This window comes from Streptomyces sp. NPDC088400 (genome assembly GCF_044753355.1).
In the GTDB taxonomy this organism is placed as follows: Bacteria; Actinomycetota; Actinomycetes; order Streptomycetales; family Streptomycetaceae; genus Streptomyces.
In genome coordinates this window covers 285949-343619 of the sequence record NZ_JBIVMZ010000006.1, presented here as the reverse complement: position 1 = coordinate 343619, position 57671 = coordinate 285949, and the positions used below count along the sequence as shown (strand labels likewise).

General features: G+C 71.1%; 47 protein-coding genes and 1 tRNA gene (2 of these 48 only partly in view). 32 read left to right on the top strand and 16 right to left on the bottom strand.

The genetic code is table 11. The features are described from left to right. From ACIQD6_RS17995 to ACIQD6_RS17985, 3 genes are all read left to right on the top strand, one after another. A protein-coding gene (locus ACIQD6_RS17995) for an APC family permease (RefSeq protein ID WP_401883579.1) crosses the window boundary here: on the top strand, nt 1-1272 show its 3' portion. The gene continues 405 nt to the left of window position 1, outside the view; 1272 of the gene's 1677 nt are visible here — the last part of the coding sequence; its start codon lies off the left edge, out of view; the stop codon is at nt 1270-1272. 199 nt (nt 1273-1471) lie between these two features. Continuing rightward, nucleotides 1472-2137: a molybdopterin-dependent oxidoreductase gene (locus tag ACIQD6_RS17990; RefSeq protein WP_401883802.1), complete on the top strand. Its 666-nt coding sequence runs from the start codon at nt 1472-1474 to the stop codon at nt 2135-2137. Continuing rightward, on the top strand, nt 2079-2765 hold the full coding sequence (locus ACIQD6_RS17985; protein ID WP_401883577.1) for a cytochrome b/b6 domain-containing protein: 687 nt from the start codon (nt 2079-2081) through the stop codon (nt 2763-2765). Before ACIQD6_RS17990 ends, ACIQD6_RS17985 begins: the two co-directional genes overlap by 59 nt. 47 nt (nt 2766-2812) lie before the next feature. Here the strand turns inward: ACIQD6_RS17985 and ACIQD6_RS17980 are convergent, their stop codons facing one another. Both ACIQD6_RS17980 and ACIQD6_RS17975 read right to left on the bottom strand, forming a co-directional pair. Further along, nucleotides 2813-4210 (bottom strand): gluconate:H+ symporter, encoded by a 1398-nt coding sequence (locus tag ACIQD6_RS17980; protein WP_401883576.1) that lies wholly within the window; start codon nt 4208-4210, stop codon nt 2813-2815. Nucleotides 4211-4229: 19 nt separating this feature from the next. Then, nucleotides 4230-4739, bottom strand: a complete 510-nt coding sequence (locus tag ACIQD6_RS17975) for a gluconokinase (protein WP_401883574.1) — start codon at nt 4737-4739, stop codon at nt 4230-4232. Between the two features lie 178 nt (nt 4740-4917). Here ACIQD6_RS17975 and ACIQD6_RS17970 point away from each other — a divergent pair, with 178 nt between their 5' ends. The 3 genes from ACIQD6_RS17970 (at nt 4918) to ACIQD6_RS17960 (ending at nt 7484) form a co-directional block, all read left to right on the top strand. Next, nucleotides 4918-5619 carry a FadR/GntR family transcriptional regulator gene (locus ACIQD6_RS17970; protein ID WP_401883573.1) on the top strand — a complete coding sequence of 234 codons (702 nt, stop codon included), beginning with the start codon at nt 4918-4920 and terminating at the stop codon, nt 5617-5619. A 150-nt stretch (nt 5620-5769) separates the two neighbouring features. Next, on the top strand, nt 5770-6855 hold the full coding sequence (locus ACIQD6_RS17965) for an S-(hydroxymethyl)mycothiol dehydrogenase (RefSeq protein ID WP_401883571.1): 1086 nt from the start codon (nt 5770-5772) through the stop codon (nt 6853-6855). Continuing rightward, nucleotides 6855-7484 carry an MBL fold metallo-hydrolase gene (locus ACIQD6_RS17960; RefSeq protein ID WP_401883569.1) on the top strand — a complete coding sequence of 210 codons (630 nt, stop codon included), beginning with the start codon at nt 6855-6857 and terminating at the stop codon, nt 7482-7484. Before ACIQD6_RS17965 ends, ACIQD6_RS17960 begins: the two co-directional genes overlap by 1 nt. 91 nt (nt 7485-7575) lie before the next feature. On the opposite strand, the gene ACIQD6_RS17955 is transcribed toward ACIQD6_RS17960, so the two are convergent. After that, nucleotides 7576-8520 (bottom strand): pseudouridine synthase, encoded by a 945-nt coding sequence (locus ACIQD6_RS17955; RefSeq protein WP_401883567.1) that lies wholly within the window; start codon nt 8518-8520, stop codon nt 7576-7578. A 188-nt stretch (nt 8521-8708) separates the two neighbouring features. Here ACIQD6_RS17955 and ACIQD6_RS17950 point away from each other — a divergent pair, with 188 nt between their 5' ends. From ACIQD6_RS17950 to ACIQD6_RS17930, 5 genes are all read left to right on the top strand, one after another. Next, complete coding sequence (locus tag ACIQD6_RS17950) at nt 8709-10304, top strand: TIGR02677 family protein (RefSeq protein WP_401883566.1); 1596 nt, start codon at nt 8709-8711, stop codon at nt 10302-10304. Next, nucleotides 10301-11587, top strand: coding sequence for a TIGR02678 family protein (locus tag ACIQD6_RS17945; protein WP_401883564.1), 1287 nt, complete (start codon nt 10301-10303; stop codon nt 11585-11587). Before ACIQD6_RS17950 ends, ACIQD6_RS17945 begins: the two co-directional genes overlap by 4 nt. Continuing rightward, entirely contained in the window at nt 11584-15810 is a 4227-nt protein-coding gene (locus ACIQD6_RS17940; RefSeq protein ID WP_401883562.1) for a TIGR02680 family protein, read from the top strand. The genes ACIQD6_RS17945 and ACIQD6_RS17940 overlap by 4 nt, the downstream gene beginning before the upstream one ends. After that, a complete protein-coding gene (locus ACIQD6_RS17935) occupies nt 15801-17213 on the top strand; it encodes a TIGR02679 family protein (RefSeq protein WP_401883560.1) in 1413 nt (470 codons plus the stop codon). The genes ACIQD6_RS17940 and ACIQD6_RS17935 overlap by 10 nt, the downstream gene beginning before the upstream one ends. Before the next feature lie 129 nt (nt 17214-17342). Beyond that, nucleotides 17343-18215 carry a DMT family transporter gene (locus ACIQD6_RS17930; protein WP_401883558.1) on the top strand — a complete coding sequence of 291 codons (873 nt, stop codon included), beginning with the start codon at nt 17343-17345 and terminating at the stop codon, nt 18213-18215. 91 nt (nt 18216-18306) lie between these two features. Here ACIQD6_RS17930 and ACIQD6_RS17925 read toward each other — a convergent pair. Further along, nucleotides 18307-18391 (bottom strand) — tRNA-Leu (locus tag ACIQD6_RS17925). A 210-nt stretch (nt 18392-18601) separates the two neighbouring features. Here ACIQD6_RS17925 and ACIQD6_RS17920 point away from each other — a divergent pair. The 3 genes from ACIQD6_RS17920 to ACIQD6_RS17910 all read left to right on the top strand — a co-directional run bounded on the left by ACIQD6_RS17920 (nt 18602) and on the right by ACIQD6_RS17910 (nt 21356). Beyond that, entirely contained in the window at nt 18602-19927 is a 1326-nt protein-coding gene (locus tag ACIQD6_RS17920) for a M20/M25/M40 family metallo-hydrolase (protein ID WP_401883557.1), read from the top strand. A 183-nt stretch (nt 19928-20110) separates the two neighbouring features. Further along, entirely contained in the window at nt 20111-20344 is a 234-nt protein-coding gene (chpH, locus tag ACIQD6_RS17915; protein ID WP_401883555.1) for a chaplin ChpH, read from the top strand. 139 nt (nt 20345-20483) lie between these two features. Then, the gene (locus ACIQD6_RS17910; protein ID WP_401883553.1) at nt 20484-21356 is read left to right on the top strand and encodes a chaplin; all 873 of its coding nucleotides are present in this window, start codon (nt 20484-20486) and stop codon (nt 21354-21356) included. A 115-nt stretch (nt 21357-21471) separates the two neighbouring features. On the opposite strand, the gene ACIQD6_RS17905 is transcribed toward ACIQD6_RS17910, so the two are convergent. After that, nucleotides 21472-21660, bottom strand: coding sequence for a DUF5703 family protein (locus ACIQD6_RS17905; protein ID WP_030354641.1), 189 nt, complete (start codon nt 21658-21660; stop codon nt 21472-21474). Nucleotides 21661-21707: 47 nt separating this feature from the next. Between ACIQD6_RS17905 and ACIQD6_RS17900 the strand changes: the two genes are divergently transcribed. Next, nucleotides 21708-22358 (top strand): hypothetical protein, encoded by a 651-nt coding sequence (locus ACIQD6_RS17900; RefSeq protein WP_401883551.1) that lies wholly within the window; start codon nt 21708-21710, stop codon nt 22356-22358. A gap of 103 nt (nt 22359-22461) precedes the next feature. Here ACIQD6_RS17900 and ACIQD6_RS17895 read toward each other — a convergent pair whose 3' ends face one another. Further along, nucleotides 22462-24819, bottom strand: coding sequence for a helix-hairpin-helix domain-containing protein (locus ACIQD6_RS17895; RefSeq protein WP_401883801.1), 2358 nt, complete (start codon nt 24817-24819; stop codon nt 22462-22464). Nucleotides 24820-24845: 26 nt separating this feature from the next. Continuing rightward, nucleotides 24846-25829: an aldo/keto reductase gene (locus ACIQD6_RS17890; protein ID WP_401883550.1), complete on the bottom strand. Its 984-nt coding sequence runs from the start codon at nt 25827-25829 to the stop codon at nt 24846-24848. A 129-nt stretch (nt 25830-25958) separates the two neighbouring features. On the opposite strand from ACIQD6_RS17890, the gene ACIQD6_RS17885 reads away from it, so the two are divergent. Further along, nucleotides 25959-27011: an LLM class F420-dependent oxidoreductase gene (locus tag ACIQD6_RS17885; RefSeq protein WP_401883548.1), complete on the top strand. Its 1053-nt coding sequence runs from the start codon at nt 25959-25961 to the stop codon at nt 27009-27011. Nucleotides 27012-27306: 295 nt separating this feature from the next. Next, the gene (locus tag ACIQD6_RS17880; protein WP_401883546.1) at nt 27307-28092 is read left to right on the top strand and encodes a ferritin-like domain-containing protein; all 786 of its coding nucleotides are present in this window, start codon (nt 27307-27309) and stop codon (nt 28090-28092) included. Between the two features lie 96 nt (nt 28093-28188). Here ACIQD6_RS17880 and ACIQD6_RS17875 read toward each other — a convergent pair whose 3' ends face one another. Beyond that, on the bottom strand, nt 28189-29214 hold the full coding sequence (locus ACIQD6_RS17875; RefSeq protein ID WP_401883544.1) for a magnesium and cobalt transport protein CorA: 1026 nt from the start codon (nt 29212-29214) through the stop codon (nt 28189-28191). Nucleotides 29215-29400: 186 nt separating this feature from the next. On the opposite strand from ACIQD6_RS17875, the gene ACIQD6_RS17870 reads away from it, so the two are divergent. From ACIQD6_RS17870 to ACIQD6_RS17850, 5 genes are all read left to right on the top strand, one after another. Further along, complete coding sequence (locus ACIQD6_RS17870; protein ID WP_401883542.1) at nt 29401-30087, top strand: histidine phosphatase family protein; 687 nt, start codon at nt 29401-29403, stop codon at nt 30085-30087. A 113-nt stretch (nt 30088-30200) separates the two neighbouring features. Beyond that, complete coding sequence (locus tag ACIQD6_RS17865; RefSeq protein WP_401883540.1) at nt 30201-30791, top strand: DUF3090 domain-containing protein; 591 nt, start codon at nt 30201-30203, stop codon at nt 30789-30791. Beyond that, nucleotides 30755-31678 (top strand): SCO1664 family protein, encoded by a 924-nt coding sequence (locus ACIQD6_RS17860; RefSeq protein ID WP_401883539.1) that lies wholly within the window; start codon nt 30755-30757, stop codon nt 31676-31678. Before ACIQD6_RS17865 ends, ACIQD6_RS17860 begins: the two co-directional genes overlap by 37 nt. A gap of 181 nt (nt 31679-31859) precedes the next feature. Next, a complete protein-coding gene (mshC, locus tag ACIQD6_RS17855; RefSeq protein WP_401883537.1) occupies nt 31860-33089 on the top strand; it encodes a cysteine--1-D-myo-inosityl 2-amino-2-deoxy-alpha-D-glucopyranoside ligase in 1230 nt (409 codons plus the stop codon). A 221-nt stretch (nt 33090-33310) separates the two neighbouring features. Next, the gene (locus ACIQD6_RS17850; RefSeq protein WP_401883535.1) at nt 33311-34297 is read left to right on the top strand and encodes a superoxide dismutase; all 987 of its coding nucleotides are present in this window, start codon (nt 33311-33313) and stop codon (nt 34295-34297) included. Between the two features lie 155 nt (nt 34298-34452). On the opposite strand, the gene ACIQD6_RS17845 is transcribed toward ACIQD6_RS17850, so the two are convergent. Beyond that, on the bottom strand, nt 34453-35637 hold the full coding sequence (locus ACIQD6_RS17845; protein ID WP_401883533.1) for a PAC2 family protein: 1185 nt from the start codon (nt 35635-35637) through the stop codon (nt 34453-34455). Nucleotides 35638-35935: 298 nt separating this feature from the next. Here ACIQD6_RS17845 and ACIQD6_RS17840 point away from each other — a divergent pair, with 298 nt between their 5' ends. The 5 genes from ACIQD6_RS17840 (at nt 35936) to ACIQD6_RS17820 (ending at nt 41843) form a co-directional block, all read left to right on the top strand. Beyond that, nucleotides 35936-37276: an enolase C-terminal domain-like protein gene (locus ACIQD6_RS17840; RefSeq protein WP_401883531.1), complete on the top strand. Its 1341-nt coding sequence runs from the start codon at nt 35936-35938 to the stop codon at nt 37274-37276. Next, nucleotides 37273-38049 (top strand): SDR family NAD(P)-dependent oxidoreductase, encoded by a 777-nt coding sequence (locus ACIQD6_RS17835; protein ID WP_401883530.1) that lies wholly within the window; start codon nt 37273-37275, stop codon nt 38047-38049. The genes ACIQD6_RS17840 and ACIQD6_RS17835 overlap by 4 nt, the downstream gene beginning before the upstream one ends. Before the next feature lie 85 nt (nt 38050-38134). Beyond that, complete coding sequence (locus ACIQD6_RS17830; protein ID WP_401883528.1) at nt 38135-39229, top strand: sugar ABC transporter substrate-binding protein; 1095 nt, start codon at nt 38135-38137, stop codon at nt 39227-39229. Nucleotides 39230-39231: 2 nt separating this feature from the next. Beyond that, complete coding sequence (locus ACIQD6_RS17825; protein ID WP_401883526.1) at nt 39232-40818, top strand: sugar ABC transporter ATP-binding protein; 1587 nt, start codon at nt 39232-39234, stop codon at nt 40816-40818. Beyond that, a complete protein-coding gene (locus tag ACIQD6_RS17820; protein WP_401883524.1) occupies nt 40815-41843 on the top strand; it encodes an ABC transporter permease in 1029 nt (342 codons plus the stop codon). The genes ACIQD6_RS17825 and ACIQD6_RS17820 overlap by 4 nt, the downstream gene beginning before the upstream one ends. A 45-nt stretch (nt 41844-41888) precedes the next feature. Here the strand turns inward: ACIQD6_RS17820 and ACIQD6_RS17815 are convergent, their stop codons facing one another. The 5 genes from ACIQD6_RS17815 to ACIQD6_RS17795 form a co-directional block, all read right to left on the bottom strand. Beyond that, nucleotides 41889-42560, bottom strand: coding sequence for a FadR/GntR family transcriptional regulator (locus tag ACIQD6_RS17815; RefSeq protein WP_401883522.1), 672 nt, complete (start codon nt 42558-42560; stop codon nt 41889-41891). A 108-nt stretch (nt 42561-42668) separates the two neighbouring features. Beyond that, complete coding sequence (locus tag ACIQD6_RS17810) at nt 42669-44279, bottom strand: FAD-dependent oxidoreductase (RefSeq protein ID WP_401883520.1); 1611 nt, start codon at nt 44277-44279, stop codon at nt 42669-42671. A 55-nt stretch (nt 44280-44334) separates the two neighbouring features. Further along, on the bottom strand, nt 44335-45888 hold the full coding sequence (gene glpK / locus ACIQD6_RS17805; RefSeq protein ID WP_401883518.1) for a glycerol kinase GlpK: 1554 nt from the start codon (nt 45886-45888) through the stop codon (nt 44335-44337). Nucleotides 45889-45925: 37 nt separating this feature from the next. Beyond that, nucleotides 45926-46717: an MIP/aquaporin family protein gene (locus ACIQD6_RS17800; RefSeq protein ID WP_401883516.1), complete on the bottom strand. Its 792-nt coding sequence runs from the start codon at nt 46715-46717 to the stop codon at nt 45926-45928. Nucleotides 46718-46944: 227 nt separating this feature from the next. After that, nucleotides 46945-47709 (bottom strand): IclR family transcriptional regulator, encoded by a 765-nt coding sequence (locus tag ACIQD6_RS17795; RefSeq protein ID WP_401883515.1) that lies wholly within the window; start codon nt 47707-47709, stop codon nt 46945-46947. A 237-nt stretch (nt 47710-47946) separates the two neighbouring features. Between ACIQD6_RS17795 and metH the strand changes: the two genes are divergently transcribed. The 3 genes from metH (at nt 47947) to ACIQD6_RS17780 (ending at nt 54465) form a co-directional block, all read left to right on the top strand. Continuing rightward, on the top strand, nt 47947-51459 hold the full coding sequence (gene metH / locus ACIQD6_RS17790) for a methionine synthase (RefSeq protein WP_401883513.1): 3513 nt from the start codon (nt 47947-47949) through the stop codon (nt 51457-51459). A gap of 184 nt (nt 51460-51643) precedes the next feature. Beyond that, nucleotides 51644-52345, top strand: a complete 702-nt coding sequence (locus ACIQD6_RS17785; RefSeq protein ID WP_401883511.1) for an HAD family hydrolase — start codon at nt 51644-51646, stop codon at nt 52343-52345. 506 nt (nt 52346-52851) lie between these two features. After that, nucleotides 52852-54465 carry an ABC transporter substrate-binding protein gene (locus ACIQD6_RS17780; protein ID WP_401883509.1) on the top strand — a complete coding sequence of 538 codons (1614 nt, stop codon included), beginning with the start codon at nt 52852-52854 and terminating at the stop codon, nt 54463-54465. 106 nt (nt 54466-54571) lie between these two features. Here the strand turns inward: ACIQD6_RS17780 and ACIQD6_RS17775 are convergent, their stop codons facing one another. Together ACIQD6_RS17775 and ACIQD6_RS17770 are read right to left on the bottom strand one after the other, a co-directional pair. Continuing rightward, nucleotides 54572-55243: a response regulator gene (locus tag ACIQD6_RS17775; protein ID WP_401883508.1), complete on the bottom strand. Its 672-nt coding sequence runs from the start codon at nt 55241-55243 to the stop codon at nt 54572-54574. Between the two features lie 84 nt (nt 55244-55327). Further along, complete coding sequence (locus ACIQD6_RS17770; RefSeq protein ID WP_401883506.1) at nt 55328-56269, bottom strand: RecB family exonuclease; 942 nt, start codon at nt 56267-56269, stop codon at nt 55328-55330. Between the two features lie 61 nt (nt 56270-56330). Here ACIQD6_RS17770 and ACIQD6_RS17765 point away from each other — a divergent pair, with 61 nt between their 5' ends. Beyond that, the gene (locus ACIQD6_RS17765; protein WP_401883504.1) at nt 56331-57572 is read left to right on the top strand and encodes a site-2 protease family protein; all 1242 of its coding nucleotides are present in this window, start codon (nt 56331-56333) and stop codon (nt 57570-57572) included. An 88-nt stretch (nt 57573-57660) separates the two neighbouring features. Then, a protein-coding gene (locus ACIQD6_RS17760) for a tRNA (adenine-N1)-methyltransferase (protein WP_401883502.1) crosses the window boundary here: on the top strand, nt 57661-57671 show its 5' end (the start). The gene runs 895 nt beyond the window's last position; the window shows 11 of its 906 coding nt (coding positions 1-11); its start codon is at nt 57661-57663; its stop codon lies off the right edge, out of view.

Sequence of the window (57671 nt, the reverse complement as noted above, 5' to 3'; positions counted from 1 at the left end):
CGCGGCCTCGGCCCGACCGCCGGAGTCGGCGCCTCACTCGTGGCCCTGGTCTCGTACAGCGCCCTGCAGATCGGTGTCTACGGCATCTTCGGGTTCCACGTCTCCGGACTCCTCGCCGCCTGCTTCGACACCGAACTCGCCTGGTGGATACCGGCGTTCGCCGCCGTCGTCGTCATCGGCGCGCTCGGCTCGCTGAAGACCGGACTGAACACCAAGGTGCTCGGCGTCCTGCTGGTCGTCGAGGTCGTCCTGGTGCTCACCTTCGACGTCGCCACCGTGGGCGACCCGGCCGGGGGCGGGCTCCCCTTACCCGCCTTCCACCCCGACACCCTGGCCGGCGCCGGTATCGGCGCCGCGCTGTGCTTCTGCGTCGCGGCCTTCACCGGCTTCGAGCAGGCACCGGTCTACGCCGAGGAGACCAGCCGCCCGCAGATCGTCGTCTCCCGCACCATGTTCCTCGCCGTGGGATCCGTCGCCGTCTTCCTCGCCCTCAGCTCCTGGGCGATGACCGTCGCCGCAGGCTCCTCCGGCCTCGTCGGCGCCGCCCGCGAGGACGGGCCGACGCTGCTCTTCACCCTCACCGAAGCCCGGCTCGGGACGGCCTTCACCGATGTCCTGCACGTCCTCTTCCTCACCAGCGTGTTCGCCGGGCTGCTCAGCCTCCACAACGTCGTCGCCCGCTACGCCTTCGCCCTGGGCCGCGAGCGGCTCCTGCCCGCGGCCTTCGGCCGTGCGAACGATTCCGCCGCCGCCCCGGCCACCGGCTCACTGCTCCAGAGCGTGGTCTCCGCCGCGGCCGTCCTCGCCTTCGCCCTGACCGACGACAAGCCGGCCGGCGACCCGACCGTGCCGGTACTGCGCCTCTTCACCTGGACGGTCAACGTCGGCGCGCTCGGCGTCACCGTGCTGATGGCCATGGCGTGCCTCGCCGTCATCGTCTTCTTCGTACGGCGCGGGGCGGCGCGCTCGCAGGCCCCGCGCCTGGTCGCCGCCGGGCTGGCGGGCCTCGCGCTGACGGGGATCGCCGTCTGGACCGTCAAGGACTTCGACGTCCTGGTCGGTACGGGCCCCGGCTCGCTCCTGAGCCGCCTCCTGCCCGGGATCATCGGCCTCGCACTGGCCGGCGGGACGCTGTACGGACTGGTGCTGCGCTTCGCCAGGCCCGAGGTGCACGCCCGCGTCGGACTCGGCAACGAGGCCTTCCAGCTGGAGAAGGCGGCCGAGTCCGAGAAGGCGGCCGAGCCCGAGAGAGGGTCCGAGAGAGCGGCCTAGAAGGCGGCTGAGGCGGAGAAAGCGGCCGAGGCACAGAAAGCCGGAGCCCGCTGACCGGGCCCTGACCCGAATCCGACGAAAGTCTGACGGATTCCCGAGGTCGCTGGATTCCGCGGGCCGCGGGTGTTCTCCTCGGTGAGTGAATCCTCAACAGAGTGAGCCCGAGGGCCCGCCCGTAGGGCGGCGCCTGGTGCTCTCCATGCTCGGCCTGGGCGCCGCGGGACTTGTCACGGCGCCCTATCTCCAGCGCGGTCTCGAAGCGTTCCTGGGCTCGGTCGCCGACAAGGACCCGACCGGCCTGACCGGACTGCTGCCCAACGGCGGCGGCTTCCGCTACTACTCGGTCGCGGCCTCCGTACCCCGTAAAGGACCGGACACCTACCGGCTGACGGTCGACGGCCTGGTCGACCGGCCCGGCACGTACACCCTCGACGCACTGCGGAAGCTGCCGCGCACCCGGATCGTCCGCGACGTGCAGTGCGTGACCGGCTGGCGCGTCCCGCACACGCCCTTCGAAGGCGTACGGCTCTCCCGGCTCCTCGACGCGGCCGGGGTACGGCCCGGCGCCAAGGCGGTCCGCTTCACCTGCTTCGACGGCATGTACAGCGAGAGCCTCACGCTCCAGCAGGCCCGCCGCGCCGATGTGATGGTCGCCCTCACCATGCAGGGCAAGCCGATCGGGCACGCGCACGGCGGCCCGGTCCGGCTCTATGTGGCGCCGATGTACTTCTACAAGTCGGCGAAATGGCTCTCCGGGATCTCCGTCACCTCCGACGTCAGGCCCGGCTACTGGGAGGAGCGCGGCTATGACGTCGACGCCTGGGTCGGCCGGTCCAACGGCCGCGACGACACCCCCACCGTCTGAGCCCGGCACCGCCGGACCCGGTGCGTCCGCGGGACGGGCCCGGAGACGCTTCAGCCGCGCCGAGCGGTGGGTGCACCGCACCACCGGCGCCCTGATGCTGCTGTGCGTGGCGACCGCGGCCTGTCTGTACCTGCCCCCGCTCGCCGAACTCGTCGGCCGCCGCTATCTCGTCGTCACCGTCCACGAGTGGTCCGGGCTGCTGCTGCCGGTGCCCGTCCTGCTCGGCCTCGGCTCCCGCGCGTTCCGTGCCGATCTGCGCCGGCTGAACCGGTTCGCGCCGTACGACAAGGAGTGGCTGCGGGCGGTACGGCGGCGCGATGCCCGCCCCGGCTCCCGGCCGGCCGGGAAGTTCAACGCGGGGCAGAAGCTCTACGCGGCCTGGATCGCGGGCGCCGTGCTGGTGATGCTGGGGACCGGACTGCTCATGTGGTTCACGGGACTCGCCCCGGTCCGGTGGCGTACGAGCGCCACCTTTGTCCATGACTGGCTGGCCCTGGCCATCGGCGTGGTGCTCGCTGGGCACATCGGGATGGCCTACGGGGACCCGCAGGCGCGGCGCGGTATGCGCACCGGCTCGGTGGAACGCGGATGGGCGGAGCGGGAACACCCGCACTGGAAAGAGGAGTGACCCGCCCCGCCCTTATCAAGAGCCAAGAGCCAACAGAGCCTACGCGTCTACAACACCAGCGAGAGCAGCAGCACGAAGCCGAGGCCGACCACCGAGATGATGGTCTCCATCACCGACCAGGTCTTCAGCGTCTGGCCGACGCTCATCCCGAAGTACTCCTTCACCAGCCAGAATCCCGCGTCGTTCACATGGCTGAAGAAGACCGAGCCCGCTCCGATCGCCAGCACCAGCAGCGCGGCGTGCGCCGTCGACATGTCCGCCGCGAGCGGCGCCGCGAGGCCGGCCGCCGAGATCGTCGCCACGGTCGCCGAACCGGTGGCCAGCCGGATCGCGACCGCGATCAGCCAGGCCAGCAGCAGAGCCGGGATCGACCAGTCCTTGGAGATGTCCAGGATCATCTGGCCCACCCCGGAGTCGACCAGCGTCTGCTTGAAGCCGCCGCCCGCTCCGACGATCATCAGCACGCCCGCGATCGGGGCGAGCGACTTCTCGACCGTCGAGGAGAGCCGGTCCTTGGCGAATCCGGCCGCGCGCCCCAGCGTGAACAGGCCCACCAGTACGGCGGCGAGCAGCGCGATCAGCGGGGAGCCGACGACGTCCGCGACCCGCTGGACGGTGTTCGTGGGATCGTCCACGACGATGTCCACGAGCGCCTTGCCCAGCATCATGACGACCGGCAGCAGCACGGTGGCGACGGTCGCGCCGAAGCTCGGACGCTTCTTCAGATCGTCCGAGGTGCGCTGCGGCACCATCGTCTCGGGCGCCGGGATGTCCACCCAGCGGGCGGCGTACTTGGAGAAGAGCGGCCCCGCGATGATCACGGTCGGGATGGCGACCACGACACCCAGCGCCAGTGTGACGCCGAGGTTGGCGCCGACGGAGTCGATCGCGACCAGCGGCCCGGGGTGCGGCGGGATCAGGCCGTGCATCACGGAGAGCCCGGCCAGCGCCGGAACGCCGATCCGCATCAGCGAGTAGTTGCCGCGCTTGGCGACCAGCAGCACGACCGGGATCAGCAGCACGATGCCGACCTCGAAGAAGAGCGGCAGCCCGATGACCGAGGCGATGAGGACCATCGCCCAGGGCATGGCACGCCCGCTCGCCTTGGCGAGGATCGTGTCGACGATCTGGTCGGCGCCGCCGGAGTCGGCCAGCAGCTTGCCGAGGATCGCGCCGAGCGCGATCAGTACCCCCACGCCCGCGACCGTGGAGCCGAGACCGGCGGTGAAACTGGTGATCACCTTGTCCAGCGGGGCGCCCGCGAAGGCGCCCAGCGCCAGCGAGCCGATGGTCAACGCCAGGAAGGCGTGCAGTTTGAAGGTGGTGATGAGGAGAACGATGACGGCTATACCGGCGAGGACGGCTATGCCCAACTGCGCGTTGCCCGCCGAGGTGATCGGCTCGACGGCATCCGCTGCCAGCGTCTCGACGCTGAGACTGCTCACGGGACTTCCTTTACTTGCTTCAGCTGTCGAACCGGCGCAGCGCGGCGACGGCCCGTTCGGCGATGTCCTCGGGGGAACCGGACACATCCACGGCGACGCCCGCCTCGTCGGCCCCCAGCTCCTCCAGGGCGGCGAACTGGGAGTCGAGCAGCGCGGTGGGCATGAAGTGCCCCTGGCGCTCCGACATCCGCCGCTCGATGAGCGGCCGGTCGCCGCTGAGGTGGAGGAAGAGCGCGTCGGGGGCGGCCGCCCGCAGCCGGTCGCGGTAGGAGCGCTTGAGCGCGGAACTGCTGACCACGCCACCGAGCCCCGCCCGGCCGTGTGCCCAGACGCCGATCGCGTCCAGCCAGGGCCACCGGTCCGCGTCCTGCAGCGGAGTGCCGGCGGACATCTTGGCGATGTTCTCCGGCGGGTGGAAATCGTCGCCCTCGGCGTACGGAACGCCCAGTGCGGCGGCGAGCAGGGGGCCGACCGTGGTCTTGCCGGTGCCTGCCACGCCCATCACCACGACGACGTGGGGGGTGCTCATTGGTGCCTCGCTGTCTTCCTCGACATCGGTCCGTGTCTTCTCGACATCTGTCTGCGGACATCGGTCCGCGGACATGGGTCCGTCGCGTAACTGAAACGCATTAGGTACGACGTATTCAAGAGGGTGTGATGTAAACGTAGTACTTTATTGCGGTGCCATGGCGCCGTAGGCTTGCGCCATGACCACAGAAGGCCGGGGCTTGCATACCCGTGTGCTGGACGCTCTCGGCCTCGCCATCACCGCGGGTGAGTACCCCGCGGGCAGTGTGGTGCGCACCGACGAGGTGGCCCAGCGCTTCGATGTCTCGCGCACCGTCGTCCGCGAGGTCGTCCGGGTCCTCGAATCGATGCATCTCGTGGCGTCCCGGCGCCGGGTGGGCGTGACCGTACGCCCCACCGAGGAGTGGAACGTCTACGATCCGCAGGTCATCCGCTGGCGCCTGGCCGGCGCCGACCGGCCCCGCCAGCTGCGCTCACTGACCGTGCTGCGCTCGGCGGTCGAACCGGTCGCGGCGGGACTCGCCGCCCGGCACGCCACGCCCGAGCAGTGCGCCGCCCTGACCGAGCGGGCGCTCGGGATGGTCGCCACCTCGCGAGGCCGGCGGCTGGAGGAGTACCTGGTCCATGACGTCGCCTTCCACCGGGTGGTGCTGAACGCGTCGGGCAACGAGATGTTCGCCCGGCTCGGCGATGTGGTCGCGGAGGTCCTCACCGGCCGCACGCACCACCAGGTGATGTTCGACGACCCGGACCCGGCCGCCGTGACCCTGCATGTGGGGGTCGCCGAGGCCGTCCGCGAGGGCGACGCGGCCCGCGCGGAGGAACTCACCCGGGAGATCGCGGTCGGCGCCCTCCAGGAACTGGACGTACTGGCCCCCTGACCGGCCGCTCCTTCGTCTTCTTCGCCCGTCTCCCGGCGAGCGCCGATGCGTCAGCACACCGCTCCGCGCGGGATAGTGGGGGAAGAACGAATCGTTCGGGTGTTTCGAAGGTCTTGAGCGTTCCGCGTGCGAGGAAAGGCAGGTCCAGGCATGGCGCAGCAGGTGCAAGGGGTCATCGCCCCCGGCAAGAACGAGCCGGTACGGGTGGAGACCGTCGTCGTACCCGACCCGGGCCCCGGCGAGGCCGTGGTGAAGGTGCGGACGTGCGGCGTCTGCCACACCGATCTGCACTACAAGCAGGGCGGGATCAACGACGACTTCCCCTTCCTCCTCGGCCACGAGGCCGCGGGCGTGGTGGAGTCGGTGGGCGACGGTGTCACGGAGGTCGCCCCCGGCGACTTCGTCGTCCTCAACTGGCGTGCGGTGTGCGGGACCTGCCGTGCCTGTCTGCGCGGCCGCCCCCAGTACTGCTTCGACACGCACAACGCCCGCCAGAAGATGACACTGACCGACGGCACGGAGCTCTCCCCGGCGCTCGGCATCGGTGCCTTCGCCGAGAAGACCCTGGTCGCGGCCGGTCAGTGCACCAAGGTCGACCCGAGTGTCTCGCCGGCCGTGGCGGGACTGCTCGGCTGCGGCGTGATGGCGGGCATCGGCGCCGCGATCAACACCGGCCAGGTCGGCCGCGGTGACTCCGTCGCCGTCATCGGCTGCGGTGGCGTCGGTGACGCGGCGATCGTCGGCGCGCGTCTCGCGGGCGCGGCCCGGATCATCGCCGTGGACATCGACGACCGCAAGCTGGAGACGGCGAAGTCGATGGGCGCCACCCACACCGTCAACTCCCGCTCCGCCGACGCCGTCGAGGCGATCCGCGAGCTGACCGGAGGCTTCGGCGCGGACGTCGTCATCGAGGCGGTGGGCCGCCCGGAGACGTACAAGCAGGCCTTCTACGCCCGTGACCTGGCCGGGACCGTCGTCCTGGTCGGCGTCCCCACCCCCGAGATGAAGCTCGAACTGCCGCTGCTCGACGTCTTCGGCCGGGGTGGTTCGCTCAAGTCCTCGTGGTACGGCGACTGTCTGCCGTCCCGTGACTTCCCGATGCTCGTCGACCTCCACCAGCAGGGCCGTATCGACCTCGGTGCCTTCGTCACCGAGACCGTCGGCCTCGGCGATGTGGAGAAGGCCTTCGCCCGGATGCACGACGGCGACGTCCTGCGCTCGGTGGTGGTGCTGTGATGACCGCCCGTATCGACCATCTGGTCACCTCCGGCACCTTCTCGCTCGACGGCGGCACCTGGGAGGTCGACAACAACGTCTGGATCGTCGGTGACGACTCCGAGGCGATCGTCATCGACGCCGCCCACGACCCGGCGGCCATCGAGGCCGTACTGAACGGCCGTACGGTGCGCGCCATCGTCTGCACGCACGCCCACGACGACCACATCGACGCGGCCCCGGCCCTCGCCGCCGCCACCGGCGCGCCCGTCCTGCTGCACCCGGACGACCTGCCGCTGTGGAAGCAGACCTTCCCCGGGCACGTCCCGGACGAGGACCTGACCGACGGCGACACCCTCACCGTCGCCGGCATCACGCTCACCGTGCTCCACACGCCGGGGCACGCGCCGGGCGCGGTGTGTCTGTACGCCCCCGAGCTGTCGACGGTCTTCACCGGCGACACGCTCTTCCAGGGCGGCCCCGGCGCCACCGGCCGGTCGTTCTCGGACTTCCCCACGATCATCGACTCGATCCGCGACCGGCTGCTCGGCCTGCCGCCGGAGACGGTGGTCCGTACGGGACACGGCGACTCGACCACGATCGGCGCGGAGGCACCGCGACTGGAGGAGTGGATTCAGCGCGGCCACTGAGAGGCGGCCACTGAGAACGCGGCGGGCACTGAGAACGCGGCGGGCACTGAGAACGCGGCGGGCACTGAGAACGCGGCGGGCAAACTGAAATTCAGCGAGGCCACTGAGAGGCGCCGGGGCACAGCCGGAGCCGGCTCTCGAAGCGGTGCGGCTCGCCCGTCAGAGGATCGGTGAACTCCAGGATCTTCGCGAGGAGTTCCAGCGGCCGGGTGTAGTCGTCGGGCGCCTCGTCCAGGACGACGGGATAGACGGGGTCACCGACGAGCGGCAGCCCCAGGCTGTTCATATGCACCCGCAACTGATGGGTTCGGCCGGTGGCCGGCAGCAGCCGGTAGCGGCCGAACCCACCCCGGTGCTCCAGCAGTTCGATCCGGCTCTCACTGTTCGGCTCGCCCGGCACCTCCCGGGCGGCCAGCACACCGCGCTCCTTCTCGATCCGGCTGCGCACCGTGACGGGCAGCGTCACCGAGGGGTCGTACGGCGCCACCGCCTCGTACTCCTTGCGCACCCGCCGGTCCCGGAACAACGTCTGGTACGCCCCCCGGTCCCCGGCCCGTACGACGAAGAGCGCGAGCCCCGCCGTCAGCCGGTCGAGCCGGTGCGCGGGCTGCAGTTCGGTCAGCCCCAGATCCCGGCGCAGCCGCGCCAGCGCCGTCTCGGTGACATGTCGCCCGCGCGGTGTGGTGGCCAGGAAATGCGGCTTGTCCGCGACGACGATCCGCTCGTCCCGGTGGACGATCCCGACCTCGAAGGGCACCCGCGCCTCGGCGGCGAAGTCCCGGTGGAACCACACGTACCGCCCGGCCGTATACGGCTCGGCGCCCCCGACGACCCCGTCCACCCCGACGAACCGCCCCTCCCGGAGCATCGCGTCGACCCGCCCGGCCCCGATGGCCTCCCCGAAGCGCGCGATCAGATGATCCCGCACGGTCGGCCACACATGACCGGGATCCTCCGGCAGCCGCAGGCGCACCGGATCGATCCCGCCGCGCTGGGGGAGGGGCGGGGGCGGCGGGGTCCGGTGTCTGCGTGCCACGTGTCGCGTGTCTTTCGTCGCCCGCGGGGCGCCGGGGCCGCGGAGTAGCCGAACCCCTGTCGCCGCACGGTCGGTGGGGGTGCCAGGGCGGCGAGTGTACCGGGGTACGGCGCCGGGGCCGCACGATACGGAGCACACCCGATCGCCGTTTTGGTGCTGCGGGGAGCACACGAGGAGAATGACCGGCGATGACATCGACCTCGCCCACCGACCCCGTCAGGACCGTGTACGCCCCCTTCGCGTACCTCACCGCGCGCGACTGGGCCCTCTACCGCCAGGTGATGGGTGTGTTCCTGGCCGCGAAGGAACGGTTCGTGGTGCATCTGCGGCCCGAGGACGTGCACGCCGCACTGCCGCAGACCGGCCGGCCCGCCGATCCCGACACCGTCGTCAGCAAGCTCGACTCCCTGGTCAAGTGGGGCAACCTGCGGGCCGATCCGGACACGGCGCGCGTCACGGCGGTCGAGGACTTCTACCGCAAACGGTTCATCTACCAGCTCACGCAGGCCGGTGAAGCCACCGAGGAAGCCCTCACCTCGTACGACGACGCGCTCGGCAGGCGGGGCGCGCTCCAGGCGGTCGCGCTGCGCGACATCATCACGCAGCTGCGGGCGCTCCTGGTGCTGACGGCCGAGGAGAACCCCGACCCGGCGCGGAGCCATCTCGCGCTCGACCAGCTGACCAGCCGATTCGCGGCCCTCGCGGAGAACGCGCGCGCCTTCATGGGTTCGTTGCAGCGCACCATCGACCTGCACGGCGTCGAGGTCGAGGTGTTCCTCGCCTACAAGGACCGCCTCATCCAGTACCTGGAGCGGTTCATCCAGGACCTGATCACCCTCGGCGGCCGGATCGCCCAGCTGATCCTGGATCTTCAGGAACGCGTCGTACCGCTGTTGCGGCTGGCCGCCGCCCGGGAAGCCGCCGACGCGTCGCCGGACGAGTCGGCGCGGGCCGAGGAGGAGGCCTACCAGCGGTGGGCCGCGCGCTGGTCGGGCCTCGAATCCTGGTTTCTGTCGGCCGACGGCCGGGAGTCGCAGGCCAGACTGCTCCGAGGAAGGGCGCTCGGCGCGATCCCACAGCTCCTCGCCGTCGTACGGGCCCTCAACGAACGGCGCTCCGGGCGCTCGGACCGCTCCGCCGACTTCCGCACCCTCGCCCGCTGGTTCGCCGAGGCCCCGGACGACGAGGCACGGCACCGGCTGTGGCGTACCGCGTTCGGTCTCTACCCCTCCCGCCACCTCACGGTCGACGCCGATACGCTCGCCGCCCGCGCGGCCGGGCCCGTTCCCGCGAACACCGCGTGGGCCGAGGCCGAACCGCTGCGGATCAGCCCCCAGCTACGCCGCACCGGCAGTTACGAGCGGCGTGGCAAGACACGCCGGGTGGAGGACAGGTCCGCGGGCAGGCGACAGCTCGCCGAGTACGCCGCGAAGCAGGCGTCGGAGACGGCGGCGGCCCGCGCCCGGCTGGCGACCCGGGGCGATGTGCGGCTGTCGTCGCTCGGCGAACTCGACCCGCTCGCCTTCGGCCTGTTCCTCCAGCTGCTCGGGGACGCCCTGGCCACCTGGCGGCCCGGCATGAGGCACACCGTCGCCACCAGCAACGACGGCACGATGGAGATCCGGCTCACCGCGCTGCCGGGGACCGCGGTCGCCGAAGTCCGTACACCGGGCGGAGTCTTCCGCGGCCCTGACCACACGGTGCGCATCGTGGACCTGACGGAGGACCTGCCGCAGGACCTGACGGAGGAACCGCCGGCCGACCTGACGGAGGAACCGGGATGACCACGCCGCTGACCGAAGTACTGGAAGGGCAGCGCGCCGCCGAACTGCGGCAAGCCGCAAGAGCCCTGCTCAAGGAGCCGCTGCTGCTCGCCCACGGGGCGCACGCCGACGAGTTCCGGCTGGTGCGACAGCACGCCGCGGAGTTGCGCGACTGGTTCGACCGGAACACCGGCTGGTCCCTCCAGGCCGACACGGAGGCCGTCCGACTGCGCAAGACGCCCGGTAACCCGTCGGATGCCACCCACCCCGCACGCGAGGCGTCCCGCGCCGCCGCCCCCTTCACCCGGCGCCGCTACGTCCTGCTCTGTCTCGCTCTCGCGGCCCTGGAGCGAGGCGAGGCGCAGATCGCGCTCGGGCGGCTGGCCGAGCAGGTGGTGATGGACGCTTCCGACCCCCGACTGGTCGAGGCAGGAGTCGAGTTCACCCTGGAGCGCCGGGAGGAGCGTCTCGATCTCGCGGTGGTGGTCCGGCTGCTGCTGCGGCTCGGGGTGCTGCGCCGGGTCGCCGGCGACGAGGACGCGTACGTCAGCGGCGCGGGCGACGCGCTGTACGACGTGGAGCGCCGGGTGCTGGCCGGGCTGCTCGCCACCCGCCGGGGCCCCTCACTCGTGACGGCGGCGGCCTTCGAGGAGCGGATCACCGAACTGGCGGCCGAGACGGCGCTGGAGAGCGACGAACTGCGATTCCGGGCCATCAGACACCGGCTGACGCGTCGGCTGCTCGACGACCCGGTCCTCTACTACGACGAGCTGTCCGACGCCGAACTGGCCTATCTGACGCGGCAGCGCGCCTTCATCGTCGCCCGTATCGGTGAACTGACCGGACTGGTCGCGGAGGTACGCGCCGAAGGCATCGCCATGGTCGACCCGTTCGACGAACTCACCGACGTCCGCATGCCCGAGCAGGGCACGCACGGACACATCACCCTGCTGCTCGCCGAGCACTTGGCCGCGGCCGAGGGGCCGGTCGGCCCGGACGAGCTCCACGCGCGGGTACGCGAACTCGCCCGGGAACACGGCGGGTACTGGTCGAAGTCGGCCCGAGAGCCGGGCCTGGAACCGGAGTTGGCCGAGCGGGCGGTGGCGAAACTCGCCGCCCTCGGTCTGGTGACGCGTACCCCCGAGGGGGTCGTCCCGCGCCCGGCCCTTGCCCGCTACGCCGTGGGGGACACCGTCGCACTCGAAGCGGGGACGGTCACCACGAGTACGGCCGGCACGCGAGGCGCCAACGCGCCGGCGGCGACCACCCGAGCAGCCACCACCCGAAAGGCGAAGAAGAAGTGACCGCCCTCCCCGCCCCGGCGCGCGGCCGCTGGCAGCCGCTGCGCATCGGACTGATCGACCTCTTCCACTACGACGCCGAGGAGTTCTGGTTCCGCGACGGGCGGCTGCTGCTGCGTGGCAACAACGGCACCGGCAAGTCCAAGGTTCTCGCCCTCACCCTGCCCTTCCTCCTGGACGGCGATCTCTCGGCGCGCCGCGTCGAGCCCGACGGGGACCCGCACAAGCGGATGGAGTGGAATCTCCTGCTCGGCGGCGCGCATCCGCACTCCGAGCGGCTCGGCTACACCTGGGTCGAGTTCGGCCGCGTCGACGAGACCACGGGACAGCCTCATTTCCGTACCCTCGCCTGCGGACTGAAGGCGGTCGCGGGACGCGGTATCGCCCGGCACTGGTACGCCGTCACCGATCAGCGCGTCGGTACGGAACTGAACCTGCTCGACGCCACCGGCACCGCTCTGTCCCGGGACCGTCTCGCGGAGGCGGTCGCCGGGCGCGGCATCGTGTACGACCAGGCCAGGGCGTATCGCAGGGCCGTCGACGAGGCACTGTTCGGTCTGGGAGAGCAGCGCTACGCGGCGCTGGTGGACCTGCTGATCCAGCTGCGTCAGCCCCAGCTGTCGAAGCGGCCCAACGAGGCGGCCCTGTCGAAGGCGTTGACGGAGGCGCTGCCGCCGATGGACCAGGCGGTGATCGCGGATGTGGCGGAGGCGTTCCGGTCGCTGGACGAGGAGAAGGACGAGCTGCGGGCGGCCACCGAGGCCGAGCGGGCCGCCACCGCGTTCCTGGACCACTACCGGCGGTACGCACGGGTCGCCTCACGCCGCAGGGCGCGGCTGCCGCGCAGCGAACACGCGCGCTACGAAAACCTCCAGCGCGATCTGTCGGCGGCGCAGAACGAGCGGGCGGACGCCGAACGGGACCGGGACGTGGCCGCCGAGCGGATCGTGGAGCTGGAGGAGGCCGGCGCGCGGCTGGGTGCCGAGGACTCGGCACTGCGCGCGGGACCGGAGATGCGCAGCGCGCGCGAACTGGAGCAGGCGGCGGACGACGCCTCGCGCACCGAACAGGAGTTGACGCGCGCCGCGGCCGACCGGGAACAGTCCGCGCAGGCGCACACCAGGGCGGCGGGCCGCCTCGCCACCGCCGGGAACCGGCTGCGCGCCGCGGAGGAAGCGGTGGCCGAGACCGTCGAACGCGGTACGGCGGCGGCCCGCGCGGCCCGGCTGGACGGCGAACTGCGGACCGATGGCGCACCGGTGCCCGAACTCCGGCGCGCCGCCGAGGAATCGGCCGCCCGCAGGCGCCGGACCGTCGAGCACGTGGAGGAGCTCGCGGCCCACGCGGAACAGGCGGCGGCGGACCGGATCGCCGCCGCACGACGCCTCGACGAGGCGGAGGCGGACGTCGGCCACACCGACGAGCTCCGGGCCGAGGCCGACCGCGCGGCGTCCGACGCCGGCGCCCACCTCCTGGATCTCGTACGCGAACACCTCGGTTCCTGCGTGGAGTTGGCTCTCCCCGACCCGATCGGGCTGCTGGACCGGTTGCAGGACTGGGCCCCGAGGCTGTCCGGGCCCTACCCGGCGCGGGCCGAGGCCGGGGAGGCGCACCGCGCCCTGGCGGGGGCCCTGGCCGACCGGGCGGCCGCCGTGACACGGCGGCGGTCGGACCTGACCGAGCGCCGGGCGCGGACGCGAGGAGAGCTGGCGGCGCTCGAATCGGGCGGACAGCGCGGTCCCGAGGCCCCGCACACGCGCACGCCGGGCGTGCGGGACGGGGCTCCCGGCGCCCCCTTGTGGCGGGCCGTCGACTTCCACGAGCACCTGTCCGCCGCCGAACGGTGCGGTCTGGAGGCGGCGTTGGAGGCGTCAGGGCTGCTGGACGCCTGGGTACGGCCGGACGGTGCGGTGCTGGCCGCGGACAGCCACGACGTCCTGCTGGTGCCCGGCGGCCCGGTCGCCGGGGCATCGCTGGCCCGGGCGCTGCGCCCCTCGGTCGACCACGGGGACGCCGGGGCGGCGGCGCTCGACGAGGAAGCGGTGGGGCGGCTGCTGGACGCCATCGGCCTCGGCGCGCCGGAGCCCGCTGTCGCGGGTCATGCCGCCTGGCATGACGATGCCACGTGGGTGGCCCTGGACGGCCGGTTCCGTATCGGCGCGCTGGCCGGCAGCTGGGCCAAGCCCACGGCGGAATATGTCGGCGAGGGCGCCCGCGAGGAGGCCCGCAGGACACGGATCGCGGGCCTGCGCGCGGAACTTGCCTCCGTTGAAGCCGAGCTGGCGGAAACGGCGGCGCAGTACGACACTGTCTCGGCTCGCCGCGAGATGCTGGACGCCGAACTGGCCGCCGTACCGGACGACGCCACGCTGCGGCAGGCGCACGCGCTGGCCACCGCGGCCCACGACACGGCCCGGCGGGCCCGCGCCCGGCGCGACGAACGAGCATCGGAGCTGACCCGGGCGACCGGGGTGTCCGACGCGGCCACCACCGAACTGACCAGCACCGCCGCGGCCGTGGGGCTGCCCGCGGACCGTGCCGGACTCACCGCGGTACGCACGGGCCTGGCCGACTACCTGCTCGTCCTCGCCTCCCTCTGGCCCGCCGTGCGGGAACGCGCCGACGCGGTCCGGGCCGTGGCCGAGGAACGGGCGGAGGCCACGGCCGCCGCGGCCCGCGTCGAGGAGTTCGCCGTACGCGCCGAGGCGGCGGCGCACGCCGCTGCCGCCGCCGACGCCCGCCACACCACGCTGCGTTCCACGGTCGGAGCGGCCGTCGCGGAGCTGGAGCGGCGACTGGCCGCGACGGCGCGGGCGCTGCGCGCCTGCCGGGAGGAGCGCCGGCGGACCGACGGGGCGCACACCGAGGCGGACCGCGCGGCGAGCCGTGCCGAGGGCCGTATCGAACAGCTGGAGAAGGATGTCAGGGACGCGGCGGCGGCCCGCACGGAAGCGATCGCCGTCCTGCGGCGCTTCGCGGCGACGGGACTGCTCACGGTCGCGCTGCCGGAGGTGACCGTACCGCCTTTGGACGGTGACCCGTGGGCGGCGACCCCGGCCGTCGCCCTGGCCCGGCAGATCGAGTCCGAACTGGCCGCCGTGGACGACTCGGACGGCGCCTGGGAGCGCATTCAGCGCCACCTGAGCGAGGAGTACAAGAAGCTCCAGGACGCGCTGTCGCGGCACGGGCACACCGCGTCCGCCCGGATGGTCGAGGAAGGCATGGTCGTCGACATCGTCTACCAGGGACACGAGCGGGCCGTCCCGGAGCTTGCCGAGGCCCTCGCCGCCGAGGTGGGCGAGTTGCAGCGGATCCTGTCCGCGCACGAGCGGGAGATCCTGGAGACGCACCTGCTCACCGAGGTCGCGGGGACCCTCCAGGAGCTGATCGGTACCGCCGAGCGGCAGGTACGGGCGATGAACGCGGAACTGGAGGAGCGTCCCACTTCCACCGGCATGCGGCTGCGGCTGGTGTGGCGGGCGTCCCGCAAGGCGCCCGCCGGACTCGCGCAGGCGCGGGAGCGGCTGCGGCAGTCGTCGGACGCCTGGTCGCCCGACGACCGGTCGTCGGTCGGCGAGTTCCTCCAGGCGCAGATCGCGCGGCAGCAGAGCGACGACGGCACGGGAAGCCGGCTGGAGCATCTGACGGCCGCGCTCGACTACCGGTCCTGGCACGAGTTCGGTATCGAGCGCCACCAGCACGGCCACTGGGTCCCGGCGACCGGTCCGGCGTCCGGCGGCGAGCGGGTGCTCGCGGTGTCGGTCCCGCTCTTCGCGGCGGCGTCCTCGCACTACGCCACCGCCGCCAGCCCGCACGCCCCGCGCCTGGTCACCCTGGACGAGGCGTTCGCGGGGGTGGACGACGACTCGCGCGCGAAGTGCCTCGGTCTGCTGCACGCCTTCGACCTGGACGTGGTGATGACGAGCGAGCGCGAGTGGGCGTGCTATCCGCAGGTGCCCGGCATCGCGATCGCCCAGCTGTCCCGGATCGACGAGGTGGCGGCGGTCCTGGTCACCCGCTGGGAGTGGGACGGCGCGCACCGCACCCGGGGTGCGGAACCGGAGAGGGGCAGCGCCGTCCCGCCGGAAGCCGGAACCGGAACCGGAACTGGAACCGAAGCCGGAACCGCCGCCGTCGCGCCGGTGCTCCCGGCACAGGGCCGTGCCGCACAGGAGTCCCTGTCGGACAACACGGCCGAAGCGGGGCAGGAGTCCCTGTGGACGTGACCCCTGAGGCGTACGAGGACTCACAGGTGCACGAGGACCCAGGGGCGTACGAGGCCCCAGGGGCGTACGAGACTCCTGACGAGCGCGTGAGCCCCGAGGCACGCGAATCCCCGTCAGCGTACGAGAGCGGACATGCCACCGAGGAGATCGACCGCCCACGCCTGAAGCGACTGCTCGGCGGCCCGGAGATGGCCTGGCTGGTGGAGCGGGTAAGACGGCGGTTGGAACGCGAAGCCCCGCTCACCACCACCCTCACCCTCACCGACCCGAGCGAGGCCCAGCGGGCGGCGGCCGAACGACTGCTGGGCCGGGCCCCGGGCTCCGGCCGCTCGCTGACGGTGCGGCTCGGAGCGGTGGACGACATGCTGCGCCGCTCCGGAATCAGCCCCGACGGACTTCAGGCCGCCGTGCTCGCCCTGACGGGACCGGTGGTGCCCCTGCGCGAGATGCGTGACGGCCTGGCACACGCCTGGCGGGAGGCGTACACCCCGCTCGACGCCCTCCTCCCGCGCCATCCCCAACTCGCCGACTGGATCTCGCGGTTGCGTTCGGACGGTGTCGTACGCCGCCTCGCCCGCACCCCCGAAGCGGCCCACGCCCTCCTCACCCGGGCCGCGGCCGTACTCCACGCACTGCCCGCCGATCCGGCCGCTTCCCTCCCCGCCTTCGCCGCCCGTACGGCAGACGGCGCACACGCCCTGGACGACGGCACACCACTCGCCACCGTCGTCCTGTCGGGCGTCCGCGCGCTGACCGGCTTCCCGGACGGTACGGGAGCCCGGTGGCGACGCGGGGCGTGGGCATCGGCGGGCCTGCTCAAGGACGACCTCTCCTCGACCGTCCTCACCCTCAACCTCCGCGGAACCCCCGCCCTGGACTGGTCGGCGCAGACCGGCGAACCGGCAGTCCTCACACTCCGCCAGCTCACCCATCACCCTCCGGCCGCGACGGCCGCTCCCCTCGCCGTCCGGACCTGCGAGAACCCGGCCGTACTCTCCGCCGCGGCCGACGCCTACGGCCCCCGGGCCCCCGCACTGGTCTGCCTCCAGGGCCAGCCGTCGGCAGCCGCGCTCGTGCTGCTCGACCACTTGCACGCCCACGGCGCGACGCTGTTCCACCACGGCGACTTCGACTGGGGCGGCCTGCGTATCGCCGCCACACTGCTGCGCCACGTCCCCTGGCAGCCCTGGCGCTACACCGCCACCGACTACCGCGCGGCGGCCGCCCGCACCCCGCATGCCCCACGGCTGACGGGAATACCGGCCGATGCCCCCTGGGACTCCGCCCTTCCCGGGGCTCTCGCCGAACTGGGCGTGCGCGTCGAAGAGGAGTCGGTCCTGGACGACCTGCTGCGCGACCTGGCCGAGCCGGCGAGCCGGTTCCGTACCGGACTGCCCACGTGACGGGCATTCCTGTACGAGTCAGTGGTACGACGAGGGCCGGATTGGTTTGGGGTAGGGCATTTGGCTGCCGGGTGGCGGGCGCGGCGGTATGAGTCGGGTTCCGGTGCTGGTCACGCGCATGATGGTTCGGTGATCAGTGTCCTGTTCGCCATCCTGACCGCGATCAGCAACGCCTCCGGCGCGGTGTTCCAGCGCCGTGCCGCGGCCACCGTTCCCGACTCCAAGGCCATGCATCTCGCACTGATCCGGCAACTGCTGCGGCAGAGGGTGTGGCTGGCCGGGATCGGGCTGGTGATGGTGGCGGCGGTGTGTCAGGCGGTGGCGCTCGCCACCGGGCCGATCGCCGTGGTGCAGCCGATCTTCGTCATCGAGCTGCCCGCGACCCTGCTGATCGCCGGATATGTCTTCCGGGCCGCGCTGCCCCGCTCTATCTGGGTCGGCGTGGCGGCGGTGACCTGCGGACTCGCTCTGGGGATGGCCGCCGCCGCGCCCGGGGGCGGCAGCCAGAGCGTGCAGGGGCTCGCGTGGATCCCGGCGCTGATCCTCACCGGGGTCTTCGAGGCCATCGTGATCCTCTGGTCGCTGCGGCTGCGGGGCAACGCGCGAGCGGCGCTGTTCGGACTCGCGGCCGCCTGCGCCTACGCGCTGACCGCCGCGCTGATGAAGGACGCCGTGGCCCCCCTCGACCACGGCGGCGGCGCGGCGGCGCTCTTCTCCTCCTGGCAGCTCTACGCCACCGGTGTCGCCGGGGTGGGAGCGCTGTTCCTGCTGCAGAACGCCCTCCAGGCGGGCTCGTTGGCCGCCTCGCAGCCGATGCTCACCCTCGGCGACGCGCTGATCAGCATCACGTACGGCGTGACCCTGTTCGGCGAGAACGTACGGACCGGCTGGTGGCTGCTGCCCGAGCTCGCCGCCGTCGCCCTGATCACGGCGGGCTGCGTGGACCTGGCCCGCTCCCCGCTGGCCGGGGGGAAACCGCCGCCGCCCCGACGCGTCCGCTGACCGCGGTCAGCGGACGCCCGGCACAACGAAGAAGCCGGTCGAAGCGACTTCGCGTCGCATCGGCCGGCCTCATGGGGTCGATCTGCTGATGTGTCCGAGGGGGGACTTGAACCCCCACGCCCGATAAAGGGCACTAGCACCTCAAGCTAGCGCGTCTGCCATTCCGCCACCCGGACCAGGTGTCTGTCGTGTGGCCCTTGGCCGTTCCGACGTGGAAAACCATAGCAAACATTCGCCGGTGCCCGATCACACCCCGTTCCGTATGACAGGCGTATGACATGCCGTACGGGAGACGGGCCCGGCCTTGGGGTGCGAGGACGGGTCGCGGGAGTATGTGGAGGACCACCCAGCAAGGAACACCAGCAACGACCGTGGGAGTGAGCACTGTGAGCGAACCGAACGCGGGCAGGGCCGTCTCGGGTCAGGACGAGGTCGTCGACCTCTGCCGTGACCTGATCCGGATCGACACCAGCAACTACGGCGACCACTCGGGCCCCGGGGAGCGGGCCGCCGCCGAGTACGTCGCGGAGAAGCTCGCGGAGGTGGGGCTCGAACCGAAGATCTTCGAGTCCCACAAGGGCCGCGCCTCCACCGTCGCCCGGATCGAGGGCGAGGATCCCTCCAGGCCCGCTCTGCTCATCCACGGCCACACCGATGTCGTCCCGGCCAATGCCGACGACTGGCAGCACCACCCGTTCTCGGGCGAGATCGCCGACGGCTGTGTCTGGGGCCGCGGCGCGGTCGACATGAAGGACATGGACGCGATGACCCTCGCGGTCGTACGCGACCGGATGCGCAGCGGGCGCAAGCCCCCGCGCGACATCGTGCTGGCCTTCCTGGCCGACGAGGAGGCGGGCGGCACCTACGGCGCGCGGTATCTCGTCGACAACCACCCCGGCCTCTTCGAGGGCGTCACGGAGGCGATCAGCGAGGTCGGCGGCTTCTCCTTCACCGTCAACGAGAACCTGCGGCTGTATCTGGTCGAGACGGCGCAGAAGGGCATGCACTGGATGCGCCTGACCGTCGACGGCACCGCCGGGCACGGCTCGATGACCAACAACGACAACGCCATCACCGAGCTGTGCGAGGCGGTGGGACGGCTCGGCCGTCACCAGTGGCCGGTGCGGGTGACCAAGACCGTACGGTCCTTCCTGGACGAGCTGTCCGACGCGCTGGGCACCCCGCTGGACCCGGAGGACATGGAGGCCACGCTCGCCAAGCTCGGCGGCATCGCGAAGATGATCGGCGCCACCCTGCGCAACTCCGCCGCCCCCACCATGCTCGGCGCCGGCTACAAGGTGAATGTGATCCCCGGTCAGGCCACCGCCCATGTCGACGGCCGCTTCCTGCCCGGACACGAGGAGGAGTTCCTGGCCGACCTCGACCGGATCCTCGGCCCGCGGGTCAGGCGCGAGGACGTGCACGGCGACAAGGCCCTGGAGACCAGCTTCGACGGGAAGCTGGTGGACGCCATGCAGACCGCGCTCTCGGCGGAGGACCCGATCGCGCGGGCCGTTCCGTACATGCTGTCGGGCGGCACGGACGCCAAGTCGTTCGACGACCTCGGGATCCGCGGCTTCGGGTTCGCGCCGCTGAAGCTGCCGCCGGAGCTGGACTTCGCCGGGATGTTCCACGGCGTGGACGAGCGGGTGCCGGTGGACGGCCTGAAGTTCGGTGTACGTGTGCTGGACCGGCTCATCGACCACAGCTGACCGGCGACCACGGCTGACCGGCACAGCTGACCGGACGGCTTCCTGGCCACCCGTAATCGACTGCCTGTGCGCACCGGACTGAGAAGAGTGAATCCGACCATAGGCTCGTAGCCCGATTAGCCCCTCCTCGTTACAGATATGCGGTCCGCGGTTGGGTCCGCGTATCAGTAACGAGGAGGAAAAATGATCAAGAAGGTCGTCGCTGCTGCGGCTATCACCGGTGGTCTGGTGCTCGCGGGTGCGGGCATGGCCGTCGCCGACGCGGGTGCCCAGGGTGCCGCCATCGGTTCTCCCGGCGTGCTCTCGGGCAACGTGGTCCAGGTTCCGGTCCACGTGCCGGTGAACGTGTGCGGCAACACCATCAACGTGATCGGGCTGCTGAACCCCGCCTTCGGCAACACCTGCGTCAACAGCTGACGTTGGAGCTCGGCCCGCGAGGGTCTGAGCCCGGCCGGCCCCGGAGTGCGCGCCATGCACTCCGGGGCCGCTGGGCATCCTGTCCCCGGCACCGAAGTCCGTGGGCAGTCCGGAAAGGCAGAAGGCAGGGATCGAAGCTATGAGACAGGTCACGCGAAAAGGCCTGATCACCGTGGCGGCCGCGGGCGGCGTGCTCGCGCTCAGCGGTGGTTACGCGCACGCGGACTCGGGAGCGAGTGCCACCGCGGCGAATTCTCCGGGCGTGCTGTCCGGGAACAACGTCCAGGTGCCGGTGCACGCCCCGGTCAATGTGTGCGGGAACACCGTCGATGTGGTCGGAGTGCTCAATCCGGCGTTCGGCAACAAGTGCGTCAACGCGTCGGGCACGGCGCGCCCCGGCCACGGCGGCGGTGCGCACTCCACACCTCCGGGCGGTGGCGCGCACGGCGGTTACGGCGGTGGCGCCGCCGACGGCGGCGGTTATGGCGGCGGAGCGCACACCGCACCGCCCGGCGGATCCCACGCCGGGGGCAGCGCGCACGGCTCACCCGGTGTCGGGTCCGGCAACGTGGTCGAGGTGCCGGTCGACGTGCCCGTGAACGTCTGCGGGAACAGCGTCGATGTCGTGGGCCTGCTCAACCCGACCTTCGGCAACGACTGCGAGAACGGGACACCCGGAACCCCGCCCGGCAAGCCGCAGCAGCCCGGTACTCCGGGAGAGCCCGGCAATCCCGGTAATCCCGGAGAGCCGGGCACACCCGGAACACCTGGTACGCCGGGCACACCCGGTACGCCGGGAACACCGGGCAAGCCGGGACACCCGTCCGACCGGACGGTCCCGCCCGCCTCGCACGCCGCGAACACTCCTGAGGCGCAGAACGTCGCGAGCCCCAAGGGCGCCGAGGAACTCGCTCAGACCGGTGCCGGTTCGCTCGGTACGGTGATCCCGGTGGGCGCCGGAATGCTGCTCGCGGGCAGCATCCTCTACCGCCGCGCCCGCTCCGCCGCGTAGTCGGACACACACGGAACGGGCCGGACGGGCCACACGGACAGGTCCGGTACGTACGGACAGGGGCGGGCCTCGCAGCAGCGGGGCCCGTTCCGCCGTATTCACCGTTCCGCCGTACTCACCAGGTGGCGCGCACTTGACGGATGATGCGCCGGCGCAGTCGCACCCTGCGGCTGCCGTCCCGGTGCAGGCTCAGGCGGTCCAATTCCCAGTGTCCGTACTCGGCGTGGTCGGTCAGCAGACGCGCCGCTTCCTTGCGGGAAACCCCGCGCGGCACGTACACGTCGACAAATTCGTATTCCGGCATCGCATCTATTGTGCGGGCAGAGCCCTGGTACGGATAGCGTCTGCACTATGTCTGATGCTGCGCAGCCCACCGCTGCCGAGGTACGCGCTGCCGCCGAGGCGGTCAAGGTAGCCCTGGACCGCCACCTCGCGGCGGTCGAACTCCGCACGGGTGAGGACGACCCGGCTGTCTCCGAAGCGTTCAACGCCCTCGCCGTCGCGGCCGAGGTCTACGACGAGCGGCTCTACAACCGGTACGACGAAGTCACCCCCTTCGAGATCCCGGACCCGGATGACTCACTGCCGCCGTACAACGGTCCCGAGGAGCCGAACGCCCTCAGCGTGCTGATCCGGCGCGACTACGCGGTGGTGGAACCGCAGCGGCTGCTCGCACAGGCACAGCGCATCGCCGATGTGGACCGGGACGCCGAGACCGGCGCCGTGGTCGGCAGCAGTGTGCACGCGGCCCTGGGAGTGCTCTTCGGGGAGTACGAACCGGACGAGATCGCCTCCAGGCACAAGGAGTTCGGGCTCGAAGAGGGCGACTCCACCCTCTGGGTCGCGGCGGCGGACGACCTCCCCGAACCGGGGGAGTGGCTGAGCACCCCCTTCGACCAGGCCGACCCCCAGCAGGTGGTCTGCCGCTTCGATGTCAGCGCGGTCTTCGACGAGGACGATCTCGACGCGGACCTGGACGATCTGGAGGAGCAGGACGCCTGACCCGCCCACCGCCCGTCCCGCCTTCCGGGTACGAGTCCGGTCCCGGACTCGTACCCGGCCCGTACGGGGTGTCGTACGGGCGGCCGCACCGGTCACCCAGGAGTCATCCGGCCGGGGCGCTGTCCGGGGCCAGCAGACCCTCCACGAGGGCTTGCAAGCGGGTTGTGCGCTCCTGGGACGGGATCTCGGCCACCGCGTGGGGAAGCGCCTGGTCGACGCCGTGGACCACGGACAGGTGCCGGTCGCCCCGGCTGAAGGCCGTATAGACCCAGGGCCGGCTCAGCCCCTGGGCGGCGTCGCCGGGGAGCACCACCACCGCCGCGGGCCACCGCATCCCCGCCGCCTGGTGCGCGGTGAGCGCCCAGCCGTGGCGCACGGCCGACTCGACCCGGTCCCTCGGCACGACGACCGGCGCTCCCTCACAGTCCAGCCGCAGGCCTTCGGCGTCCGCGGAGACCACGGAGCCCTGGAGCGTCCGGCCGGGCGAGGGGATGTACGCGATCCGGTCTCCGGGGTCGAAGCCGCCGAACCGCCCGGGTCCCGGATTGAGCCGCTCCTTGAGCGCCGCGTTGAGCGCGCGGGTGCCCGCCGAGCCGCCATGGCCGACGGTGATCACCTGCGTCTGTCCGGTGGCCGTCCCGAAGGCGCGCGGCACCGAGTCCGCGACCAGCTGCACCGTGCGGTGCACCGCCTCGCCCGCGTCCCGTACCGGAACGATCACGACTTCCCTGCCGGGCGCCTCCACCTGGTTCAGCTCGCCGATGCCGATCCCCGAGACCAGCTCACCGATCGGTCCCGGATCGGGTGTACGGGAAACGATCCGCGGGCACACCCGGGCGGCCAGCAGATCGGCGAACACCCGGCCCGCGCCCGCCGACCAGAGCACCCCGGGGTCACCGCTGAGCACCAGACGGCCGCTGTCCGGCAGCGACTCCACGATCATCGCCGCCGTCTCCACGTCCAGCTGCGGCGCGTCCAGCACGACGAGGAGGTCGAGTGCGAACATGCCGTCCGCGTCCCGCCCCGGGCCCTCCGTGCCGGCGAGCAGTCCGGCCACGGTGACCGCGTCCGATTCCGCGCCGGGACGCGAGGCCGACCGGGCGCGTCCGTTCTCGCTGTGGACCGCGACGGCCACGCGGATCCCGAGCGTACGGGCGGCCTCGGCCAGGGCGAGCGGCTCCGCGCGCGCGGCCTCACCGCCCGTGTGCAGGACGAGCCCATGGCCGGCGGCGGCGCGGATCAGCTCGGCGGCCGAGGGCGAGCCGGCCGCCGTCGCGGCTTCCTCCCAGGACGTCTCGGGGCCGGTCTTGACCAGCCGCGCGAGTCCGTCGGCCAGGCTCTCCTCGGCGAGGGCATACCGGTCGAGTCCCAGCAGCACCGGGCCCGTCGGCGCCCCGGCCGCGTCCCCGCCGTGTTCCGGGTCCTGCCCCGCCTCGCTCTCCTCCGTGTCCTCCGTGCCGTCCGTCCCCTCCGCGGCCTCCTCCGGGCCGTCCTGGAAGACGAGCACGGCGCCCTCCGCGACGGCGTGCTGCACCGCCTCGTCCGGATCCGGCACCGCGTGCCCGGCCAGCGCGGCGCGGACCGAAGCCGCCTCCAGCGCGGTGTGGCCCTGGAGGGCGGCACGCTCCAGCAGCCATCCGACGAGCGCGGCGGCCCTGCGCTCGTCGCCGGGGCCGCACTCCGCACCGAGCAGCGCCCGCGCGAATCCGTCGGCCTGCTCGGGCCGCACGCCGGGCACGGCGAGCAGCTGCCACGGGTCCTGGCGCAACGCGTGTGCGGCCTGCTCCCCGAGCACGCCCGTGACCTGCCCCGCCAGCGCCTCCGGTGCGCCGCCCTCGGCGAGCACGGCCCGCACCGCGGACACGGCCCCGGGCGGAGCGGTACGAGGGGCTGATGAGGGCGCTGACGCGGCCTGGCGAGGAGTGTGCGTGGGTGTCTGCGCCCGGTCCGGGGCGGCGGGTGCGGAGGCGGGCGCGGCGGGCGTGGGCCGGCTCACCAGGGCCGGGTCCACCGGTGCGCCGCTCTCCACGGCCCGTACGGCCGCGAGGAGATCGGCGGCCTGACCGCTCAGCTTGGCACCGGCGGCGATCGGCCCGGCCCTCTCCGCCTTGCGCTGCTCGATCCGCTCCCGCAACTCCCGCTGCGCGGCCATCTCGGCCTCGGCGTCGGACACTTCCGCAGCGGCGGCGGTCTCGTCGGTGCCCGTGGGCTCCGCGGCCTCGGTCGCCTCTCCCGCCTCGGATGCCTCGGTTGTCTCTGCCGTCTCTGCCGTCCCGCCGTCGGTCCCGGCATCCGCGGCCTGGGCGGACGCGTCAGCAGCACCCTCGCCACCCCCCTCGCCCTCGGCGGGCTCAGGCTCCCCGGAGTCGGTTTCCCGCTCGGACTCAAGCCCGGACTCGGGCTCCGACGCCGGGTCCGCGGGGTGCCGGCCCGTGTCGGCCGTCGGCTCGGCCTCCTCCATGGCGGCGGCGGTGTCGCGGTCCGTACTCACAGCGTGCTCCAGTCCTGGTCGGGGTAGCGGTGCACGGGCGCCGACACATCGTCGAGCGCCTGGCAGATCTCGTCAGGAAGACTAAGGCTCTCCACTGACAAAGCGGCCGTGAGCTGGTGCGCCGTGCGGGCGCCGATGATCGGCGCCACCACCCCCGGGCGGTCCCTGACCCAGGCCAGCGCCACCTCCAGAGGCGTCGTGGCGAGCCCCTCCGCGGCCGTCGCGACCGCGTCCACGATCCGGCTCGCCGCCTCGTCGAGGTAGGGCTCGACGAACGACGCCATATGGTCCGACGCACCGCGTGAGTCCGAGGGCGTGGTGTGCCGGTACTTGCCCGTGAGCACCCCGCGGCCGAGCGGTGACGAGGGCAGCAGCCCGACCCCCAGATCGATCGCGGCCGGCAACACCTCGCGCTCCACGCCGCGTTGCAGCAGTGAGTACTCCATCTGCGTACTGGCCAGCCGGGTCCGTATACCCGGCGCGGCCAGCTGCCAGGTGGCGGCCTTGGCCAGCTGCCAGCCGCAGTAGTTCGACACCCCCGCGTACCGGGCCCGGCCGCTGGTGACGGCGATGTCCAGCGCGTGGAGCGTCTCCTCCAGCGGCGTTCCGGTGTCGAAGGCGTGTATCTGCCACAGATCCACGTAATCCGTCCCGAGCCGCTCCAACGAGGCGTCGAGCGCCGCGAGCAGATGCCCGCGGGACCCGTCGAAGCGCCGGTACGGATCGGGCACACTGCCCGCCTTGGTCGCGATGATCAGGTCGCGGCGCGGTACGAGCCGTTCGACGAGCTGCCCGAGCAGATATTCGGCCTCGCCGCCGCCGTACACATCCGCGGTGTCGATCAGCGTTCCGCCCACCTCCCAGAATGTCTTCAACTGGTCGGCGGCGTCATGCTCGTCGGTGTCCCGTCCCCAGGTCAGGGTGCCGAGTCCGATTCGGGACACACGCAGGCCGGTACGGCCGAGATGCCTCTGCTCCATGGCTGCTGAGATTACTGGCCATGACCCCACGCGGAGAGAACCTGTGGACAACCCGCCCCTGACGGATGCCCGCGTCGCGCGCTAGAGTCGCCCGGCACAGGGACGTTACTCATCAGTAAGGGAGTGGTTATGCGGCTCGGCATCAACCTCGGGTACTGGGGCGCGGGGATGAACGGCGACAACCTCGCGGTCGCGCAGGAGGCCGACCGGCTCGGCTATGACGTCTGCTGGGTGGCCGAGGCGTACGGATCCGACGCCCCGACCGTGCTGAGCTGGGTCGCGGCGCAGACGGAGCGCATCGACATCGGCTCGGCGATCCTTCAGATCCCGGCCCGTCAGCCCTCGATGACCGCCATGACGGCGGCCACCCTCGACTCGCTCTCCGGCGGACGGTTCCGGCTCGGCCTCGGCGTCTCGGGACCGCAGGTCTCCGAGGGCTGGTACGGCGTGAAGTTCGACAAGCCCCTCGCCCGCACCCGGGAGTACGTCGAGATCGTCCGCAGGGCCATGTCCCGCGAGCGGCTGTCGTACGAGGGCGAGCACTGGACCCTGCCGTTGCCCGGCGGCCCCGGCAAACCGCTGAAGCTCACCGTGCACCCGGAGCGCGAGCGCATCCCGCTCTACATCGCCGCGATCGGGCCCAAGAACCTGGAGCAGACCGGCGAGATCGGCGACGGAGCGCTGCTGATCTTCCCCTCCGCGGACCACCTGGAGGACACGGCGATCAAGCATCTGCGCGCGGGACGCGAGAAGGCCGGCCTGACCATGGACGGCTTCGACGTGTGCCCCACCGTGCCGATCGCCCTCGGCGACGACATCAACGCCCTGGCCGATGTCTTCCGCCCGTACACCGCCCTCTACGTGGGCGGTATGGGCAGCCGCAAGCAGAACTTCTACAACCAGCTCGCGCAGCGCATGGGGTACGAGAAGGAGGCCGCCGAGATCCAGGACAAGTACCTCTCCGGCGACAAGGAGGGCGCCGCGGCGGCCGTCCCGCACGAGCTGATCGACTCGACGACGCTGCTCGGTCCGGTGGAGCGGATCGCCGACCGGATGCGGGCGTACGCCGCCGCGGGCGTCACGACGCTGACGCTCGCACCGGCCGGGTTCACGCTCGATGAGCGGATCGCCGCGCTGCGTGCCGGTACGGAGGCCCTGGAGCGCGCCGGCCTGGTGTCGTAGCCTCGCCGGTCGGCAGTTCCCCTGCTCCCGGCGTGGCTACGCCCGAATGGGCGATGCCCGGAGCCGGGCGTACGGGAGGGAAGTCTGCGGCCGTGGTGGGGGCTCGAGGGTCTTCCCCGCCACGGCCGTCGCATACGACAACGCGCCCTGACCCGCTCGGTTACGCGCCGGAGCCACCCTCGTGGTCCTTCATTCGGCTCAGTCTTTCGGCTCAGTCGAACGGCGCAGCTGTTGCCCGCCATCCCGCACCCCATTTGACTCGGTTTCTGCGGATGTCTGTATGGAGGTGGCAGTGATGCTCTCGGCTCGAAGCCTGTTCCAGGAAATCCTGGACGACGATCGGTCCTTCCAGCTCTTCTGCTCCATCGCGGCCAGCGGCGAGGCGCAGGGAGGCTGGGAGAACGGCCGCATCGCCGCCCTGGTGCCGGAGAGCATGCGGCACCTCGCCCCGAAGATCACCCGGCACGGCGCGGACGAAGACAAGCACGGGCGGATTTTCACCGCCCTCCTGAGGAAGCGCGGCCTCGAACCCGTACAGGTCCCGTGGGAGACCGACTACACCATGCTGCTGGAGCGCCGGGGCATCGGGCTCACCCATACGAAGCTGCGCCGTGAGGAACCGCTGAGCGAGGAGGACGTCGTCGTCTACCTCGCGCACAGCCGGATCACCGAGCAGCGGGCCGCCGACCAGATGGTGATGCTGGTCAGGTACTTCGGCGAGAACCCCGAGGTCGGCAAGGCCGTCAAGATCATCAGCGATGACGAGGACAACCATCTCGCCTACTGTCACGAGGAACTGCTGCGGCTCGCCCGCGAGGGGCATGGCCCGCTGATCCAGCGCACCCTGCGGCTCTGCGCTCTTTCCGAGATCCAGATCTACCGCCAGGTCGGCCTGGCGGTGATGGAGCGGATGGGGCGGCTCCTGGGCTGGCCCGCGCCCAAGGCCGCGGCGCTCGCGGCGGGGATCAACGGCGTGTACGCGTACGAGCGGGTGACCGGCTGGCGCCGGATGGTCAGCCTGACGATGCCGGAGCGACGCGACGCCCTCGGCGGCCCGGCCACCCCGGCCCCGGTTCTCTGACCCGGCAACACCGGATCCGGTTCTCTGACCCGGTCACCCCGGCCCCGGTTCTCCGACCTGGCCACCCAGGCCCCGGTCGCCTCGCCTCCGGAGCGCTCAGAGCCAGCCTCGCCGCTTGAACATCCGGTGCAGTCCGAAGACCGCGACCACCATGAACCCCAGCACCGCGGGATACGCCCACACATACCCGAGCTCCGGCATGTGCTCGAAGTTCATCCCGTAGATCCCCGCGACCAGCGTGGGAACGGCGGCCATGGCCGCCCACGCCGAGATCTTCCGCATGTCGTCGTTCTGCCGCACCCCCATCTGCGCGAGATGCGCCGCGAGGATGTCGGAGAGCAGCCGGTCCAGCCCCTCCACCTGTTCGTTGGCGTGCAGCAGGTGGTCGTTGACGTCCCGGAAGAACGGCTGCGAGTGATCATGGACGAACGGCACGCCCGCGCCCGCCAGCCGGGCCATCGGCGCCGCCAGCGGCACGCTGGCCCGGCGGAACTCCAGTACCTGCCGCTTGAAGTTGTAGATCAGCTCCGCGGTCGGTTTCGCGGTCGCCGAGAAGCGGGACGACGGTGCCCCGTTGTCGTCCCCGCTCGGCGCGAAGACCTCCGCCTCCAACTCCTCCAGGTCGACCTGGAGTTCCCCGGCCACCTCGATGTAGTGGTCCACGATCTCGTCGCTGACGGCGTACAGCACCGCGGTGGGGCCGTGCTTGAGCACCTCGGGCTCCGATTCGAGCCGCTGCCGTACGGCGGCGAGCGGGGCGCCCTCGCCGTGCCGGACCGTCACCACGAAGGAATCGCCTATGAAGACCATCAGCTCACCGGTGGAGACGGTGTCGCTCTCGGGCTCGTACTCCACCGGTTTGAGGACCACGAACAGCGAGTCGTCGTAGATCTCCAGCTTGGGCCGCTGATGGGCGGTGAGCGCGTCCTCCACGGCCAGCGGATGCAGCCCGAACTCGCTGCTCACCAGGCCGAACTCCTTCTCGGTCGGCTCGTGCAGCCCGATCCACAGGAACGCGTCCCCCTCGGCGCGCGCCTCGTCCAGGGCGTCGGAGAAATCGGCGGGCCCGTCGGTGCGGCGTCCGTCGCGGTAGATGGCGCAGTCCACGATCACGGCGGGCATTCTGCCCGTTCCGGGGCGTCGTACGCACCTCTCGCGGTCGACCGGAGTACAGGCCTCCGATCCGCGTGCGGGCTGCTGACCGGTGTGCGGACCGCCGGCCGGGCCGGATCGCCGGCCGTCCGCCGGATGTCCGGGTGACGACCCGATCGAGGACCGGTGCGCCGGACAGGGCCTACGCTGGCGGGCATGGCCACGTTGATCCTCGTACGTCATGGACGGTCCACCGCCAACACGGCGGGGCTGCTCGCGGGCTGGACGCCGGGCGTCTCCCTCGACGAGCGCGGCGCCGCCCAGGCGGCCGCGCTGCCCGGAAGGCTGGCCGGCGTGCCGCTCGCCGCCGTCGTCACCAGCCCGCTCCAGCGCTGCCGGGAGACCCTCCAGCCGCTGCTGGACGCCCGGCCGGGGCTGGAGCCGCAGACCGACGAACGGATCGGCGAGTGCCACTACGGCGACTGGTCGGGCCGCAAGCTCGCCGAGCTGGCCGACGAGCCGCTGATGACGGTCGTGCAGCAGCACCCCTCCGCCGCCGCCTTCCCCGGCGGTGAGTCGCTGCGCGCCATGCAGGCGCGTGCCGTGGACGCCGTACGGGAGTGGAACGCGCGCGTGGAGGAGGAGCACGGCGAGGACGCCGTCTTCCTGATGTGCTCGCACGGGGACATCATCAAGGCGCTCGTGGCGGATGCCCTCGGAATGCATCTGGATCTTTTTCAGCGGATCCATGTGGACCCGTGCTCGGTGACGGCCGTCCGGTACACCCCGTTGCGCCCGTTTCTGGTACGGCTCGGCGACACGGGCGACCTCGGCGGACTCGCGCCGCGCGAGAACACCAGCGGTGGCAGCGGTGTTGTGGGCGGCGGCGCGGGAGCACCGTGATCGCTCAGCGCAGTAGGGTGGACGCGCCGTCCGAGTGATCCAAGGTCTCTACCCGGCCTCCGGTTCCCGGTACGCCTCATTCCGTGTCCGCCGATTTCCAAGGGAGACAGGACGTGTCCCGTCAGGTGTTCCTCTACGACCCTCCGGACCGCTTCGTGGCCGGGACGGTCGGGCTGCCTGGGCGCCGTACGTTCTTCCTGCAGGCTTCCGCCTCGGGGCGCGTCACCAGCGTCGCCCTGGAGAAGACCCAGGTGGCAGCGCTCGCCGAGCGGATCGATGAACTGCTCGACGAGGTCGTACGCCGTACCGGCGGCAACGCCCCCGTACCGGCCATGGCGCCCTCCGAGATCTCCGACTCCGCCCCTCTCGACGCACCCGTCGAGGAGGAGTTCCGGGTCGGCACGATGGCGCTGGCCTGGGACGGGGACGAGCAGCGCATGATCGTCGAGGCGCAGGCTCTGGTCGAGCTGGACGCCGATACCGACGAGGATCTGGCCGAGGCCGAGGAGCGGCTGCTCCAGGACGAGGAGAACGGTCCGCCGATGCTCCGCGTACGGCTGACCGGATCCCAGGCCAGGGCCTTCGCCAAGCGCGCGCTGGACGTGGTCAACGCGGGCCGGCCGCCATGCCCGTTGTGCAGCCTGCCGCTCGACCCGGAAGGACACGTATGCCCGCGCCAGAACGGATACCGCCGCGACGCGTGACCTCGCCGGAGAGCCTGGTCGCGACCGAAGCGGAGAGCGGGGTTCCGCCCCAGCCGGAGCGTGCGAAGTCCCCGGACGGTGTGACCGCGATCGATCTGCTCGCCAAGGGGGAGCTGACGGTCCTCGGCCGGATCACCGGCGCTTCCAACGCGGCGCTGTACTGCTCCGTCTCGTACGAGGGCCGCGAGGCGCACTGCGTCTACAAGCCCGTCGCGGGGGAGCAGCCCCTGTGGGACTTTCCCGACGGGACGCTCGCGCAGCGCGAGGTGGCCGCCTACGAGGTCTCCGAGGCGACCGGCTGGGCGCTGGTGCCACCGACCGTGCTGCGGGAGGGCCCGTACGGCGAGGGCATGTGCCAGCTGTGGATCGAGGCGGAGGCCGAAGAGGACGACGGCTCGGGAGCGGGCCGGCTGCTCGCCCTGGTCGAGGACGAGGAGCCGGGCGAGGGCTGGAAGGCGATCGGATTCGCCGAGGTCGGCGAGGGGAAGACGGCGCTGCTGGTGCACGCCGACGACGAACGGCTGCGGCGGCTCGCCGTGCTCGACGCGGTGATCAACAACGGTGACCGCAAGGGCGGCCATCTGCTGCCCGCGCCCGGGGGACGGCTGTACGCCATCGACCACGGCGTCACCTTCAACGTGGACGACAAGCTGCGCACCCTGCTCTGGGGCTGGGCGGGCGAACGCCTGACCGCCGAGGTGCTGGAGGTACTCGCCCGGCTGGAGGACGGCCTGGCCCGGTCGGCGCCGCTCGCCACCCGGCTGGCCGAACTCATCACGGCGGCCGAGACCGACGCCGTGCGGGCCCGGGTCCGTGAGCTGCGGCGTACGGGCCGCCACCCGCAGCCCTCGGGGCAGTGGCCGGCCATTCCCTGGCCACCAGTGTGAGGACTGCCGGGCCACGGGTGTGAGGGCTGCCGGGCTGTCGGTATGGGGGCGCCGGGAGAGTTCGGAGCCAGGCCTTCGGGACCCTGTAAGCAGCTCGCGGCCGCTCGCGCAAGAGGGCCCAACCGGCCAGGACCGCCCCTCCGGTTGTTATCCGGAAGCTGCATCCGGTTACGCTCATGACATGCATGCCTGGCCCGCTTCCGAGGTCCCCGCCCTGCCTGGCAAGGGCCGCGACCTCAGGATTCACGACACCTCGACCGATGGCCGCGTCACCCTCGCGCCTGGTCCCGTCGCCCGTATCTACGTCTGCGGCATCACTCCGTACGACGCGACCCACATGGGTCACGCGGCGACCTACAACGCGTTCGACCTCGTTCAGCGCGTGTGGCTCGACACGAAGCGGCAGGTTCACTACGTCCAGAACGTGACCGATGTCGACGATCCGTTGCTGGAACGGGCGCAGCGCGACGGAGAGGACTGGACCGGGCTCGCGGAGCGCGAGACGGCGCTCTTCCGGGAGGACATGACCGCGCTGCGGATGCTGCCGCCCCAGCACTACATCGGCGCCGTCGAGTCGATACCGGGCATCGTGCCGCTGGTGGAGCGGCTGCGCGAGGCCGGGGCCGCGTACGACCTCGAAGGCGACGTCTACTTCTCCGTGGCGGCCGATCCGCACTTCGGCGAGGTCTCCCGTCTCGACACGGAAGCCATGCGGCTGCTCTCGGCGGAGCGCGGCGGTGACCCCGACCGCCCCGGCAAGAAGAACCCGCTCGACCCGATCCTGTGGCTGGCCGCCCGTCCGGGCGAGCCGAGTTGGGACGGGGGCACCCTGGGCCGCGGCAGGCCCGGCTGGCACATCGAGTGCGTGGCCATCGCCCTCGACCACCTCGGCATGGGCTTCGACGTCCAGGGCGGCGGCAGCGATCTGGCCTTCCCGCACCACGAGATGGGCGCCTCGCACGCCCAGGCGCTGACCGGTGAACACCCGTTCGCCAAGGCCTACGTGCACGCCGGCATGGTCGGTCTCGACGGCGAGAAGATGTCCAAGTCCAAGGGCAATCTCGTCTTCGTGTCGACGCTGCGCCGCGACGGCGTGGACCCGGCGGCGATCCGCCTCGCCCTGCTCGCGCACCACTACCGCTCCGACTGGGAGTGGACGGACCAGGTGCTCCAGGACGCGGTGGACCGGCTGGGCCGCTGGCGTGCGGCGGTGTCGCGGCCCGACGGTCCGTCGGCCGAGGCGCTGGTCGAGGAGATCCGCGAGGCACTGGCCGACGACCTGGACGCGCCGACGGCGCTCGTGGCCGTCGACCGCTGGGCCGCGCTCCAGGGCTCCACCGGCGGTACGGACGAGGGGGCGCCCGGCGTCGTCTCGCGCGCGGTCGACGCGCTGCTGGGCGTCGCGCTCTAGACACGACCCAGGAGTTCCGTGCCCGCATCGCTCCGGCGGTGCGGGCACGAACCGTCTCTCGCCCACGATCGCGCGGTGGCGGACCGGATCGTCGGCGGTACGCACCGCGCACCCGGCGGTTACCGGACGGGCTGTGCTCTGTGATTCGGCCAAACACCGTGCGGCGGCAGCCCATGTGATGGGGTGTGAGCGTCTGTAGATCATTCGTCGGAAGGACGCCCATGACGCAACGTTCCTTCGCACGCAGGAGATTGATCGGCGCGGCGGCAGCCGTCGGCGGCGCGGCGCTCCTCGCCCCGCTCGGCGGTACGGCCGCCGCGGCGCAGCCCACCGGGAGCCCGTGGCCCGCCGGTTTCCCGCTGCCCGACGGCTTCCGGCCCGAGGGCATCACCATCGGCTCGGAGCCGTACGCCTATGTCGGGTCGATAGCCCACGGCGCCGTGCTCCGCGTGAGTCTCGCCACCGGACGCGGCCGGATCGTCGTCCCCGGGCTCGGTCCGGACCATCCCGTCATCGGGCTGAAGACCGACTCCCGGGGCCGGCTGTTCCTCTGTGGTGGCGTGAGCCGCGAGATCCGGATCGCCGACGTGCGCACCGGCCGGATCACGAAGACCTTCACCGTGGGCACGGATCGCACGATGGTCAACGATGTGATCCTGACGCCAGGCGCCGCCTGGTTCACCGACTCGTTCCATCCGCAGCTCTACAGGCTGGCGCTGGGCCGCGACGGTGAGCCGGGCGACGAGGTCACCACCCTGCCGCTGAGCGGGGACTGGGCCCAGGGACCGGCCCTCACCGCGAACGGCATCACGCCCACACCGGACGGCCGGGCGCTGCTCGTGGTCAACAGCTTCGTGAACGGCGGCGGGTTGATGCGGGTCGATCCGGACACGGGCGTCGCGCGTGCGGTGGATCTCGGTCCGACCCGGCTGCCGAACGGCGACGGTCTGCTGCTTCTCGGCCGGACCCTCCATGCCGTACAGAACCGGCAGAACGCCATCGACGTACTGGAACTCGACGACGCGGGCACGCGGGGCACCGCGATCACCCGGATCACCGCGCCGGATCGCTTCCGGGTCCCGACGACGGCAGCGGTCTGGCAGGACCGTATCTATCTGCCCAACGCCCGCTTCGATGTGGCGCAGCCGACGCCGGAGACGGACTACGACGTCGTGTCGGTCGAGCGTGTGCGGGACGCCGGAGCCTGACCGGCTGGTACGTACGGCTGGTACGGGAGCTCTGGTACGGGAGCGGGGCGGCGCCCGACGGCGTCGCCCCGCTCAACCTTCCGGTTCCCGCGCTCTGTTGAGCGGGCCTCACTCAGTCTTCCCGGTCCGGCCTTGGCCTCAGTGCGGCCTTGGCCTCAGTCCTCGGACGAATCGTCCTTGCCGTCCCTACCGGCATCGGAGTCCGGCTTCGCGTCCTTGCCCGGTGCGACATCCTTGCCCGGCGCGGCGTCTGTGCCCCGCCCGGCGTCCCTGTCCGTATCCGTATCGGCGTCCTCGTCCGGACCGGAGCCCTTGCCCTTGTCCGGGCCGGTCTCCGTACCCGTTTCCGTGTCCGCCTCCGGACCGCCGCGCGGTGGCTTCTGCGGACGGGCCCGGCCACCCGGCGCGTCGCGCAGGAACGACGAACTGTCACCGCTCTCCGTGGCATGGCTGCCCGCGCCTCCGGGGCCACCCGGTCCTCCCGGCGCCTGGCCGGGACCGCCGTCACGCCGCCGCAGATACCGCTCGAACTCCCGGGCGATGGCCTCGCCGGACGCCTCGGGAAGCTCCGCGGTGTCCCGCGCCTCCTCCAGCGACTGGACGTACTCCGCCACCTCGGTGTCCTCGGCGGCCAGTTGATCCACCCCCAGCTGCCATGCCCGTGCGTCCTCCGCCAGTTCACCCTGCGGGATGCGGAGGCCGATGAGGTCCTCCAGGCGGTTGAGCAGCGCCAGCGTCGCCTTCGGGTTGGGCGGCTGCGACACGTAGTGCGGTACGGCGGCCCACAGGCTCACCGCCGGTACGCCCGCGTGCGTGCACGCCTCCTGGAGGATGCCGACGATGCCGGTCGGGCCCTCGTACCGCGTCTCCTCCAGGTCCATCGTCCTGGCCAGGTCCGTGTCCGAGGTGACCCCGCTGACCGGCACCGGCCGGGTGTGCGGGGTGTCGCCGAGCAGCGCGCCCAGGATGACCACCATCTCCACGCCCAGTTCATGGGCGAAGCCCAGCAACTCGTTGCAGAACGACCGCCAGCGCATGGACGGCTCGATACCGCGGACCAGCACCAGGTCACGGGGTTTCTCCCCGCCCACCCGCACCACGGAGAGCCGGGTGGTCGGCCAGGTGATCTTCCGCGCGCCGCCGTCCAGGTAGACCGTGGGCCGGTTGACCTGGAAGTCGTAGTAGTCCTCGGCGTCGAGCGCCGCGAACACCTCGCCCTTCCACTCCCGGTCCAGATGCGCCACCGCTGTGGAGGCCGCGTCGCCCGCGTCGTTCCAGCCCTCGAACGCGGCCACCATGACCGGGTCGATCAGCTCGGGAACCCCCTCGAGCTCGATCACCCAGTGCCTCCTTCCGAAGTTCCCTCTCGTACGGACCAACCTTACGGCTTTACCTCTGCCCGTCCGCAGCCCCGTGCACGCTCGGGTGAACTTCGTCGTACGGGCGCATGGGTCGGGCGGTCGCTGGAGATTTACTCCAGCGCTCAACAGATTGCTCCACCGATTCATCCGAGCTGTGGTCCTGGCCCCTCGCGGGGCGCAGCCGGAAATCTCGTCCCGACCCTGGACGGTCGGGCGTGCCCACCGCTATACATCGGATGACCGAAGAGGTCCGATGTTCTTCTTCACGGGAGCGTGCATGAGCCAGACCGTCACGGGGTTCGAGGTCCACGACATCCGCTTCCCGACCTCGGAACAGCTCGACGGCTCCGACGCCATGAACCCCGACCCCGACTACTCGGCGGCCTATGTGGTCCTGCGTACCGACGACGGCACCGAGGGGCACGGCTTCTGCTTCACCATCGGGCGCGGGAACGAGGTCACCGCCGCCGCCATCGAGGCGCTGCGCCCGTACGTCCTCGGTCGCCCGGCCCCGCACGACGCGGCCTCTCTCGCCGCGCTCTCCACCGAACTCACCCACGACTCGCAACTGCGCTGGCTCGGCCCGGAGAAGGGCGTGACGCACATGGCGGCGGGCGCCGTGATCAACGCGGCCTGGGACCTGGCGGCCAAGGCCGCGGCCAAGCCCGTCTGGGAGTTCCTCGCCACGATGACGCCCGAAGAACTCGTCTCGCTGGTCGACTTCCGCTATCTGACCGACGCCCTCACCCCGGACGAGGCCCTGGCCATCCTGCGCGCCGCGGAGCCGGGGCGTGCCGAGCGGACCGCCCGGCTCCGGGCCGAGGGCTACCCCGCGTACACCACCTCACCGGGCTGGCTCGGCTACTCCGACACCAAACTGGTCGCGCTGGCCGAACAGGCGGTCGCCGACGGTTTCGAGCAGATCAAGCTCAAGGTCGGCGGCGATCTCGCGGACGACGTACGGCGGATGAAGCTGGCGCGCGCCGCCGTCGGCCCCGGCGTCCGGATCGCCGTCGACGCCAACCAGCGCTGGGACGTGCCCGAGGCGCTGCGCCGGATGTCCGCGCTCGCCCCCTACACACCGCACTGGATCGAGGAGCCGACCAGCCCCGACGACATCCTCGGGCACGCGGCCGTACGGGCGGGCCAGCCGGTCAAGGTGGCCACCGGCGAACATGCCGCCAACCGGGTCGTCTTCAAGCAGCTGCTCCAGGCCGAAGCCGTCGACTACGTCCAGATCGACGCGGCCCGGGTCGCCGGAGTCAACGAGAACCTGGCGATCCTGCTGCTCGCGGCCAAGTTCGGGGTCCCCGTCTGCCCGCACGCGGGCGGCGTCGGACTCTGCGAACTGGTGCAACACCTCTCGATGTTCGACTACATCGCCGTCTCCGGCAGCCAGGACGACCGGGTCATCGAGTACGTCGACCATCTCCACGAGCACTTCGCCGACCCCGTGGTGATCACCTCCGGGCGCTACCGGCCGCCCGTCGCCCCGGGCTTCTCCGCCCGGATGCTCCCCGCGTCGATCGCCGCACACCGCTACCCGGAGGGGCCCGTCTGGCAGGCCCGCCGTACCACCGACCCGGCCCGGACCGAAGCTCAGGAGGCAGACGCATGACGGCCGTACGCGACTTCGAGGGGCTCGGCGCCCTGGTGACCGGCGGCGCCTCCGGTATCGGGGCGGCCGTCGCGAGACTGCTGCTGGAGCGGGGCGCCCGGGTCGCCGTACTGGACCGGGAGTGCGCCGGAGCACCCGCCGGGGCGCTCGCGCTCGCGGCCGACGTCACCGACGACACGGCGGTACGGGAGGCGGTGGACGCGGCGGCGGCGGAGTTCGGCGCGCTGCACACGGTCGTCTCCAACGCGGGCATCGGCGCCATCGGCACCGTCGCGGACAACACCGACGAGGAGTGGCGGCGCGTCCTCGACGTCAACGTCCTCGGCATGGTCCGTACCGCCCGCCACGCGCTGCCCCATCTGCGCCGCTCGGCCGTCGACCGGCCCGGCCTCGTCTCGGTCACCCACACCTGCTCCATCGCCGCCACCGCGGGGCTCCCGCAGCGGGCCCTCTACAGCGCCAGCAAGGGCGCGGTCCTGTCGCTGACCCTGGCGATGGCCGCCGACCATGTCCGTGAGGGCATCCGCGTCAACTGCGTCAACCCCGGTACGGCCGACACCCCCTGGGTCGGCCGGCTGCTCGACCAGGCGGAGGACCCGGTGGCCGAACGGGCCGCTCTCGAAGCCCGCCAGCCCATGGGACGGCTGGTCGGCGCGGACGAGGTCGCCGCGGCCGTCGTCCATCTGGCGAGCCCCGCCTCCGCCGCCGTCACGGGCACGGCGTTCGCCGTCGACGGTGGAATGCAGGGGCTGCGCCTGCGCCCCGCCACCTGAGCCGCCGACACCTCCTGGACCTGAGCCGTAGACACCCCTGGACCTGAGCCGCAGACACCCCCTAGGGACCAAGGACGGGACATCCATGCCACGACACACCGTGGGGCGTTCCCCACTTCACGGACCGCGTCCGACGCTTCGCCGCCTGCGTACGGCGAGCGCCTCGGCCTGCGCCGTACTCCTGGCCGTCACGGCCCTGGCGGGCTGCAACCGCGACCAGGGGAGCGGCGCCGCGGGCGGCGGGAAGGTCGGTATCGATCTGCCGCGCAGCGACAGCGACTTCTGGAACTCCTACCAGGGGTATGTGGAGAAGGGCGTCACGGCGGACGGCATCGACGCGCTCCCGCTGACCAACTCGCAGAACGACATCGGGAAGCTCGTCTCCAACGTCCAGGTCTTCACCGACCAGGGCGCCAAGGCCGTCGTCATGGCTCCGCAGGACACCGGGGCGATCGCCGAGACGCTCCGGACGCTGAGCGAGAGGAAGATCCCCGTCGTCAGCGTGGACACCCGGCCCGACACGGGCGACGTCTACATGGTCGTACGGGCCGACAACCGCGCGTACGGCGAACAGGCCTGCCGGTACCTGGGCGAGCAGTTGAAGGGCAAGGGCAAGGTCGCCGAGTTCCAGGGGGACCTCTCCTCCATCAACGGGCGTGACCGCTCAGAGGCGTTCAAGTCGTGCATGCACCGGAAGTACCCCGGCATCAGGGTCTTCGAGCTGGCCACCGACTGGAAGGGCGATGTGGCCTCGGCCAAGCTCCAGTCGACGCTCGCCGCCCATCCCGACATCAACGGTATCTACATGCAGGCGGGCGGGGTCTTCCTCCAGCCGACCCTGGCCCTGCTGGAGCAGAAGAAACTGCTCAAGGCGGCCGGCACGCCGGGACACATCACGATCGTCTCCAACGACGGCATCCCGGAGGAACTGGACGCCATCCGCGCGGGAAAGATCGACGCCACCGTCTCCCAGCCGGCCGACCTCTACGCCAAGTACGCGCTGTACTGGGCCGAACGGGCACTGGAGGGCAAGGCTCCGAAGGCGGGGCCGACCGATCACGGCTCCACGGTCATCAAGATCCCGAACGGCTTCGAGGACCAGCTTCCCGCGCCCCTGGTGACCAGGGAGAACGTGGACGACCAGAAGCTGTGGGCCAACCAGCTGGAGAAGAAGAGCTAGCCATGGAGCCGAGGGAGCGGGAGGCGCGGGAAGTACAGGAGACACAGAAGACACGGGAAGCACCGGCCGCCGTGCACGCGGAAGGCATCGTCAAACGCTTCGGCCCCACCGTCGCCCTCGACGGAGTCCGGCTCACGGTCCGCCCCGGCGAGTCCCACGCGCTCGTAGGACGCAACGGCGCGGGCAAGTCCACCCTGGTCGGTGTGGTCACGGGGTTGCACAGGCCCGACGCGGGACGGGTCACCTTCGGTGGCGAGCCCGCGCCGGCCTTCGGAGACACCACGGCCTGGCAGTCCAAGGTCGCCTGTGTCTACCAGAAGTCGATGGTCGTCCCGGATCTGACCGTCGCCGAGAACCTGTTCCTCAACAACTACGGTCTGTCCGGGGCCGGTTCCGGCAAGGGCCGCCGGTTCATCAGCTGGCGGGGGCTGCGCGGGCGCGCGCGGGAGCTCCTCGCGGAGTACGGAGTCGAGGTCGACCCGGACACCCGCGCGAAGGATCTCCCCGTGGAACAGCGGCAGTTCGTGGAGATCGCGCGGGCGCTCTCCTTCGGAGCCCGGCTGATCATCCTGGACGAGCCCACGGCGCAGCTCGACGCGCGCGGTATCCAGCGGCTCTTCGGCAAGCTCCGTGAACTGCGCGGCCAGGGAGTGGCGTTCCTCTTCATCTCCCACCACCTCCAGGAGGTGTACGAGCTGTGCACCGCCGTCACCGTCTACCGCGACGCCCGCCACGTGCTGACCGCGCCGGTCGCCGAGCTGTCCAAGTCGGACCTGGTGACGGCGATGACCGGCGAGTCCGCCGGTAAGACCGCGGCCTGGCACGCCGTACGCGCCACGGGTGTACGGGACCCCCTACCGGATCCGGTGCTGGAGGTCGAAGGGCTGGCGCTGGACGGGGAGTTCGAGCCGCTCGACCTCGCCGTACGCCCCGGCGAGGTGCTCGGCGTGGCCGGGGCCGCGGCCAGCGGCAACACCGCGCTCGGTGAGACCCTCGCCGGTATGCGCGCCGCGACCTCGGGACGGATCGCCGTGTACGGGCGCCCGGTCAGACCCGGCAGCGTCCCGGACGCGCTGGACGCGGGCATCGGCTACATCCCCGAGGACCGGCACCGCCAGGGGCTGATCCCGGACCGCAGCGTCGCGGAGAACGCCACGCTCACGGTCGCCGGCCGGCTCGGCCCCTGGGGGACCGTACTGCCGTCCCGTACGCGGGAGTTCGCCCGGTCCATGATCGCCTCCCTCGACATCAAGACCACGGGTCCCGAGCAGCCGGTCTCGGGCCTCTCGGGCGGAAATCAGCAGAAGGTCGTCGTCGCCCGCGCGCTCGCCCGCGCGCCCCATGTGCTGGTCGCCCTGCGGCCCACCGCCGGTGTCGACGTCCGGTCGAAGGACTCGCTGCTCGGCGTGGTGCGCCGGGTGGCGGACGAGGGCGGCGCGGCCGTGATCGTCTCGGACGAACTGGACGATCTGCGGGTCTGCGACCGGGTGCTCGCGCTGTTCCACGGGCGCGTGGTGGCCACATTCGGCAGTGGGTGGACCGACCGGGAACTGGTCGCCGCCATGGAAGGTGTGGGGGAGCGGGAATGACCGGGACCGTACGTCAGCCGGTGGCCGACGACATCAGGAGCGCGAGCCCGCCGGCCCGGCTCCGGTTCATCCGGTGGAGCGACTTCTCGCTCGTACCGGTGATCCTGGTGCTGATGGTGATCGGCTTCATCGTCTCGCCGGTCTTCCTCACCGCCGGCAATCTGATCAGCGTCGTCCAGCAATCCTCGGAGCTGAGCCTGCTCGTGCTCGGCCAGGCGCTGATCCTGATCTGCGGGCGGATGGACCTGTCGCTGGAGTCGACGATCGGCATCGCGCCGGTCGTCGCCATGTGGCTGGTGCTGCCCGCGGAGGGCGGCCGCTTCGCCGGGCTCGGTCTGCTGCCGGTCTGGACGGCCGTACCCGCCTGCCTGCTGGTCGGTATGGCCGTCGGCGGGGTCAACGGTTTCCTGATGCTCAAGCTGCGGGTCAACGGCTTCATCGCCACCCTCGGCATGCTGACCATGCTGCGCGGTCTCCATATCGGCATCACCGAGGGCAAGTCGATCACCGATGTCCCGGAGTCCTTCCGGTACCTGGGCAAGACCGACTGGCTGGGCGCCCCGGCCGCCGTCTGGATCTGCCTGGCGCTGTTCGCCCTCGGCGGTGCGGCGCTGGCCTGGCTGCGGCACGGGCGCGCGCTGTACGCCATCGGCGGCAACCCGGAGGCGGCGCGCGCCGCCGGGATCAGGGTGGACCGGATCACCTGGATCGTCCTCGCGACCGGCGGCCTGCTGGCGGCGTTCGCGGGCATTCTCTACACCGGCCACTACGGCTCGGTCGCGGCCACCCAGGGCAATGGCTGGATCTTCCAGGTCTTCGCCGCGGCCGTCATCGGAGGCATCAGCCTCAAGGGCGGGCGCGGCACGCTCTTCGGGGCGCTGACCGGGGTGCTGACCCTTCAACTGGTGGTCAACGTGATGACGCTCGGGGGCGTACCGGCGCTCTGGAACCAGTTCCTCAACGGCGCGATCATCATCGTCGCGCTGGTCATCTCGCGCTTCGCGAGCGGTGAGAAGCAGGACTGACGCTGGTGCGAAAGCCCGGGAGGCCGTGGCTCAGAGCGCCGCGGTTCAGAGTGTCGATCTGAGCCACATCTCCACGCTCGCGATGTGCACGGTCGCCCAGGACCTGGCCGCCTCGGCGTCCCGGTCGCGGAGCGCCGACAGGATCGCCCGGTGCTCGTGGAGCGTACGGCTGACCGCGTCCTCCTGGGTCAGCCCGCGCCAGACCCGGGCCCGGGTGGTCGGTCCGGAGAGCCCGTCCAGGAGCGAGCAGAGCACCGAGTTGCCCGACGCCCGCACGATGCCGCGGTGGAACTCCAGGTCGGCGGCCACCAGCTGTTCCACCGAGGGCGCGGGGCCGAGGGCATCCAACTGGGCGCTCAGCGTGTCCAGTTCGTCCTCGCTGATCCGGACGCTCGCCATCGCCGTGGCGGCCGGCTCCAGGATCCGCCGTACGGCCAGGAACTCCAGCACGGTGTCGTCCCGGTGGAAGTCCACGACGAAGCTGAGCGCCTCCAGCAGCAGTTGGGGATCGAGGCTGGTGACATACGTGCCGTCGCCCTGCCGTACATCGAGGATGCGGATGAGGGACAGCGCCCGTACCGCCTCGCGCAGGGAGTTGCGGGACAGCCCCAGCTCGGCGGCGAGCTCGCTCTCCTTGGGGAGCCGATCGCCCGGACGCAGCGCGCCGGAGACGATCATTCCTTTGATCCTCTCGATGGCCTCGTCGGTGACAGCCATGGGCGACCTCCATACATCCGATGTATCGGCCCCCATTATGCGTCGAGTGGGAATACGGAAGAGGGGCGCTCCCCGAAGGAAGCGCCCCTCACTCACGTGCCCGTGCCGTCAGTCGCGCTTCTTCAGCAGGTCCTCGACCTGGGAGCGGACCTCGTCCGTGGCCAGACCGCGGATCGTGAGCGTCGTACGGCGGCGCAGTACGTCGTCCACCGTCTCGGCCCACTCGTGGTCACGGGCGTAGACGGCCTGTGCCCAGATCTCCGGCGCGTCCGGGTGGATACGCTCGGCCAGCTCCGGGCGCTCGTTCGCCAGCCGCACGATGTCGAAGGCGAGCGAGCCGTAGTGGGTGGCGAGATGCCGGGCGGTGTCCCCCGCCATGGAGGGGCCCTCGCCGCCGCCGTCGATCAGCAGCCGGTGGGCGACCGCGTTCGGGCTGGCGATGCCGGGCAGCGGAAGCTTCTTCGGCAGCCGCGCGACCGGCTCCATGCCCTGGCCGAGCGGGTGCCCCGGCAGGGACTCCAGCTTGGCCAGCACCGTTCGGCCGATGTGCCGGAACGTCGTCCACTTGCCGCCGGCGACGGACAGCATGCCGCCCCGGCCCTCCGTCACGACCGTCTCGCGCTTGGCCTTGGAGGTGTCGCCGGGCCCGCCGGGCAGCACCCGCAGCCCCGCGAAGGAGTAGGTGATCAGATCGCGGGTCAGCTGCTGGTCCCGTACCGAGAACGCCGCCTCGTCCAGGATCTGGTGGGTGTCCTTCTCGTTGACCGAGACGTCCGCGGGGTCGCCCTCGTACGCCTCGTCCGTCGTCCCGAGCAGCAGCATGTCCTCCCAGGGGAGGGCGAAGGTGATGCGGTACTTGTCTATGGGGGTCGCGAGCGCCGCCTTCCAGGGGGCGGTGCGCTTGAGGACCAGGTGCGCGCCCTTGGAGAGCCGGATGGAGGGCGCGGCGTCCGGGTTCTCCATCTTCCGCAGGTGGTCGACCCAGGGACCGGTGGCGTTGAGGACCAGCCGCGCGTTGACGCCGAACTCCGTACCGTCCGTACGGTCCTTGAGCTCCGCGCCCGTCACCCGGCCCTGGGTGAAGCGCAGTCCGGTGACCGAGGCGTGGTTGAGGACGGTCGCCCCGGAGTCGACCGCCGCGCGGACGGTCATCAGCGCCATCCGCGCGTCGTTCATCTGGTCGTCGCCGTAGACGGCCACGGCCTTGAGGTTGTCCGTACGCAGCGCGGGCACGGACTGGCGCGCCTTGGCCGGGCTGATCACATGGCCGACACCGTCACCGAACGCGGAGAGCGCGGAGTAGGCGAAGACGCCCGCGCCGAGCTTGGTCGCGCCGTGCGGGCCGCCCTTGTACACCGGCAGGTAGAACGTCAGCGGATTGGCCAGGTGCGGTGCCACCTGCCGGGACACCGCACGCCGCTCGAAGTGGTTCTCCGCCACCAGCTTCACCGCGCCGGTCTGGAGGTAGCGCAGACCGCCGTGGAGCAGCTTGGAGGAGGCGGACGAGGTCGCGCCGGCGAAGTCGCCGCCGTCCACGAGGGCCACCCGCAGTCCCGACTGGGAGGCATGCCAGGCGGTGGAGATGCCCAGGATGCCGCCGCCGATCACCAGGAGGTCGTACGTCGCGTTGGACAGCTGTTCCCGGGTCTCGGCACGGCTCGGCAGGGAACCGCCGGCCGGGTGCGTCCCCAGGGCGGGGACACTCTGCAGGGTGCTCATGTTGTACTCCTCTTCAGCTCTCTCCGGCTGATCCGCCGGCCGGCTGTTGGTTGGTTCAGCTGTCGTCGTCGACGTCGAGCCAGCCCATGGTCCGCTCGACGGCCTTCAGCCAGTTCTTGTACTCACGGGCGCGGGTGTCCGCGTCCATCCGGGGCGTCCACTCGGCGGCCCTGCGCCAGTTGGCGCGCAGTGCGTCGGTGTCCGGCCAGAAGCCCACGGCCAGACCAGCGGCGTAGGCGGCTCCGAGGCAGGTGGTCTCGGCGACCATCGGGCGCACCACCGGTGCGTCGAGGACGTCCGAGAGCGTCTGCATCAGCAGATTGTTGGAGGTCATTCCGCCGTCGACCTTGAGCGAGGTCAGCTCGACACCGGAGTCCTTGGTCATGGCGTCACTGATCTCGCGCGTCTGCCAGGCCGTGGCCTCCAGGACGGCGCGCGCGATGTGCGCCTTGGTGACATAGCCGGTCAGGCCGGCGATCACCCCACGGGCGTCGGGGCGCCAGTGCGGCGCGAAGAGCCCGGAGAACGCGGGTACGAAGTACGCGCCGCCGTTGTCCTCGACCGAGGACGCCAGGGTCTCGATCTCGGCCGCGGACTTGATCAGGCCCATCTGGTCGCGCATCCACTGCACCAGCGAACCGGTGACGGCGATGGAGCCCTCCAGGGCGTACACCGCCGGCTGGTCGCCGATGCGGTAGCCGACGGTGGTCAGCAGGCCGTTGTAGGAGTTGACGGGCTTGCCGGCGGTGTTCATCAGCATGAACGTGCCGGTGCCGTACGTCGACTTGGCCTCGCCCTCGGCGAAACAGGTCTGGCCGAACAGCGCGGCCTGCTGGTCGCCCAGCGCCGAGGCGACCGGAATCCCGTCCAGGACACCGCCCTTGGCGGTCCCGTACACCTCGGCGGAGGAGCGGATCTCCGGCAGCATCGCGGCCGGTACCTCCATCGAGGCGAGGATCTTAGCGTCCCACTGAAGGGTGTGCAGGCTCATCAGCATCGTGCGGGAGGCGTTGGTGACGTCCGTGACGTGCACACCGCCGTCGGTACCGCCGGTCAGATTCCAGATGACCCAGGAATCCATGGTGCCGAAGAGGATGTCGCCGCGCTCGGCGCGTTCGCGCAGGCCCTTGACGTTGTCCAGCAGCCAGCGGGCCTTGGGGCCGGCGAAGTAGCTCGCCAGCGGCAGGCCGGTCTCGCGGCGGAAGCGGTCCTGGCCGACATTGCGGCCGAGTTCGCGACAGAGCGCGTCGGTACGGGTGTCCTGCCAGACGATGGCGTTGTGGACCGGTTCACCGGTGTTCTTGTCCCAGAGCAGGGTGGTCTCGCGCTGGTTGGTGATGCCGATCGCCTTGACGTCGGCGGAGGTGATGCCGGCCTTCTCGATGGCGCGGGCCACGACCTCCTGGACGTTCGTCCAGATCTCGGTGGCGTCGTGTTCCACCCAGCCCGGCTTGGGGAAGATCTGCTCGTGTTCCTTCTGGTCGACGGAGACGATCCGGCCGTCGCGGTCGAAGACGATGCAGCGGCTTGAGGTGGTGCCCTGGTCGATCGCCGCGATGAACGGTCCCGAGCCGTGGGAGGAGGTGCCGGTGGATGTGGTGTCGCTCACGGTGTCTGCTCCTGTTCGATGCGTGGAGGGAGGGCGCTTACGCCAGGACCCAGTTGTAGTAACCGCCGGCCAGCGCGCCGCCTATCAGCGGCGCGACCACCGGTATCCAGGCGTAGCCCCAGTCGGAACCCCCCTTGTTGGGCAGCGGCAGCAGCGCGTGCACGATCCGTGGCCCGAGGTCACGCACCGGGTTGATCGCGTAGCCGGTGGGGCCGCCGAGCGAGAGGCCGATACCCACCACGACGAACGCGGTGATCAGGACACCGAGCGTGCCCAGACCGTTGCCTGAGTCGTTCAGGCCCTGCGTGAGGATCGCGATGACCAGGACGAATGTGGCGATGATCTCCGTGAGCACGTTCTGCGTTACGTTCCGTACCTCGGGTCCCGTGGAGAACACCCCGAGCACGGGCCCCGCCGCGGGCGCCGACTTCTGGTCGACGAGCCCCTCGACCCGCGGCTGCGCCGCGAGGATCTCCGGGTCGGTCAGATGAGCCGTGAACTGGCCCATGTAGGTCACCCAGACGAGGAAGGCGCCGATGATCGCGCCCAGCATCTGGGAGCCGATGTAGAGCGGTACGTCGCTCCACTTCGTTCCGCCCTCGATGGCGAGACCGATGGTGACCGCGGGGTTGAGGTGGGCGCCGGAGAGCCCGGCCGAGAGATACGCACCGACCATGACGGCGAAGCCCCAGCCGAAGCTGATGGCCACCCAGCCGGCGTTCTGCGCCTTGGAGCGCTTGAGTGTGACGCCGGCGCACACGCCGCCACCGAGCAGGATCAGCAAGGCGGTACCGGTGACCTCGCCTATGAAGATGTCGAAGTTGGACACCCGAGACTCCTTCGTCCAGGGGATGGCAAACCGCCGGTTCGCACCAGTGGTCCGCGCTCTCGTGGTGAGAGCGTGATCGGCCCTTGGCGTTGTCACACACTAACTCGTATTGTCGGTAAGTGTTCGACAATGCCGACCGCTGAACGGCAGTTTTGTCCTGCGGCCCGACACTCGTCAAGGGTTCGGTGCCCGAAACCTCGCCGTATTCCGATGATCCGCCATCCGGTTCAGAAGCGCCCGGCGCCGATGTCCCTGGAAACGGCGCGCGCGCACTCCCGTACCGCCGCGACCAGCTCCGAGCGGACCTCCCCATCCGGGCAGATGCGTTCCACCGCACCAGTGATGGCGATCGCCCCGACCGGCATCCGCCGCCGGTCGTGGATGGGGGCGGCCACCGCGGCCACGCCCTCCCAGGTCTCCTCGACGTCCGCGGCCCAGCCGCGCGCCCTGGTCAGGTCGAGCACCTTCTCGAACTCCGCCAGATCGGTCACGGTCCGCGGGGTGAGGGCCGCGCGCTCGCTCTCGACCACCTCGTGGTGCGCCACCGGGTCGTATGCGGTGAGTACCTTGCCCAGGGCGGTGGAGTGCAGCGGCTGCATGGCGCCCACCTCCAGCACCTGCCGGCTGTCGTCCGGGCGGAAGACGTGGTGGACGATCAGTACGCCCTGCTGGTGCACGACCCCGAGATGGACGCTCTCGCCGCTGGAGCGGGCCAGGTCGTCCGTCCAGACCAGCGCGCGCGCCCGCAGCTCGTGCACGTCCAGATAGCTGTTCCCGAGCCGCAGCAGCTCCGCCCCCAACTGGTAGCGGCCGGACGGGGTGTCCTGCTCGACGAAGCCCTCCGCCTGGAGGGTGCGCAGGATGCCGTGGGCCGTGCCCTTGGCCAGTCCGAGCGAGGAGGAGATCTCCGACAGGCCGAGTCTGCGCTCGCCTCCCGCGAGGAGCCGGAGCATCGCCGCCGCCCGCTCAAGGGACTGGATGTTCTTCGCCATCGGACCCGGTCCTCCACTACGTTCGACAATGCTGAACACTATCGGTCGATGCCGACCTTGTCTCACTGTGGAGAGAGTCTGTCAAGACCGTGTGCCCTGGGTGTTCCCGCGGAACAGGATGCCGTCCGCCCGCTGGGACGCCGCACCGTTACGAGGCGCGCGACGCTACGCTGGCCGGGTGCGCCGTCCATCCGCAGGCGCAAAGCCGACAGCCGTCGCAGCCCCGGGAGTACTTTTATGGCCTCGTCGCCAACCCCCTCGACCGACAGCCGGACCCGTATCGATGCCTTCCGCGAGGCCCTCGCCACCCGTGTGGTGGTGGCCGACGGCGCGATGGGCACGATGATCCAGGCGCAGGACCCGACGCTTGAGGACTTCCAGGATCTGGAAGGCTGTAACGAGATCCTCAACGTGACACGTCCGGACATCGTCCGGACCGTGCACGAGGAGTACTTCGCCGTCGGCGTCGACTGCGTGGAGACCAACACCTTCGGCGCGAACCTCGCGGCGCTCGGCGAGTACGACATCCCGGAGCGGGTCTTCGAACTCTCCGAGGCCGGCGTCCGGATCGCCCGTGAAGTCGCCGACGAATTCACCGTCTCCACCGGGCAGCAGCGCTGGGTGCTGGGCTCGATGGGCCCCGGCACCAAGCTGCCGACCCTGGGCCACGCCCCGTACACCGCGCTGCGCGACGCCTACCAGCAGAATGCCGAAGGCATGATCGCCGGCGGCGCGGACGCCCTCCTGGTGGAGACCACCCAGGACCTGCTCCAGACCAAGTCCGCCATCCTCGGCGCCCGCCGGGCCCTGGAGGCCACCGGCACCAATCTGCCGATCATCTGCTCCGTGACCGTCGAGACCACCGGCACGATGCTGCTCGGTTCGGAGATCGGCGCGGCCCTGACCGCGCTGGAACCGCTGGGCATCGACATGATCGGTCTCAACTGCGCCACCGGACCCGCCGAGATGAGCGAGCACCTGCGCTATCTCGCCCGGCACTCCCGTGTCCCGCTGTCCTGCATGCCCAACGCCGGTCTCCCGGTGCTCGGCAAGGACGGCGCGCACTACCCGCTGTCGGCCGAAGAGCTGGCCGACGCCCAGGAGACCTTCGTACGGGAGTACGGCCTCTCGCTGGTCGGCGGCTGCTGCGGTACGACCCCGGAGCATCTGCGCCAGGTCGTCGAGCGCGTCCGCGGCCAGGAGACCACGGCCCGCGAGCCGCACCCCGAGCCGGGTGCGGCCTCCCTCTACCAGACGGTCCCCTTCCGTCAGGACGCCTCGTACCTCGCCATCGGCGAGCGGACGAACGCCAACGGATCGAAGAAGTTCCGCGAGGCCATGCTGGACGGCCGCTGGGACGACTGTGTGGAGATGGCCCGCGACCAGATCCGCGAGGGCGCGCATCTGCTGGACCTCTGCGTCGACTACGTCGGCCGGGACGGCGTCGCGGACATGGCCGAGCTGGCGGGCCGGTTCGCCACCGCCTCCACCCTGCCGATCGTGCTCGACTCCACCGAACTCCCGGTCATCCAGGCCGGACTGGAGAAGCTGGGCGGCCGCGCGGTCATCAACTCGGTCAACTACGAGGACGGCGACGGCCCCGAGTCGCGCTTCGCCAAGGTCACCGAGCTGGCGGTCGAGCACGGCGCCGCGCTGATCGCGCTGACCATCGACGAGGAGGGTCAGGCCCGTACGGTCGAGCACAAGGTCTCCATCGCCGAGCGCCTCATCGAGGACCTGACCGGCAACTGGGGCGTGCACGAGTCGGACATCCTCATCGACTGCCTCACCTTCACCATCTGCACCGGCCAGGAGGAGTCCCGGGGCGACGGCATCGCCACGATCGAGGCGATCCGCGAACTCAAGCGCCGCCACCCGGACGTCCAGACCACGCTCGGTCTGTCCAACATCTCCTTCGGCCTCAACCCGGCCGCCCGGATCGTCCTCAACTCCGTCTTCCTGGACGAGTGCGTCAAGGCCGGCCTGGACTCCGCGATCGTGCACGCCTCCAAGATCCTGCCGATCGCGCGCCTGGAGGAGGAGCAGGTCAAGGTCGCCCTCGACCTGGTCTACGACCGGCGTGCCGAGGGGTACGACCCGCTCCAGAAGCTCATGGAGCTCTTCGAGGGCGTCAACACCAAGTCGATGAAGGACGGCCGGGCCGAGGAACTCCTCGCCCTGCCGCTGGACGAGCGCCTCCAGCGCCGCATCATCGACGGCGAGAAGAACGGCCTGGAGGCCGACCTGGACGAGGCCCTCCAGACCCGCCCCGCACTCGCCATCGTCAACGACACCCTGCTGGAAGGCATGAAGGTCGTCGGCGAGCTGTTCGGGTCCGGCCAGATGCAGCTGCCGTTCGTGCTCCAGTCCGCCGAGGTCATGAAGACCGCGGTGGCCCACCTCGAACCGCACATGGAGAAGACCGACGACGACGGCAAGGGCACGATCGTGCTCGCCACCGTCCGCGGCGACGTCCACGACATCGGCAAGAACCTCGTGGACATCATCCTCTCCAACAACGGCTACAACGTGGTCAACCTGGGCATCAAGCAGCCCGTCGCCGCGATCCTGGACGCCGCCGAGGAGCACCGGGCGGATGTCATCGGCATGTCCGGTCTGCTGGTGAAGTCGACCGTGATCATGAAGGAGAACCTGGAAGAGCTCAACCAGCGCCGGATGGCGGCCGACTACCCGGTGATCCTCGGTGGCGCGGCGCTGACCCGGGCGTACGTCGAGCAGGACCTGCACGAGATCTACGAGGGTGAAGTCCGCTACGCCCGCGACGCGTTCGAGGGCCTGCGCCTGATGGACGCCCTGATCGCCGTCAAGCGCGGTGTCCCCGGCGCCACGCTCCCCGAGCTCAAGCAGCGCCGGGTCCGCGCGACGGCGAACACCGCGGTCGAGGAGCGGCCCGAGGAGGGCGCGGCCCGCTCCGACGTCGCGGTCGACAACCCCGTACCGACCCCGCCGTTCTGGGGCACCCGCGTCGTCAAGGGCATCCAGCTCAAGGAGTACGCGTCCTGGCTGGACGAGGGCGCGCTCTTCAAGGGCCAGTGGGGCCTCAAGGAGGCCCGCAAGGGCGGCGGCCCCAGCTACGAGGAGCTGGTGGAGTCCGAGGGCCGGCCCCATCTGCGCGGCTGGCTGGACCAGATGCACACGCAGAACATGCTGGAAGCGGCCGTCGTCTACGGCTACTTCCCCTGCGTGTCCAAGGGCGACGACCTCATCCTGCTCAACGACGACGGCTCCGAGCGAACCCGCTTCACCTTCCCGCGCCAGCGCCGCGGCCGCCGGCTCTGCCTGGCGGACTTCTTCCGCCCGGAGGAGTCCGGCGAGACGGATGTCGTCGGCCTCCAGGTCGTCACCGTCGGCTCGAAGATCGGTGAGACCACCGCGGAGCTGTTCGAGGCCAACGCCTACCGCGACTACCTCGAACTGCACGGGCTCTCCGTCCAGCTCGCCGAGGCGCTCGCCGAGTACTGGCACGCCCGGGTCCGCTCCGAGCTGGGCTTCGCGGGCGAGGACCCGGCCGAGGTCGAGGACATGTTCGCCCTGAAGTACCGGGGCGCCCGCTTCTCGCTCGGCTACGGTGCCTGCCCCGACCTGGAGGACCGCGCGAAGATCGCCGAGCTGCTGGAGCCCGAGCGGATCGGCGTCGAGCTCTCCGAGGAGTTCCAGCTCCACCCCGAGCAGTCCACGGACGCCATCGTCATCCACCACCCGGAGGCGAAGTACTTCAACGCACGCTGACCGCCTCACGCCCGCCCCGGTCCGCTCGGCGGACCGGGGCGGCGGCGAGCGGACGGGAACCAGTGCGCGCGGCGCGCGGACGAGTCGTACACTTATCGGCCCAGCGCAGGCCGGTCGCCTGTCCCGGCGGGGAAACCCGGAGGGAGAGGTGACCGGCCTTCTCGTCCCTCACGGAGGTGTGCCGATGACCAGTACGGTCCCCGCGTCTATGACCCGAACGGCCGATGGCTCCACGCTTCAGGCCGTCCTGCTCGACATGGACGGCACCCTCGTCGACACCGAGGGATTCTGGTGGGACGCGGAGGTCGAGGTCTTCAAGGCCCTCGGACACGTCCTCGACGAGGCCTGGCGCGATGTGGTGGTCGGCGGGCCCATGACCCGCAGCGCGGGCTTCCTCATCGAGGCCACCGGCGCCGCCGTCACCCTCGCCGAGGTGACCGTGCTGCTCAACGACAGCTTCGAGGACCGCATCGGACGCGGGGTGCCGATGATGCCGGGCGCGGAGCGCCTCCTCGCCGAACTGGCCGCGCAGGGCGTGCCCACGGCTCTGGTCTCCGCCTCGCACCGGCGCATCATCGACCGGGTCCTGGCCTCGCTCGGGCCCCAGTACTTCGCGCTCACCGTCGCGGGCGACGAGGTACCCCGTACGAAGCCGCACCCCGACCCGTACCTCCTCGCCGCCCGCCGCCTGGGCGCCGATCCGTCGCGGTGCGCCGTCATCGAGGACACGGCCACCGGCGTCGCCTCGGCAGAGGCCGCGGGCTGCCGGGTGGTCGCCGTCCCGTCGGTGGCCCCGATCGCACCCGCCGACGGGCGGATGGTCGTCGGGTCGCTGGAGGAGGTCGATCTCGTATTTCTGCGCGAGATGATGACGCGCGGCCGCTGATTCGTGTACCGAGCGTTGTGCTTGAATGCGCAACGGAAACGCTCGGCATTGGCACGGACGTTTTCCGTTACTCTCCCGGGTCACATTCATGATCCCCGCAAAGGGTTTCGAGAGTGACCTTTATCACCTGTTCTCTCATCGACAGGCGCGGGCGGGGCTGATCCGTCCCGCCCGACGGCGGGTCCACCTGTGACCTTGTGTCCCGATTGATGTGGACGTGTGCGAAACCTTCCGGCGCCCGGATATCCACACGCGGCTATTGCCGATCACTGTGTGATGTCGAATCACATCAGGCCCGTTCCGGCATTCCTGACGCCTCCGACTAATCTCTTCGCGAGCACTTCGCCGCATCAACGACGTGTCCCGGCGGCCACCCAAGTCGCCATGAGCACAGGACCGATCGCCCTGTTTCCCGGCCCGATCGCACTGCCCCGAACGGGCAAACGCGGCGGAGTCTCCCATGTGCACCGCTGTATGTCAGTGCCGGATGAGGGAGTACGTCCAGGATGAACCGCAAGACTTTGGTGCTGTCGGCCGTCATCGGCCTGCTTGCGCCCGTGCTCGCCGGCTGCGGCGACTCGGACGGTGGCTCCGACGGCGGTGACGCCATTGTTGTGGGCACCACGGACCAGTACGCGGCCACGAAGGACGCACCCGCACCCCTGGACCCGGCCGCCGCGTACGACATCGGCACCTGGAACATCCTCCGTCAGACGATCCAGACGCTGATGCAGATCCCGCGCGGCGGTGGCGCGCCGGTGCCCGAAGCGGCCTCCAAGTGCGGGTTCACGGACCGTGAGAACCAGAGCTACCGCTGCACCCTGCGCGAGGGGCTGAAGTTCGCCAACGGCGACCCGATCACCGCCGAGGACGTGAAGTACTCCATCCAGCGGACCCAGGACATCAAGGCCGCCAGCGGCGTCTACGCGTTGATGGGGAACGTCGACGCGCTGGAGACCAACGGCGACTCCGAGATCATCTTCCATCTCAAGTCGTCCGACGCCACGTTCCCCTACAAGCTGTCCACCCCGGTGGCCGGCATCGTGAGCTCGAAGCTGTACCCCAAGAACAAGGTCCGCGACGGCTTCGAGATCGACGGCTCCGGGCCGTACACCTTCAAGGCGGAAGTGCAGGACGACACGATCGTCAAGGCCACCTTCACCAGGAACTCGAACTACCTGGGTGACCGGAAGATCCAGAACGAAGAGGTCGAGCTGCGGTCCTTCAAGGACTCCGACGCCATGGGCAAGGCGCTCGACTCCGACGACGTCGACGTGATGACCCGGGCCATGTCGCCCCAGCAGGTCCAGTCGATGCTCAGGAGCCCCAAGGACGGCATCCAGCTCACCGAGCTGCCCGGCCTGGAGATCCGCTTCCTCGGCTTCGACACGGATGCCCCGACCGCCAAGGAGAAGGCGGTCCGTCAGGCCGTCGCCTACACCATCGACCGCGGTGACCTGATCAGCAAGGTGTACGACGGCATGGCCGAGCCGCTGTACTCCATCATCCCGTCGAACGTCGCCACGCACACCAACTCGTTCTTCAACAAGTACGGGGACCACGACCTGGCCAAGGCCGAGTCCACGCTGAGCGACGCGGGCATCGACACCCCGGTGAAGCTGACGCTGAACTACACCAGCGACCACTACGGGGCGGGCACCCAGAAGGAGTTCGAGACCCTCCGGGACCAGCTCAACGGCAGCGGGCTCTTCGACGTCTCCATCAAGGGCGAGGAGTGGAAGACCTTCCGGCCCAACCAGATCGACGGCGACTACGAGGTCTACGGCATGGGATGGTTCCCGGACTTCCCGGACCCGGAGAACTACATCGTGCCGTTCCTCGACACGGACAACACCCTCAATTCGCCGTACACCAACAACACACTGCGCGGGCAGCTGATCCCGCAGTCCCGCCGCGAGGCCGACCGCAGCGCCGCGACGAAGACCTTCGGCAGGATCCAGGACATCGTCGCCGACGATGTGCCGGTGCTGCCGCTCTGGCAGGGCAAGACGTACGTCGCCTCGCACGACGACATCGCGGGTGTGGAGTGGGCGGTCAACTCGTCCGCCGAGCTCTCGCTGTGGGAGCTGCGCCGCGGATCCTCCGCTCCCGCTTCCTGACCGCGGTCGCCGGAAGCCAAAAGCCTGGGGGCGCCGCCCGAGCGGCGCCCCCAGGCTTTTCACGGCAGTGCCATCGCGTGCTGCACGGCACCGCCCCCGCTGTCGCTCACTGGGCGCCGGGGCGCACCAGGCCGCTCTCGTACGCGTATACGGCGGCCTGAACCCGGTCGCGCAGCCCCAGCTTGGTCAGCACATGACCGACATGCGTCTTGACCGTGGTCTCACTGACGAACAGGTCCGCGGCGATCTCCGCGTTGGACAGCCCGCGGGCGACCAGCTTGAGCACCTCGACCTCGCGCTCGGTCAGGGTGTGGAGCGTGTCGGGCATCGGCTCTTCGCCGGAGGGCAGATGATCCGCGTATTTGTCGAGCAGCCGGCGCGTGATGCTCGGCGCGAGCATCGCCTCGCCCGCCGCGACGACACGGATGGCCTGCACCAGCTCATTGGCGGGCGCGTCCTTGAGCAGAAAACCGCTGGCTCCCGCGCGCAACGCCTCCACCACGTACTCGTCGAGGTCGAAGGTCGTCAGGACCAGCACCTTCGCCGGACCGTCCCGGCCGGGGCCGGTGATCTGGCGGGTCGCCTCGACCCCGTCCATCCGGGGCATACGGATGTCCATCAGCACCACATCGGGCTGCAACGCGCGGACCTGGTCGATGGCCTGGAGGCCGTCCCCGGCCTCACCGACGACCGCGATGTCCTGCTCCGCCTCCAGGATCATCCGGAAGCCGGTGCGCAACAGCGGCTGGTCGTCGACGAGTAGGACGCGGACAGTCACGGGGAACTCCTTCAATAGACCGGCCTCATTCTGCCCTGACCGCTCCACCGCGACTCCGCCGGGCGTGGAAGCCCAGGACAGGGCCTACGAGCTCTCCGGCACGCTCGCGCGCTCCCGCTCCGCCCCCTGCACCGGCCCACCGCCGTCCACCGGCGTGACGCCCGCCGGCGTGACACTCAGCGGATACACCGGAGGCGTGCCGCCGAACTCCGGGCAGAACGCCTGGTGGTCGCACCAGCCGCACAGCTTGGTGGGCCGCGGCCGCCAGTCACCCGTCTCGGTGGCCAGCTTGATCGCGTCCCACAACGCCAGCAGCTTCCGCTCCACCCGCTCCAGATCCGCCTCCACCGGGTCGTACGTCACCACCTCGCCGCTGCCCAGGTACACCAGCTGGAGCCGGCGCGGCAGCACCCGCTTCAGCCGCCGGATCACCAGGGCGTAGAACGTCATCTGGAACCGCGCCCCCTCCGCGTACTCCGGGCGCGGGGCCTTGCCCGTCTTGTAGTCGACGATCCGCACCTCGCCCGTGGGCGCCACGTCGACGCGGTCGATCACCCCGCGCAGCCGCAGCCCCGAGTCCAGCTCCGTCTCGACGAACAGCTCCCGCTCCGCGGGCTCCAGACGCGTCGGATCCTCCAGCGAGAACCACCGCTCGACCAGCCGCTCCGCCTCCGCCAGCCAGCGCGTCAGCCGCTCGCCCTCCGTGTCCTGCGCGAACAGCTCACCCAGCTCGGGCCGGGACTCCAGCAGCCGGTCCCACTGACCGGGCACCAGGGCCCTGGCCCGCGGCGCCGTGCGCTCGACGGCGGGCGCGTCGAAGAGCCGCTCCAGCACGGCATGCACCAGCGTGCCCCGGGTCGCGGCCTCGCTCGGCTTCTCCGGCAGCTTGTCGATCACCCGGAACCGGTACAGCAGCGGGCACTGCATGAAGTCGCTCGCACGTGACGGAGACAGCGAAGAAGGCGGCAGGCTCGTACTCATGACGCAGACCCTACGACCCGACACTGACAGCGAGCCGAATACCATCGACTACAGAGCCTCTCGCACTGCATGATCGAGCGAGCGACGCTGCCGACGAAGGGAACCCGTGAAAGAGGAAGACGAGCGCGGCGAGAGCAAGACGCCGCAGCCCGGTAAGGGGGACACGGGCCCCGGCGGGAAGCCGCCGCGCCGCGAAGACCCCGGTGGCGGCATTCTCATGGGCCGCCCCTTCGGTGTGCCCGTCTACGTCGCGCCCAGCTGGTTCCTGGTGGCCGCGCTCATCACCTGGATCTTCGGCGGCCAGCTCGACCGTGTCCTGCCCGACCTGGGCGGCCTCCGGTATCTGGTGTCCCTGTTCTTCGCGGTCGCCTTCTACGCCTCCGTACTCGTGCACGAATTGGCCCACACCGTCGCCGCGCTGCGCTTCAAACTGCCCGTGCGCCGCATCCAGCTCCAGTTCTTCGGCGGCGTCTCCGAGATCGAGAAGGAGTCCGAGACACCGGGCCGTGAGTTCATCCTGGCCTTCGTCGGGCCGCTGCTCTCGCTGGTCCTCGCCGGCGTCTTCTACCTCGGCCTGCTGGCCGTCGACGCCGGTACGGTGCCCGGCGTCCTGCTCGCCGGCCTGATGATCTCCAACCTGATCGTCGCGGTCTTCAACCTGCTGCCCGGCCTGCCGCTGGACGGCGGCCGGATGCTGCGCGCGGTCGTCTGGAAGATCACCGGAAAGCCCATGAGCGGCACCGTCGCCGCCGCCTGGGTCGGCCGCGTGCTGGCCGTCGCCGTCCTCATCGGCCTCCCGCTTCTCACCCAGACGGGTGCGCTCGGCGCGTCCACCGAGCACGTCAGCGGTATGGAGACCGTCACCGACGCGCTGCTCGCCGCGATCCTCGCCGCGATCATCTGGACCGGCGCCGGCAACAGCCTGCGGATGGCCAGGCTCCGCGAACACCTTCCCGAGCTCCAGGCCCGCGCGCTCACCCGCCGCGCGGTGCCGGTCGAGTCCAGTACCCCGCTCTCCGAGGCCCTCCGCCGAGCCAACGAGGCGGGCGCCCGCGCCCTGGTCGTCGTCGACGGCCACGGGGACCCGACGGCCCTGGTCCGTGAATCCGCGATCGTCGGCGTCCCGCAGCACCGCCGCCCCTGGGTCGCGGTGAGCGGACTGGCGCAGGACCTCACGGAGGGCATGAAGGTGCCGGCCGAACTGGCGGGAGAGGCGCTCCTGGAGCGGCTGCGGGCGAGTCCCGCGACGGAGTACCTGGTGCTGGAGGAGACGGGCGAGATCTACGGGGTCCTGTCCACGGCGGACGTGGAGCGAGCCTTCGTCGCGGCGATGGCCCGGCCGCAGTAGGGGCGTCCGTACCCGAGGCGCCGCGCACCCCACCGCCCCCCGTCCGACGGCGCACCGAGCCCGTAAGAAAAGCAGCTAGGCTGGTCACATGTCCGAACC

What these genes read in the sequence shown, in the direction of transcription:
- ACIQD6_RS17990 (WP_401883802.1), top strand. Translation starts at nt 1,472, where the DNA reads ATGCTCGGCCTGGGCGCCGCGGGACTTGTCACGGCGCCCTATCTCCAG.
- ACIQD6_RS17985 (WP_401883577.1), top strand. Translation starts at nt 2,079, where the DNA reads ATGACGTCGACGCCTGGGTCGGCCGGTCCAACGGCCGCGACGACACCC.
- ACIQD6_RS17975 (WP_401883574.1), bottom strand. Translation starts at nt 4,739, where the DNA reads ATGAGCACCCCCCACGTCGTCGTGGTGATGGGCGTGGCAGGCACCGGC.
- ACIQD6_RS17970 (WP_401883573.1), top strand. Translation starts at nt 4,918, where the DNA reads ATGACCACAGAAGGCCGGGGCTTGCATACCCGTGTGCTGGACGCTCTC.
- ACIQD6_RS17965 (WP_401883571.1), top strand. Translation starts at nt 5,770, where the DNA reads ATGGCGCAGCAGGTGCAAGGGGTCATCGCCCCCGGCAAGAACGAGCCG.
- ACIQD6_RS17960 (WP_401883569.1), top strand. Translation starts at nt 6,855, where the DNA reads ATGACCGCCCGTATCGACCATCTGGTCACCTCCGGCACCTTCTCGCTC.
- ACIQD6_RS17950 (WP_401883566.1), top strand. Translation starts at nt 8,709, where the DNA reads ATGACATCGACCTCGCCCACCGACCCCGTCAGGACCGTGTACGCCCCC.
- ACIQD6_RS17945 (WP_401883564.1), top strand. Translation starts at nt 10,301, where the DNA reads ATGACCACGCCGCTGACCGAAGTACTGGAAGGGCAGCGCGCCGCCGAA.
- chpH (WP_401883555.1), top strand. Translation starts at nt 20,111, where the DNA reads ATGATCAAGAAGGTCGTCGCTGCTGCGGCTATCACCGGTGGTCTGGTG.
- ACIQD6_RS17910 (WP_401883553.1), top strand. Translation starts at nt 20,484, where the DNA reads ATGAGACAGGTCACGCGAAAAGGCCTGATCACCGTGGCGGCCGCGGGC.
- ACIQD6_RS17905 (WP_030354641.1), bottom strand. Translation starts at nt 21,660, where the DNA reads ATGCCGGAATACGAATTTGTCGACGTGTACGTGCCGCGCGGGGTTTCC.
- ACIQD6_RS17900 (WP_401883551.1), top strand. Translation starts at nt 21,708, where the DNA reads ATGTCTGATGCTGCGCAGCCCACCGCTGCCGAGGTACGCGCTGCCGCC.
- ACIQD6_RS17895 (WP_401883801.1), bottom strand. Translation starts at nt 24,819, where the DNA reads ATGGAGGAGGCCGAGCCGACGGCCGACACGGGCCGGCACCCCGCGGAC.
- ACIQD6_RS17890 (WP_401883550.1), bottom strand. Translation starts at nt 25,829, where the DNA reads ATGGAGCAGAGGCATCTCGGCCGTACCGGCCTGCGTGTGTCCCGAATC.
- ACIQD6_RS17885 (WP_401883548.1), top strand. Translation starts at nt 25,959, where the DNA reads ATGCGGCTCGGCATCAACCTCGGGTACTGGGGCGCGGGGATGAACGGC.
- ACIQD6_RS17880 (WP_401883546.1), top strand. Translation starts at nt 27,307, where the DNA reads ATGCTCTCGGCTCGAAGCCTGTTCCAGGAAATCCTGGACGACGATCGG.
- ACIQD6_RS17875 (WP_401883544.1), bottom strand. Translation starts at nt 29,214, where the DNA reads ATGCCCGCCGTGATCGTGGACTGCGCCATCTACCGCGACGGACGCCGC.
- ACIQD6_RS17870 (WP_401883542.1), top strand. Translation starts at nt 29,401, where the DNA reads ATGGCCACGTTGATCCTCGTACGTCATGGACGGTCCACCGCCAACACG.
- ACIQD6_RS17860 (WP_401883539.1), top strand. Translation starts at nt 30,755, where the DNA reads ATGCCCGCGCCAGAACGGATACCGCCGCGACGCGTGACCTCGCCGGAG.
- mshC (WP_401883537.1), top strand. Translation starts at nt 31,860, where the DNA reads ATGCATGCCTGGCCCGCTTCCGAGGTCCCCGCCCTGCCTGGCAAGGGC.
- ACIQD6_RS17850 (WP_401883535.1), top strand. Translation starts at nt 33,311, where the DNA reads ATGACGCAACGTTCCTTCGCACGCAGGAGATTGATCGGCGCGGCGGCA.
- ACIQD6_RS17840 (WP_401883531.1), top strand. Translation starts at nt 35,936, where the DNA reads ATGAGCCAGACCGTCACGGGGTTCGAGGTCCACGACATCCGCTTCCCG.
- ACIQD6_RS17835 (WP_401883530.1), top strand. Translation starts at nt 37,273, where the DNA reads ATGACGGCCGTACGCGACTTCGAGGGGCTCGGCGCCCTGGTGACCGGC.
- ACIQD6_RS17830 (WP_401883528.1), top strand. Translation starts at nt 38,135, where the DNA reads ATGCCACGACACACCGTGGGGCGTTCCCCACTTCACGGACCGCGTCCG.
- ACIQD6_RS17825 (WP_401883526.1), top strand. Translation starts at nt 39,232, where the DNA reads ATGGAGCCGAGGGAGCGGGAGGCGCGGGAAGTACAGGAGACACAGAAG.
- ACIQD6_RS17820 (WP_401883524.1), top strand. Translation starts at nt 40,815, where the DNA reads ATGACCGGGACCGTACGTCAGCCGGTGGCCGACGACATCAGGAGCGCG.
- ACIQD6_RS17815 (WP_401883522.1), bottom strand. Translation starts at nt 42,560, where the DNA reads ATGGCTGTCACCGACGAGGCCATCGAGAGGATCAAAGGAATGATCGTC.
- ACIQD6_RS17810 (WP_401883520.1), bottom strand. Translation starts at nt 44,279, where the DNA reads ATGAGCACCCTGCAGAGTGTCCCCGCCCTGGGGACGCACCCGGCCGGC.
- ACIQD6_RS17795 (WP_401883515.1), bottom strand. Translation starts at nt 47,709, where the DNA reads ATGGCGAAGAACATCCAGTCCCTTGAGCGGGCGGCGGCGATGCTCCGG.
- metH (WP_401883513.1), top strand. Translation starts at nt 47,947, where the DNA reads ATGGCCTCGTCGCCAACCCCCTCGACCGACAGCCGGACCCGTATCGAT.
- ACIQD6_RS17785 (WP_401883511.1), top strand. Translation starts at nt 51,644, where the DNA reads ATGACCAGTACGGTCCCCGCGTCTATGACCCGAACGGCCGATGGCTCC.
- ACIQD6_RS17780 (WP_401883509.1), top strand. Translation starts at nt 52,852, where the DNA reads ATGAACCGCAAGACTTTGGTGCTGTCGGCCGTCATCGGCCTGCTTGCG.
- ACIQD6_RS17770 (WP_401883506.1), bottom strand. Translation starts at nt 56,269, where the DNA reads ATGGTATTCGGCTCGCTGTCAGTGTCGGGTCGTAGGGTCTGCGTCATG.